Annotated in this window: 53 protein-coding genes and 1 pseudogene (2 of these 54 running past the window's edge); 14 read left to right on the top strand and 40 right to left on the bottom strand. The window is 45.4% G+C overall.

What is annotated here, in order from left to right; translation table 11 throughout:
- The 3 genes from AC2Q9J_RS06480 to msrA all read right to left on the bottom strand — a co-directional run.
- Positions 1-817, bottom strand: the 5' portion of a protein-coding gene (locus tag AC2Q9J_RS06480) for an ABC transporter ATP-binding protein (RefSeq protein WP_499038232.1). It extends 65 nt beyond the left edge of the window; the window shows 817 of its 882 coding nt (coding positions 1-817); its start codon is at positions 815-817; its stop codon lies off the left edge, out of view.
- The gene (locus AC2Q9J_RS06475; protein ID WP_499038230.1) at positions 814-1,008 is read right to left on the bottom strand and encodes a PLDc N-terminal domain-containing protein; all 195 of its coding nucleotides are present in this window, start codon (positions 1,006-1,008) and stop codon (positions 814-816) included. Before AC2Q9J_RS06475 ends, AC2Q9J_RS06480 begins: the two co-directional genes overlap by 4 nt.
- Positions 1,009-1,173: 165 nt before the next feature.
- Positions 1,174-1,854, bottom strand: a complete 681-nt coding sequence (msrA, locus tag AC2Q9J_RS06470) for a peptide-methionine (S)-S-oxide reductase MsrA (protein WP_499038228.1) — start codon at positions 1,852-1,854, stop codon at positions 1,174-1,176.
- A 178-nt stretch (positions 1,855-2,032) separates the two neighbouring features.
- Here msrA and AC2Q9J_RS06465 point away from each other — a divergent pair, with 178 nt between their 5' ends.
- Positions 2,033-2,623, top strand: a complete 591-nt coding sequence (locus AC2Q9J_RS06465; protein WP_499038226.1) for a protein-L-isoaspartate(D-aspartate) O-methyltransferase — start codon at positions 2,033-2,035, stop codon at positions 2,621-2,623.
- 256 nt (positions 2,624-2,879) lie between these two features.
- On the opposite strand, the gene AC2Q9J_RS06460 is transcribed toward AC2Q9J_RS06465, so the two are convergent.
- The 4 genes from AC2Q9J_RS06460 to AC2Q9J_RS06445 form a co-directional block, all read right to left on the bottom strand.
- Complete coding sequence (locus tag AC2Q9J_RS06460; protein WP_499038224.1) at positions 2,880-3,374, bottom strand: DUF2243 domain-containing protein; 495 nt, start codon at positions 3,372-3,374, stop codon at positions 2,880-2,882.
- A gap of 661 nt (positions 3,375-4,035) precedes the next feature.
- Positions 4,036-4,242: a heavy-metal-associated domain-containing protein gene (locus tag AC2Q9J_RS06455; RefSeq protein WP_499038222.1), complete on the bottom strand. Its 207-nt coding sequence runs from the start codon at positions 4,240-4,242 to the stop codon at positions 4,036-4,038.
- Positions 4,243-4,270: 28 nt separating this feature from the next.
- Positions 4,271-4,930, bottom strand: a complete 660-nt coding sequence (locus AC2Q9J_RS06450) for a potassium channel family protein (RefSeq protein WP_499038220.1) — start codon at positions 4,928-4,930, stop codon at positions 4,271-4,273.
- Positions 4,931-4,955: 25 nt separating this feature from the next.
- Positions 4,956-7,064 carry a type IA DNA topoisomerase gene (locus AC2Q9J_RS06445; RefSeq protein WP_499038217.1) on the bottom strand — a complete coding sequence of 703 codons (2,109 nt, stop codon included), beginning with the start codon at positions 7,062-7,064 and terminating at the stop codon, positions 4,956-4,958.
- 136 nt (positions 7,065-7,200) lie between these two features.
- Between AC2Q9J_RS06445 and AC2Q9J_RS06440 the strand changes: the two are divergent.
- Positions 7,201-7,865 (top strand): annotated as a pseudogene (locus AC2Q9J_RS06440) (oxidoreductase).
- A 71-nt stretch (positions 7,866-7,936) separates the two neighbouring features.
- Here AC2Q9J_RS06440 and AC2Q9J_RS06435 read toward each other — a convergent pair.
- A complete protein-coding gene (locus tag AC2Q9J_RS06435; RefSeq protein WP_499038215.1) occupies positions 7,937-8,992 on the bottom strand; it encodes a M14 family zinc carboxypeptidase in 1,056 nt (351 codons plus the stop codon).
- A gap of 308 nt (positions 8,993-9,300) precedes the next feature.
- Positions 9,301-9,750, bottom strand: a complete 450-nt coding sequence (locus tag AC2Q9J_RS06430; protein ID WP_499038213.1) for an OsmC family protein — start codon at positions 9,748-9,750, stop codon at positions 9,301-9,303.
- 155 nt (positions 9,751-9,905) lie between these two features.
- Between AC2Q9J_RS06430 and AC2Q9J_RS06425 the strand changes: the two genes are divergently transcribed.
- Positions 9,906-11,069 carry a pyridoxal phosphate-dependent aminotransferase gene (locus AC2Q9J_RS06425; protein ID WP_499038211.1) on the top strand — a complete coding sequence of 388 codons (1,164 nt, stop codon included), beginning with the start codon at positions 9,906-9,908 and terminating at the stop codon, positions 11,067-11,069.
- A gap of 63 nt (positions 11,070-11,132) precedes the next feature.
- On the opposite strand, the gene hutH is transcribed toward AC2Q9J_RS06425, so the two are convergent.
- The 6 genes from hutH to lepB form a co-directional block, all read right to left on the bottom strand.
- Positions 11,133-12,647, bottom strand: a complete 1,515-nt coding sequence (hutH, locus tag AC2Q9J_RS06420; protein ID WP_499038209.1) for a histidine ammonia-lyase — start codon at positions 12,645-12,647, stop codon at positions 11,133-11,135.
- Positions 12,648-12,812: 165 nt separating this feature from the next.
- Positions 12,813-13,748: an agmatinase family protein gene (locus AC2Q9J_RS06415; protein WP_499038207.1), complete on the bottom strand. Its 936-nt coding sequence runs from the start codon at positions 13,746-13,748 to the stop codon at positions 12,813-12,815.
- Positions 13,745-14,992 (bottom strand): imidazolonepropionase, encoded by a 1,248-nt coding sequence (gene hutI, locus AC2Q9J_RS06410; RefSeq protein ID WP_499038205.1) that lies wholly within the window; start codon positions 14,990-14,992, stop codon positions 13,745-13,747. The genes AC2Q9J_RS06415 and hutI overlap by 4 nt, the downstream gene beginning before the upstream one ends.
- Positions 14,985-16,667, bottom strand: coding sequence for a urocanate hydratase (gene hutU / locus AC2Q9J_RS06405; protein WP_499038204.1), 1,683 nt, complete (start codon positions 16,665-16,667; stop codon positions 14,985-14,987). Before hutU ends, hutI begins: the two co-directional genes overlap by 8 nt.
- A 192-nt stretch (positions 16,668-16,859) precedes the next feature.
- Positions 16,860-18,284 carry a helix-turn-helix transcriptional regulator gene (locus AC2Q9J_RS06400; protein WP_499038202.1) on the bottom strand — a complete coding sequence of 475 codons (1,425 nt, stop codon included), beginning with the start codon at positions 18,282-18,284 and terminating at the stop codon, positions 16,860-16,862.
- A gap of 24 nt (positions 18,285-18,308) precedes the next feature.
- Positions 18,309-18,842 carry a signal peptidase I gene (gene lepB, locus AC2Q9J_RS06395; protein WP_499038200.1) on the bottom strand — a complete coding sequence of 178 codons (534 nt, stop codon included), beginning with the start codon at positions 18,840-18,842 and terminating at the stop codon, positions 18,309-18,311.
- Between the two features lie 134 nt (positions 18,843-18,976).
- On the opposite strand from lepB, the gene AC2Q9J_RS06390 reads away from it, so the two are divergent.
- Together AC2Q9J_RS06390 and AC2Q9J_RS06385 are read left to right on the top strand one after the other, a co-directional pair.
- On the top strand, positions 18,977-19,879 hold the full coding sequence (locus AC2Q9J_RS06390) for an acetamidase/formamidase family protein (RefSeq protein WP_499038199.1): 903 nt from the start codon (positions 18,977-18,979) through the stop codon (positions 19,877-19,879).
- A gap of 113 nt (positions 19,880-19,992) precedes the next feature.
- Positions 19,993-21,012, top strand: coding sequence for a YecA family protein (locus AC2Q9J_RS06385; RefSeq protein ID WP_499038197.1), 1,020 nt, complete (start codon positions 19,993-19,995; stop codon positions 21,010-21,012).
- Positions 21,013-21,231: 219 nt separating this feature from the next.
- Here the strand turns inward: AC2Q9J_RS06385 and AC2Q9J_RS06380 are convergent, their stop codons facing one another.
- Positions 21,232-21,438, bottom strand: coding sequence for a hypothetical protein (locus AC2Q9J_RS06380; protein ID WP_499038195.1), 207 nt, complete (start codon positions 21,436-21,438; stop codon positions 21,232-21,234).
- Between the two features lie 273 nt (positions 21,439-21,711).
- Here AC2Q9J_RS06380 and AC2Q9J_RS06375 point away from each other — a divergent pair, with 273 nt between their 5' ends.
- On the top strand, positions 21,712-22,221 hold the full coding sequence (locus tag AC2Q9J_RS06375; protein WP_499038193.1) for a DUF421 domain-containing protein: 510 nt from the start codon (positions 21,712-21,714) through the stop codon (positions 22,219-22,221).
- Positions 22,222-22,253: 32 nt separating this feature from the next.
- Here the strand turns inward: AC2Q9J_RS06375 and AC2Q9J_RS06370 are convergent, their stop codons facing one another.
- Positions 22,254-22,730, bottom strand: coding sequence for an acyl-CoA thioesterase (locus tag AC2Q9J_RS06370; protein WP_499038191.1), 477 nt, complete (start codon positions 22,728-22,730; stop codon positions 22,254-22,256).
- A 106-nt stretch (positions 22,731-22,836) separates the two neighbouring features.
- Here AC2Q9J_RS06370 and AC2Q9J_RS06365 point away from each other — a divergent pair, with 106 nt between their 5' ends.
- Positions 22,837-23,640 (top strand): AAC(3) family N-acetyltransferase, encoded by an 804-nt coding sequence (locus AC2Q9J_RS06365; RefSeq protein ID WP_499038190.1) that lies wholly within the window; start codon positions 22,837-22,839, stop codon positions 23,638-23,640.
- A 35-nt stretch (positions 23,641-23,675) separates the two neighbouring features.
- Here the strand turns inward: AC2Q9J_RS06365 and AC2Q9J_RS06360 are convergent, their stop codons facing one another.
- From AC2Q9J_RS06360 to adh, 4 genes are all read right to left on the bottom strand, one after another.
- A complete protein-coding gene (locus tag AC2Q9J_RS06360; protein ID WP_499038188.1) occupies positions 23,676-24,242 on the bottom strand; it encodes a Fic/DOC family protein in 567 nt (188 codons plus the stop codon).
- A 16-nt stretch (positions 24,243-24,258) separates the two neighbouring features.
- The gene (locus AC2Q9J_RS06355; protein WP_499038186.1) at positions 24,259-24,447 is read right to left on the bottom strand and encodes a hypothetical protein; all 189 of its coding nucleotides are present in this window, start codon (positions 24,445-24,447) and stop codon (positions 24,259-24,261) included.
- A 442-nt stretch (positions 24,448-24,889) separates the two neighbouring features.
- Complete coding sequence (locus tag AC2Q9J_RS06350; RefSeq protein ID WP_499038184.1) at positions 24,890-25,252, bottom strand: DUF779 domain-containing protein; 363 nt, start codon at positions 25,250-25,252, stop codon at positions 24,890-24,892.
- 42 nt (positions 25,253-25,294) lie between these two features.
- Entirely contained in the window at positions 25,295-26,815 is a 1,521-nt protein-coding gene (gene adh / locus AC2Q9J_RS06345) for an aldehyde dehydrogenase (RefSeq protein ID WP_499038280.1), read from the bottom strand.
- 239 nt (positions 26,816-27,054) lie between these two features.
- Between adh and rluF the strand changes: the two genes are divergently transcribed.
- Both rluF and AC2Q9J_RS06335 read left to right on the top strand, forming a co-directional pair.
- Positions 27,055-27,762, top strand: coding sequence for a 23S rRNA pseudouridine(2604) synthase RluF (rluF, locus tag AC2Q9J_RS06340; protein WP_499038181.1), 708 nt, complete (start codon positions 27,055-27,057; stop codon positions 27,760-27,762).
- Between the two features lie 12 nt (positions 27,763-27,774).
- Positions 27,775-28,491, top strand: coding sequence for a DUF6904 family protein (locus AC2Q9J_RS06335; RefSeq protein WP_499038179.1), 717 nt, complete (start codon positions 27,775-27,777; stop codon positions 28,489-28,491).
- Between the two features lie 68 nt (positions 28,492-28,559).
- Here the strand turns inward: AC2Q9J_RS06335 and AC2Q9J_RS06330 are convergent, their stop codons facing one another.
- A complete protein-coding gene (locus AC2Q9J_RS06330; protein WP_499038177.1) occupies positions 28,560-28,859 on the bottom strand; it encodes a cupin domain-containing protein in 300 nt (99 codons plus the stop codon).
- Between the two features lie 159 nt (positions 28,860-29,018).
- On the opposite strand from AC2Q9J_RS06330, the gene AC2Q9J_RS06325 reads away from it, so the two are divergent.
- Positions 29,019-29,438 (top strand): hypothetical protein, encoded by a 420-nt coding sequence (locus AC2Q9J_RS06325; protein ID WP_499038175.1) that lies wholly within the window; start codon positions 29,019-29,021, stop codon positions 29,436-29,438.
- 68 nt (positions 29,439-29,506) lie between these two features.
- On the opposite strand, the gene AC2Q9J_RS06320 is transcribed toward AC2Q9J_RS06325, so the two are convergent.
- From AC2Q9J_RS06320 to AC2Q9J_RS06300, 5 genes are all read right to left on the bottom strand, one after another.
- Complete coding sequence (locus AC2Q9J_RS06320; protein ID WP_499038173.1) at positions 29,507-29,932, bottom strand: CBS domain-containing protein; 426 nt, start codon at positions 29,930-29,932, stop codon at positions 29,507-29,509.
- A 127-nt stretch (positions 29,933-30,059) separates the two neighbouring features.
- The gene (locus AC2Q9J_RS06315; RefSeq protein WP_499038171.1) at positions 30,060-30,782 is read right to left on the bottom strand and encodes an amino acid ABC transporter ATP-binding protein; all 723 of its coding nucleotides are present in this window, start codon (positions 30,780-30,782) and stop codon (positions 30,060-30,062) included.
- A 12-nt stretch (positions 30,783-30,794) separates the two neighbouring features.
- A complete protein-coding gene (locus AC2Q9J_RS06310; protein ID WP_499038169.1) occupies positions 30,795-31,463 on the bottom strand; it encodes an amino acid ABC transporter permease in 669 nt (222 codons plus the stop codon).
- Positions 31,464-31,544: 81 nt separating this feature from the next.
- Entirely contained in the window at positions 31,545-32,384 is an 840-nt protein-coding gene (locus AC2Q9J_RS06305) for a transporter substrate-binding domain-containing protein (protein WP_499038167.1), read from the bottom strand.
- Positions 32,385-32,460: 76 nt separating this feature from the next.
- Positions 32,461-33,303, bottom strand: a complete 843-nt coding sequence (locus AC2Q9J_RS06300) for a MurR/RpiR family transcriptional regulator (RefSeq protein WP_499038165.1) — start codon at positions 33,301-33,303, stop codon at positions 32,461-32,463.
- A gap of 248 nt (positions 33,304-33,551) precedes the next feature.
- Between AC2Q9J_RS06300 and AC2Q9J_RS06295 the strand changes: the two genes are divergently transcribed.
- The 4 genes from AC2Q9J_RS06295 to AC2Q9J_RS06280 are packed head-to-tail and all read left to right on the top strand — an operon-like array spanning position 33,552 to position 37,572.
- The gene (locus AC2Q9J_RS06295; RefSeq protein ID WP_499038163.1) at positions 33,552-34,310 is read left to right on the top strand and encodes a carotenoid biosynthesis protein; all 759 of its coding nucleotides are present in this window, start codon (positions 33,552-33,554) and stop codon (positions 34,308-34,310) included.
- Entirely contained in the window at positions 34,307-34,978 is a 672-nt protein-coding gene (locus AC2Q9J_RS06290) for a lysophospholipid acyltransferase family protein (RefSeq protein WP_499038161.1), read from the top strand. The genes AC2Q9J_RS06295 and AC2Q9J_RS06290 overlap by 4 nt, the downstream gene beginning before the upstream one ends.
- A 9-nt stretch (positions 34,979-34,987) precedes the next feature.
- Positions 34,988-36,094, top strand: a complete 1,107-nt coding sequence (locus tag AC2Q9J_RS06285; RefSeq protein WP_499038159.1) for a glycosyltransferase family 2 protein — start codon at positions 34,988-34,990, stop codon at positions 36,092-36,094.
- Complete coding sequence (locus AC2Q9J_RS06280; protein WP_499038157.1) at positions 36,091-37,572, top strand: phytoene desaturase family protein; 1,482 nt, start codon at positions 36,091-36,093, stop codon at positions 37,570-37,572. The genes AC2Q9J_RS06285 and AC2Q9J_RS06280 overlap by 4 nt, the downstream gene beginning before the upstream one ends.
- A gap of 108 nt (positions 37,573-37,680) precedes the next feature.
- Here the strand turns inward: AC2Q9J_RS06280 and AC2Q9J_RS06275 are convergent, their stop codons facing one another.
- The 13 genes from AC2Q9J_RS06275 to AC2Q9J_RS06215 all read right to left on the bottom strand — a co-directional run.
- Positions 37,681-38,511, bottom strand: coding sequence for a phytoene/squalene synthase family protein (locus tag AC2Q9J_RS06275; protein ID WP_499038155.1), 831 nt, complete (start codon positions 38,509-38,511; stop codon positions 37,681-37,683).
- On the bottom strand, positions 38,511-39,968 hold the full coding sequence (locus AC2Q9J_RS06270; protein WP_499038153.1) for a phytoene desaturase family protein: 1,458 nt from the start codon (positions 39,966-39,968) through the stop codon (positions 38,511-38,513). The genes AC2Q9J_RS06275 and AC2Q9J_RS06270 overlap by 1 nt, the downstream gene beginning before the upstream one ends.
- Positions 39,965-41,491 (bottom strand): phytoene desaturase family protein, encoded by a 1,527-nt coding sequence (locus tag AC2Q9J_RS06265; RefSeq protein ID WP_499038151.1) that lies wholly within the window; start codon positions 41,489-41,491, stop codon positions 39,965-39,967. The genes AC2Q9J_RS06270 and AC2Q9J_RS06265 overlap by 4 nt, the downstream gene beginning before the upstream one ends.
- A gap of 302 nt (positions 41,492-41,793) precedes the next feature.
- Complete coding sequence (locus AC2Q9J_RS06260; RefSeq protein ID WP_499038150.1) at positions 41,794-43,239, bottom strand: DEAD/DEAH box helicase; 1,446 nt, start codon at positions 43,237-43,239, stop codon at positions 41,794-41,796.
- Between the two features lie 154 nt (positions 43,240-43,393).
- Entirely contained in the window at positions 43,394-45,265 is a 1,872-nt protein-coding gene (locus tag AC2Q9J_RS06255) for an alpha-E domain-containing protein (RefSeq protein ID WP_499038148.1), read from the bottom strand.
- Positions 45,266-46,723 carry a circularly permuted type 2 ATP-grasp protein gene (locus AC2Q9J_RS06250; RefSeq protein WP_499038147.1) on the bottom strand — a complete coding sequence of 486 codons (1,458 nt, stop codon included), beginning with the start codon at positions 46,721-46,723 and terminating at the stop codon, positions 45,266-45,268.
- Positions 46,724-46,821: 98 nt separating this feature from the next.
- On the bottom strand, positions 46,822-47,358 hold the full coding sequence (locus AC2Q9J_RS06245; protein ID WP_499038145.1) for a hypothetical protein: 537 nt from the start codon (positions 47,356-47,358) through the stop codon (positions 46,822-46,824).
- A 136-nt stretch (positions 47,359-47,494) separates the two neighbouring features.
- The gene (locus AC2Q9J_RS06240; protein WP_499038144.1) at positions 47,495-48,397 is read right to left on the bottom strand and encodes an HD-GYP domain-containing protein; all 903 of its coding nucleotides are present in this window, start codon (positions 48,395-48,397) and stop codon (positions 47,495-47,497) included.
- A gap of 89 nt (positions 48,398-48,486) precedes the next feature.
- On the bottom strand, positions 48,487-48,930 hold the full coding sequence (locus tag AC2Q9J_RS06235; protein WP_499038143.1) for a hypothetical protein: 444 nt from the start codon (positions 48,928-48,930) through the stop codon (positions 48,487-48,489).
- 179 nt (positions 48,931-49,109) lie between these two features.
- Complete coding sequence (locus AC2Q9J_RS06230; protein ID WP_499038141.1) at positions 49,110-50,597, bottom strand: glutamate synthase subunit beta; 1,488 nt, start codon at positions 50,595-50,597, stop codon at positions 49,110-49,112.
- Between the two features lie 38 nt (positions 50,598-50,635).
- The gene (gene gltB / locus AC2Q9J_RS06225; RefSeq protein WP_499038139.1) at positions 50,636-55,222 is read right to left on the bottom strand and encodes a glutamate synthase large subunit; all 4,587 of its coding nucleotides are present in this window, start codon (positions 55,220-55,222) and stop codon (positions 50,636-50,638) included.
- A gap of 170 nt (positions 55,223-55,392) precedes the next feature.
- Positions 55,393-57,165 carry a DNA helicase RecQ gene (gene recQ / locus AC2Q9J_RS06220; protein ID WP_499038137.1) on the bottom strand — a complete coding sequence of 591 codons (1,773 nt, stop codon included), beginning with the start codon at positions 57,163-57,165 and terminating at the stop codon, positions 55,393-55,395.
- Positions 57,166-57,321: 156 nt separating this feature from the next.
- Positions 57,322-57,671, bottom strand: partial view of an SDR family oxidoreductase gene (locus AC2Q9J_RS06215; RefSeq protein WP_499038135.1) — the 3' end only. It continues 436 nt past the right edge of the window; the window shows 350 of its 786 coding nt (coding positions 437-786); its start codon lies beyond the right edge, outside the window — the gene reads right to left on this strand; the stop codon is at positions 57,322-57,324.

The following is a 57,671-nucleotide window of genomic DNA, read 5'->3' as shown; positions in this document are numbered from 1 at the left end:
CAATTCCGCTTTCTTCATTTGCCAAAATTGCAAGCACCTGTTGCATCGTAGGACCTCCTTGAGATAAAGGAAGTGCAATGACGTTCTTGTCTCTCTCCATCGGCCAGAGCTTGCGGTTTTCAAACCGCGCAGCGGCCTGTTCCGTTTCAAAGCGCAAGCGAATCCTCGGCTCGGCATAACGGCTTTTCACCTCTGAAAGTGAACCTTGTTCCACAAGTTTTCCTTCTTTCAGGAATAATAATTGATCTGTCATTTCTTCCGCATCATTCAAGATATGTGTGGAGTATAGGATTGTCGTATCCTGCTGCAGCGATTTCAACAGATCCATAATTTCACGGCGTCCGGTCGGATCCAGCGCGGAGACCGGCTCATCCAGCAATAACAATTTCGGCTGATGCACAATGGCCTGAGCCAAGCCCAGCCGTTGACGCATCCCCCCGGAAAAGGTGCCAGTTTTCTTATTGACCGCTGAACCGAGCCCTACAAACTCCAAAGTTCTGATGGATTGCTGCCGAACTTTTTTTCCATCCACCCCGCTGATTTGCGCTGCCATCTCTGTAAATTCCAAAGCACTCAGCCATGGGAAGAATTGAGGATACTGCGGCAAAAAACCGATGCCTGATTTGAAATCCCTTTGAATTGAACCTTCCGTTTCCTTTAAAAGTCCCGCAATCATCGACAGCGTGGTCGTTTTTCCGGACCCATTCGGCCCAATCAAAGCGGTAGCCGTCCTTTCTTCCAACTTAAAGGAAACATCGTCTACTGCTAATGTGCCGTTATAGGATTTTGTCAGCCCTTTTACTTCCAGCAAGCTCAATAGTTCCGCCTCCCAATGACAAAGTATAGAATCGGACCGATGATATTTACGACGACAATGATTACTCCCCACATCCATTTGGGTCCGTTCGTATAAGGAATTTTGATTAGATCAACCAGCGCAAAAATCATTAATCCCAATTGGATAACGAACACCGGCAATAGCAATAACAATAGCTTCGACTCTTCCATTTCCTTGTCCCCTTTTTAAAATTCCATTTTGTTTGTTAGTACTAATAATAGAACAACTTTTTGCTTATAGCCATATTTTCCAGAATGCCAACTCTCTTTTCCATGTTGGCGGAATGTCGATAAAAAAACAGCCCGCATTTGGGATCAGCGGACTGTTTCAGAAAATCACCATTTGATTGTCTCCAACTTATTGAGCAGGAGTTCTTTATCTTCTTCATCAATATTCCAAAAAGTGATTTCGTTCTTTAGTAAACGCAATTTTCCGTATCCCTTCACAAATCCGTTCAATCTTGCCGCAAAAGTCGAATCGACAAGCAGTTCCGGTTTCGGAAAAAGCTCCTGTAATTGTTCCAGTGTATTCGGATACCGCTTCAAGTAATACTTTTGATGCCGTTCATCCGCCAGTGTGAAATTTTCGTATTCTGCTACTTCAGTTTCAATCGCTTCACCCAGATTTTTTTCCATTTCCTTACGGACTTTCTTTATCGCATCTTTTTGCTGTCCGCCGTGATAACGGAGCATCGATATATATTGGCGTCCCTTATAATTTCCGCGATTCGGATAATGATTCTGCCAAAACTTCCTCAAGATTTCTTCGTAGCTGATAATAGATGGATCGAAATCAATCTCGACTGTTTCCGTGTGGTCTCCCATATGCCGATAGGTCGGTTTTGGAGAAGTGCCTCCCGCAAAGCCTACCCTTGTTCTTAACACGCCGGCCATACTTCCGAACATCGCTTCCGGCCCCCAGAAACAGCCCATTCCGAAAGTAGCCGTTTCCACTGCAGAAGCTTGAGGATTAAACTTTTTAACCATGTCTTCGACTGTTTGATAACCTTGGAACATATTAACCACTCCTTGCATATTTTATTCCCCAAATACTAAGACTTAAGCGGCTGAATTTAAGAGCGGGTAAGTGCAGTCAATGAAAAGAGACATTACAGGACAAGCAAAGGAGGTTTTTATAAAATGGTTATAGTAAATATTTTTTCATAACAGACTGCTACTTCTAAAAAGAAAGCGGGTGTTGAATGTGAAAAATAATGAACAGGACATCAGGAGCTACTTCAACAAGCTCGACCGGAGTTTTTTCATGGACAGATACAAGGAAATGGCTTCGTTCGACGAAGCAGTCCCCATTGGCCACGAACAAACTATATCCCAGCCATCACTTGTTCTCGAAATGACTATGGCCCTTGATCTTGAAACCGATTCAAAGGTATTGGAAATAGGGACAGGTTCTGGCTTTCAGACTGCTTTATTGGCTGAGTTCGCGGCACAGGTCTATACCATCGAACGCATCGAAGAACTGCACCATCGCGCAAAAGAGCGGCTCGCGGAATTGGGTTTCGGCAATATCTCCTTTAAACTCGATGACGGCAGCATGGGCTGGGCGAAAAACGCGCCTTACGACCGGATTATGGTGACGGCCGCGGCTTCAACGGTTCCAAGCGAATTGCTGAGCCAATTGGCGGCAGGCGGCAAAATGATCATCCCGGTTGGTTCATCCGCCAGCCAGGAACTTCAGCTGATAGAAAAAGATGACAACGGCCAAATCCATTCCACCTTGCTGAACCATGTCCGCTTTGTGCCTTTGAAGGGGAAGTATGAATGAACCGAAAAGCGACAGCGCCCGTTAAGCTCTGTGCTCCTGCATCGCTGCGCTAGCTTCGTCGCAAAGCCTTGACCTCGCAGGCGTCGGTCAAGACTTGGCTGCTGGAGTCTGGACAACGAAAAGCGGAAACGGCCGCTTAGCTCCGACAAGCGTAAAATATTAAAAGCGTTAAAAAAGCTGCGCCCAGTCCTCATTTCACAGGACTGGAGCGCAGCTTTTAAATGTCTTTCGCCATCATCAATACTTCACACTAATGTTATTTGCGATGATTTTCCTTTTTAGTCTGCAGAACCATCAACAATCCAGTCAGCAGAAAGAGCCCTGCACTTACATACCAGGCAATATCATACGGGAGAATATCCATGTCGTATCGTATTTGATGGAAGCCAAATACTTTATGGATAATAAATCCGTCAAAGAGCAGGTATAAGCCTGAGCCCATTAAAGCGGATCCTACCCATCTTTTGGGCCATAAAGCTTTTCTTCTGCGGAGTCCGGAAAGAAGAAATAATCCGGCAACTGTGGCAATCCATGAAAACAGGTTAAGTAAACCATCTGAAAAAATTCCGGTTTCTTTATCAGAAAGGTCGTAAAAATGATTCCATTGCAGTATTTGATGGAAAACTGTCCCTGTTCCGAACGCCATAATCCCAATTCCAAAAAGGAGCCCCGACCAAAAATTGCGGGCAGCAAAAACAGCTCGATTTTTTAAGTTACCATAAGCGATCGTCTTATCAGAATTGACTGCCATCCCATCCTCCCCCGAAAACTGCCAGCTTATTAAGAATTCAAATACAAACCAAGTTGCTGGAATAAAATTTAATGTAGTTCTTTAAATTCAATACACCGCCCTCAACATTAAGGAGAATTTCTTTATTCGATTTACTCATTCTTTATCAAACTCTTTTAGGATAAAATACCCTATTATTTTACTCTTAAACAAATAAGTACTATCATTAATCATTTTTTACTAATCACATGATAAGCTGGGGAGTTTGGCAATGAGTGCAAAAGCTGAATCCTTCCGCAGTCTCCAGATTTTGAATATACTCTTCGACTGCTGTAAATTCCCGCTCTTCCACAGGTGTGTCCAAAAATCCGCATTTATCGCCAGCAAACCTTTGGAAGTGTATTTTTTTATTTTTATGATCCACAAAATAAGTAATGTAGAGCACTCCCTTCTTTTCCGGAAATAGAAAAAACCGAAAAGAACCCGATATACGGGATCTTTTCGGCTCTGTCATCAGCACTATTGTCTGAAACATTTAACCAATGGCTTATCATCTGTAATATTGAACAGGAATTTCCCCTGTGACTATACGTACTGAAGTTTAAGAATGGAAATGCTATTTGTTTTCCAAGTATTTTCATCTTACTAGACTTACACACTTCCGTAAAGGAAGTAATGAATTTTAAGCAATATGAAACCCTTCAATTTGAATCCGCTGAACAATCTGTTCTTCGGAAATCTGATTTTCATCGAAAGTGATTTTCACTTCTCCATTTTCCACATCAATCAATGCTCTTTCAATTTCGGGGACTTCCGCTAAAATGCCCTCCAGTGATTGAATCGGTTTTTCTGCCGTCGCTTCTTTAATATGGATAGTCATTGTTTGCATCAAATCATCCTTTCGTTACTGCTGGATTTTACAGTCTCTTATCTTCCAGTTTTTTCAAGTCATTTCGATGGCCCATTACTACAAGAATATCTCCCATAGCGATAACGTCATCTGGATGTGGAGCAATATTAACATCCTGGCCTCGTTTGACTGCCAATGTAATGCAATTGAATTTTGTTCGAATATCCAGCTTCATCAGCGTTTTGCCGGCAATTTTCTCCGTCGCAGCCAATTCTACGATACTGTAATCGTCTGAAAGGTCGATGTAATCGATAATCTTTTCAGAATCGACATGGTGAGCCACACGGACTCCCATTTCGTATTCAGGCTGGATCACCCGGTCAGCGCCGACCTTTTCAAGAATTTTTTTGTGCTGAAGATCGCGTGCTTTCACCCATATTTTTTCCAGACCGATTTCTTTCAGCATGAGCGTACATAAAACACTTGCTTGCAAATCATCTCCGATGGCTACGATAGCCTGGTCAAAATTTCTGACCCCCAATGCTTTCAGCTGGGATTTATCGGTGGCATCCGCAACAGATGCCTGCGAAGCATATTCAGCCATACTCTCCACTTTGTCGGGATCCATATCCAAAGCCATTACTTCATGGCCGAGTTTATATAATTCCCGGCACACACTGCTGCCAAACCTTCCCAATCCGACAACCACTATTTGTTTTTTCTTCACAGTCTCTCCTCATTTCCAATAAAAACTAAAATTCCATTTTCAGCTTGCCGTCTTCCAGAATCAGCTTAGCACTGAACTTTTTGCCATTTTTCGATACGAAGCCCTTCATTACAGGCGTCTTGCCTTTCGTACATAAGTATTCAACCGTTTTTGCTGTCAGCCTTTTTTTCAGGAATGTCCCTGGAAACGACTGCTTGCAGCCATTGGCATTTTCCGTACAGCTGAAGAACCCTCTGTTGGAGACGATACTTCCTTTTTTACAGCGGGGACAAAGAGCAATCGCATTTTTGCTGTTGTCCATTTCCACACGGTCCGGCAAGCCATTTGTCTGCAGCTGAGAAGGAACATCTGTCAGCAGCTTTTCAATGAACTTTCCGATTGTGGCCAGAAATACTTCCGGCGAGCCTTCTCCGCGCCCGATTTTTTTCAGGTAACTTTCCCATTTTGCCGTCATGGAAGGGCTGGACAATAAATTCCCTTCAATGGCCTGGCACAAAATTCGTCCCTTTTCGGTAACCGATACAATGTTCTTTGTTATTTGAATATATTCGTGCCTTTTAATGGTTTCAATAATACTGCTGCGGGTCGCCTCTGTGCCCAGACCTTCCACTTCTTTCAATATTTCACTGTCTCCGGCATCTTCCGCGAACTTGCCGCAAGTTTTCATCATTGCGATTAATTGCCCTTCTGTATAAGGCTTCGGTGGAGTGGTCATGCCTTCTTTCACAGCGACTTTAGCTGCCACTTTCTCCTGTTCATGAAGTTCAGGAAGCGCAGGCTCTGATTTACTTTCTTTCCCTGCAGGAAAAAGTTCCTTCCAGCCTTTATCAATTTCCGTTTTTCCTGTAGTGAAAAAATGCAGACCTTTGACATCCGTTGTCACTTTCGTCTCCGCATAGCGATAATCCTTATGGAACATTGCGAGCGTCGTACGCAAAACTTCTTCGTACAAATTGCGGGCGTCAGGAGCAAGACCGTTCAGCTTCCGATCAGTTGGAATGCTTTTCGTCGGAATGATGGCATAATGCTCCTGAACTTTTGCATTATCCACGTAACGTTTTTTTGGTGTCCTTGAAGCAACAGGAAATTCCGCACCGATCAATTTCTGGTAAGATTCCACTTGTTTCGCCAAATAACTGAATTCCGCGTTTGTAATATGCTGGGTATCTGTGCGCGGATAGCTTACCAATTTCTTTTCATAGAGAGTCTGCATCACCGACAGCACTTTTGCCGGACTGTATTTCCACTTTCTGTTTGCCGCGGCTTGAAGCGTCGACAAAGAATGGAGCTGTGGTGCCGGCTGTCGTTTTTCAGCCGTCTTGACCTGCAGCACTGTCCCTTCTTCTTTCGGATCAATAGCATGTTTCGCGAGAAGATCCTCAGCTTCCTGCCGAACTTTCGCTTTTATTTTCGCCTTGCCTTTGTATTTTCCTTTTTCCGCCTGGAAGTCACCTTCGACTTCATAAAAAGGTTCCGGCACAAACGCTTCGATTTCTTTCTCGCGCTGATAAATCAGATAAACCGTCGGCGTCTGCACCCTTCCGATAGCGAATACTTCGCGAATCCCTTTTTCCTGCAGCAGCAGCGAATATAAACGGGAACCGTTCATGCCCACAAGCCAGTCGCTGATTTGCCTTGCCCTTGCTTCTTGATACAGCAGCAAATCCTGCTTATTATCGCGGAGCTCCTGAAATCCTTTTCTCACTTCATCCGCTTCGAGCGAATTGATCCACAGGCGTTTAATTGTTTTACCTTTTGCGCCTGTATGATAATAAATGCTGTAAAAAATATTCGATCCTTCCCTGTCCACATCACATGCATTAATGACCGTATCAGTCTGCTGGATCAATTTCTTGATGATATTGAATTGCTGGTATTTCCCCCGCGCCACTTGGAATTGATAGTCCCCCGGCAAAATGGGAAGTGCCGCGAGCGACCATTTCCCCCATTTCGGATCGTACGCTTTCGGCTCCTTCAATTCCACCAGATGGCCAATTCCCCAGGTGATATAAGCGCCTTCCGGAAATATCGCATCCGGCATGATCTCCAAAAAACCTTCCCTTTTAGCTGTCTTGAATGCTTCCGCATAGGCTTTGGCCTGGCTCGGCTTTTCAGCCACTATCACTGGTTTCATCAATTTCTTCCTTCCATAAACTTTCTTTTCCCTTATTGTACCCTGTCGGTCAATATTTCATAACCAATAGACATCGGGCGGATGTGTAGATTCTGGCTGGAAGCGGTATAATAATAAAAAAAGAGGAGGCGAAACTATGACTGGAAAATCCGCATTGATCGCGGGAGCAACAGGCCTGACCGGCAGTAAGCTGGTGGAGGTCCTGCTTGATCACCCTGAGTATGATAAAGTAACTGTTTTCGTCCGCCGTCCATTGACACTGGAGCACCCGAAATTGGAACAAATTCACGTCGATTATTACAGACTCGAAGATTATGAAAAACATTTTCAGGTGGAAGATGTATTTTGCTGCCTGGGGACTACTATTAAAAAGGCGGGTTCACAAAAAGCTTTCAGAAGAGTGGATTACGATTATCCTGTGGCTTTAGCACAGTTGGCGAAATCAGCAGGCGCAAAGAGTTTCCTCGTCGTCTCTGCAATGGGCGCCGACTCCCGCTCCAACATTTTCTATAACCGGGTCAAAGGCCAAATGGAGGACAGCATCAAAAAATGGAGCTTCCCGCATTACATATTTTCCGCCCATCTCTTCTGCTGGGCGACCGCAAGGAATTCCGGCTCGGCGAAAAAGCCACCAGCCTGATCTTCCCTGTTTTCAGTCCGCTTCTGCGAGGCGGCATGAAAAAATACAAGCCGATACAAGCTGAACAAGTTGCGCAGGCAATGTGTGCTGCAGCGCAAAGTGAAAGTGGCGGCGTCCATATTTATCCGTCTGATGAAATTGCCGAATTGGCTGAGAAATAATATATTTTTAAAAAACAAAAGCGGAGCCAGCAATTGGCTCCGCTTTTGATGATTTATTCAGTTTCACATAATTATTCTGTACGACGTGTAGTTTGTGTCGCCAGCGTATCCCAGAAAGAAATATCGGCGTTTTCGATTGAACCGTCAGCGATTGCACGGACAGCCGCATCAAGCGTCGTCACAGTTTGCTTGATCAAATAGCCATTGCTCTTCTGGCCGAGAACATATGGCTCATATTCGTGGTCAGACATTCCGCGCATTTCAAATAATAAGGTCGAAATGCCATATTCTACCGCGATGCCGTTTCGGCTGATCGTTTCCGCGTTGCCTCCATTGTATTTACCGAGGTGCCCCCATCCAGTGGAATCTACAGCATCAAAAACGACTGCTCCCAGCTGCTTGGATTTCAACAGTACATCTTCATCGACGTTTGGTGTAGTCGGATACAGGATTGATCCGGAAACCAATTCGCCATCGCGTTCACTTTGCGTGCCCTGATGATGCAAATCGATCATATAGTCGATGTCGTATTTTTGCATGACATTATAATGGAGCGCCTGAGTTTCCGGCTGGATTTTATTGACGTGGTCGCGGTTCAAATCCACTTCATTGGCGTTGTAACGGGTCAGGTTGCGGTCGCCTTTCGCTACATAATCTTCAAGTGAGAAATTCACATCTCCCATCGCTCCATCAGCGTTCAGCATCGGAACAATCAGAACGTTGACGCCATCCGCTACACCTTTCATCTTGCCTGTACCCATATGTTTAATGAATTCCAGCGCACCCTCTGTAGTCAATTGCTCATTGCCGTGCTGCTGCGTCAAGAATAGAATCGTCGGATTTTCCGGATTCGTCATATATTTAACTAAATAGAGGTCCCGGCCTTTCACGCTTTGGCCGATGACTTCCAATTCCATATTCGCCTGTTTTGCATCCTGCTTTTTAAGGTAATCTGCCATTTCATCATAGGTGGTCAAAATCGAAGTGTTGATTGTTTCGTTGCCGCCGTATCCCGGTCCTTCACCTACTGCAAGTGCTGTCGGCAAAGCCAGTGGCGAAGCGCTGAAAACCAAAGCGCCTGCAATAGAAAGACTTAACATGCTTTTCTTTAATCCCATCTTCTTCATAAAATGATCGGCTCCTTTTGTGTTTGATAGTTTTCCAAATTCCAAGCAACATGGTCCCCTTCTTTACTTGAGCGGCCCCCTTTCCCCCTTAAGCGTTTCGTCACCCTAAATAGATTCATTAAGTCTTTTGGGAATTCCTTTTTATTTTTTAAAAAGAGGTAAATCGTTAGATAATTAAATAAATTATCGTGATGATATACCTATTATTTCGTGTCCATTTTTCATTTCTACAGGCATAGATCTGTGAAGAGCAATTGAATTTCTACAATAAAAACCACCAGCACATATTCGCTGGTGGTTTAAGCACCTTATTCGGCTGCGGAGATATCCGCTTCCAGTTCCACTTCCACATTGCCTTTGATGGCGCGTGTGATCATGCAGGAGCTTTCCGCTTTCTCAGCCAGTTTTTGTGCCATTGAAAATTCTTTATCAGAAGCATCCTTTTTCAATACCAGTTTCGGCCGGTGAATGATTTTTTTATAAGTGATGACACCATTTGTGACATCCACAAGTCCTTCCGATTCCATCGTCAGCGCTTCTTTTTCGATTTTGCTGCGCTCGAGCATCGCAGCAAGCGTGATGATATAGCAAGTCGCCGCTGCACCGAGCAGCATTTCATCCGGATTTGTTCCGGTCCCTGGCCCATCCATTTCAGGCGGTATCGATATCTCCGTTTTCAGGTTGCCGGTTTCAATCGTTCCTACATCATTGCGCAGACCCGGCCAATCCGCTTTTAAATGAAAACTGTGAACAGCCATCCAATCTCCTCCAATAAACTCGTTCCCCATCTGATTCAGTCTTTCATTGCGCAGCTCCGCAATGAAATCAACAATTTCCAGTGTGGACAGATATGGTTAAACTCTATAAGATTTGGGGTAGATGCGCAATTATTTAGAAAATGAGGGAATGCATAATGGAATTTTCAAAACGCTTGCAGCAATTACCGGAACAATTCTTTTCATCTCTGGCCGCACAGACAGCGAAAGCTTCAGCAGAAGGACGCGACGTCATTAACCTGGGGCAGGGAAATCCTGATCAGCCGACGCCTGCACGTATCGTCAAGGCAATGCAGGAAGCTGTTGCGGATCCAAAAAATCATAAATATTCCCCATTTCGTGGAATAAAGGAAATGAGACAGGCCGCTGCTGATTTCTATAAACGAGAGTATGATGTTGATATCGATCCCGATCTTGAAGTTGCTTTGCTTGCCGGCACGAAAATCGGGCTAGTGGAGCTGCCGCTGGCATTCCTGGATCCAGGCGAATCACTTTTGCTTCCTGATCCTGGCTACCCTGATTATATGTCCGGTGCTCCATTGGCAGGGATCGACATGGACCTGATGACATTAAAACCCGAAAACGGCTATCTGCCTGATTACAGCGAATTGGGACAAAAGGTGCTCGACCGGGCTTCGATGATGTACCTGAATTATCCTAATAACCCGACCGGCGCAGTCGCAACAAAAGGATTCTTCGATGAAACTGTTCAGTTTGCAAAAGCCAACGGCATTGCTGTCGTCCATGATTTCGCTTACGGCGCCATCGGATATGAAGGCGTGAAGCCGCCAAGCTTCCTGCAGTCTGAAGGAGCCAAGGATATTGGAATCGAGATGTACACCTTGTCGAAAACCTATAATATGGCCGGATGGCGGATCGGTTTCGCTGTCGGCAATTCGAAAATGATTGAAGCGCTGAACCTGATCCAGGATCATTTATTCGCTGGACTGTCGCCTGCGCTGCAGCATGCTGCCGCCGAAGCGTTGACCGGAGACCAGTCCTGCGTGACAGAACTGGTTGAAACTTACGAAAAACGCCGCCAGGTTCTGATTGAAGAATGTGCCCGAATCGGCTGGGAAATCGAAGCGCCGAAAGGGTCTTTCTTTGCCTGGCTGCCGGTGCCAAAAGGATTTACCAGCATCGAATTCGTTAATCACCTGCTGAAGCATGCGGATATTTCCGTTGCAGCGGGAAGCGGATTCGGCGGAAGCGGCGAAGGATTTGTGCGCGTCGGCCTGCTGGTCGATGAAGAACGAATTACGGAAGCCATCCGCCGGATTGAAAAACTGAATTTATTTTAAACAATGAAAGAGGACATGCCGATTGTTTGGCACGTCCTCTTTTAAATAGTTTAAACTTCCCATTCAGGAAACTACACTCTTTTTGACACCAAGATAAGCTTCTTCCAAAAGAAACGCCGCAATGCGTTCGATATCAGGGTTGAATACCCGGTCTTCATCGATCGGTCCGGCTACTTTCCGGATGGCTCCGAGTCTCTCTGCCGTTCGTGGCGACATTCTGTCCGATCCGCGGTATTCAACTGCCTGAGCTGCACAGAAGGCTTCAATTGCCAGCACGCGCCGTGCATTTTCTGTAATGTCGCGGGCATGACGCGAGCCGATGGTACCCATGCTGACATGGTCTTCCTGATTGGCGGAAGATGGAATCGAATCGACAGATGCCGGATGTGCCAGGGTTTTATTTTCCGATACAAGGCTGGCCGCTGCATATTGCAGAATCATCGCACCTGATTGAAGGCCCGGTTCAGGGCTAAGGAAAGCAGGCAGCCCTTCGTTCAATGCCGGATTGACAAGCCGCTCGATGCGCCGTTCCGAGATATTCGCGAGTTCAGCGACTGCGACTTTCAGGAAATCCATCGCAAAAGCAACCGGCTGCCCGTGGAAGTTGCCTCCTGAAATCACTACTTCACCGTCTTCAAAAATCAACGGATTATCAGTTGCCGCATTCATTTCGATTTCAAGTTTTTCTTTCACGTAAGCGAGTGTTTGCCAGCTGGCTCCGTGGACTTGAGGGATGCAGCGAAGCGAGTAAGCATCTTGAACACGTTTTTCTCCTTGCACCGTTGAAAGACGGCTGCCATCCAGCCACCAGCGCATACGCTCGGCAACTGCCATTTGCTCTTTATAGCCCCGTGCCGCGTGGACCGCCGGATGAAACGCATCCATGACGCCGAATAAGGATTCAAAAGTCATTGCAGCAATCCACTCACTTTGAAGTGCCAGTGTTTCCGCTTCAATATATGTGACGACTCCCTGAGCCGTCATGGTCTGGGTGCCATTGATAAGCGCCAGTCCTTCTTTGGCCTGCAATTCCACAGGAGACAGGTCTTTTTGCTGCCAGACAGATGAAGCATCTGCCGGTTCCCCGTCTTTCCAGTATTCGCCTTCGCCAATCAGCACCAATGCCAGATGTGAAAGCGGCGCCAAATCACCGGAAGCTCCGAGTGAACCCTGTTGCGGAATGACCGGATGAATCTTTTCATTGACCATCATTGCCAAGCGTTCAGCGACAATCGGACGGATTCCTGAGAACCCTTTCAATAATGCATTCAAACGCAGAACAACCATCGCGCGGGAAACCGCTTCCGAAAATGGTTTGCCGATGCCACAGGCATGCGACCGGATCAGATGAAGCTGCAGCGGATTTACATCTTCTTTTGAAATACTGACATCGCTGAATTTCCCGAAGCCTGTATTGATGCCGTATACGGTCTTTTTCTCAGCTACAATGCGATCGACAGCTGCCCTGCTCTTCCGCACACGTTCCATAGCACCGGCATCCAATTCAATCTTTTCGTCCTCAAATAAAATCCTTCTTAATTGCTCTATCGTCAAATCGTTTCCTGTCAATGTAATCATTTAATTCCCATCCCTTCGAAAAAAGATGCGATAGCAGCTGCTATCGCATCTTGAGTTACCCTCAGTATAAGTTTCAGCTAACCAAACCTCAAGGATTAATTACCATATTTTAACAAGATACAGTGGTAACGTATCAGCGTGTTAAAGGATTAAGTAGGCGATGGATTATGTTCTCATCGCAACGCCCGTCATAAACTGCAGCCACGCATACACCCCTGTTTTGACTGTGGCTGACACATGATTATCTTTTTGCGGATCCAGGCAGACAAAATCGATATGTCTCACTTTCTCCGATTTGCCTATTTCTAATAAAGCTTCAAACAATTCTTCTGATTTCATTCCGCCAGGCGTCGAAGCAGGAACGCCCGGAGCCACACTGATGTCGAGCACATCCATGTCGATTGTGGCGTAGATGCGGTCTACATGTTCAAGTGATTGTACCGCTTTGCGGATTGTTTCCGTCAGCCCGGTTCTTCTCGCCTCCCGCATCGTCACCATCTGGATGCCTTTTTCATCAGCGTATTCAACCAGCTCTTTGGTGTTGAAATAACCATGCAGACCGATGTTCACAACATCTTCTCCCTTAACCGTTTCACCATCGATCAATTGGCGGATTGGCGTACCGTTTGCTGGCCCCAGTTCCTTAGGATCCCGCACATCCAAATGCGTATCGAGCTGCAGAATACCGATCCTTTCCCGTGAAAATGCTTTTTTCACCCCTCTGACAGCGCAAGCCGTCGTCGAGTGGTCGCCGCCGATCATGCAAGTCAATTTGCTGTCGGCCAATCCTTCCACTGTCTCTTCGATGCGGCGGTGTGATTCTTTGATGTTCGTGGTGTGCATGGCGACGTCTCCGGCGTCACGCACTGAAACTTTTGTCAGGTCGACTCGTTCGTCCAGATTATAGGCGGCAAACCCTTTCCACATTTTACGGAAAGCTTCGGGATAGTCCGAAGCCGCCGAAGCCGAGATAGAAGAACGTGAAAGCGGCGCGCCAAACAGAATGACATCCGCTTCCCCTTCCTGTTTCACCCAATGATGCACGTGAGTCACTCTGTCCGCCGGCTTCCACGCCCATTCCGTTCCTTTCAAATAACTCATCCAACCACCTTCTCGCCATTTTTCCAAACTGATTTAACATGATTCACGCCGAATAAATACTGGAGCTCCTGATACGATTTCACTTTCCACAAAACAATATCTGCCTGCTTGCCGACTTCTATCGATCCAGCCCGGTCTTCGCGTTTTATTGCGCAAGCTGCGTTATAAGTGGCAGCCACTAGAGCTTCTGCCGGCGTCAGGCGCATCGAAATGCAGGCCAGGTTCATGACCAGCGGCATCGAAACGGTCGGCGATGACCCCGGATTGCAGTCAGTCGATATCGCAACCGCTACTCCCGAGTCGATCATTTTACGGCCCTGTGCCGCTTCCTCGCGGAGATAAAGGGCTGTTGCAGGAAGAAGGCAGGCGATTACGCCGGCATCCGCCATCGCCTTGATGCCTTCATCGGAAGCTTTCAATAGATGCTCCGCTGAAATGGCGCCGACTTTCGCAGCCAGTTCCGCTCCGCCGTAAGAAACGATTTCATCAGCATGGATTTTTGGTGTCAGGCCGTATTTTTTGCCCGCTTCCAGAATCCGCTCGGACTGTTCGGGCGTGTAGACATTCTTTTCGCAGAACACGTCGTTAAACTCCGCCAGCCCGGCAACTTCCGGCAGCATCGTATCGATCAGATAGTCAACGAAGTCATCTTCTTTTCCTTTGTATTCAGATGGCACCGCATGCGCGCCCATGAATGTTGGCACGAGGTCAATCGGATGTTCCGCATTCAGCTTCTTCATCACTTTCAATTGCTTCAGCTCTGTTTCCAGATTCATGCCATAGCCGCTTTTCCCCTCGACAGTCGTAACGCCGTGTTCAAGGAAAGAGTCCAGCCGCTTTGTCGTCCCTTCCACCAATTCCTCTTCCGTCGCTTCACGGGTCATGCGCATCGTGGCATGTATTCCGCCGCCGGCATTCATAATGTCCATATAAGAAACACCTTGCAGCCGTTTTTCAAACTCGCCTTCGCGGCTTCCGCCATACGCGACATGCGTATGCGGATCCACCAGACCTGGTGTCACCAATTGCCCTTTGGCATCGATGACATCAGCCTCCGCTGATCTGCCAGCGAATTTTTCTTCCAGTTCGGCTGTGGTGCCCACTGCCGCTATTTTCTCGTCTTCCAGCCAGACGCTGCCGTCTTCGATCAATCCAATTTCGCTCATCGCTTCTTTAGATCTTGGACCTTGCTGGCCTTTAATTGTTGCAAGCTGTGCATGCTTAATCCAAATTGCTTTAGTCATTTTTCTGGTTTCCACCTTTCATCATCGGAATGTTAACGCCTTTTTCACGCGCTGTTTGCTCGGCGATTTCGTAGCCCGCATCAACATGGCGCGCTACTCCCATTCCTGGATCTGTCGTCAATACTCTTTCCAAACGCGCTTCAGCATCTTTCGTGCCATCCGCAACTATGACCATACCCGAGTGTATGGAATAGCCCATGCCTACGCCGCCGCCGTGATGAAGCGAAACCCAAGTCGCGCCGCCGACGGCGTTGACCATCGCGTTAAGGATCGGCCAGTCAGCGACAACATCCGAGCCGTCTTTCATCGATTCGGTTTCGCGGTTCGGCGATGCCACTGAACCGGAGTCCAAGTGGTCGCGGCCGATAACGATCGGTGCACTTAACTCGCCGCTCGCCACCATATCGTTGATGATCTTTCCGAAGCGGGCGCGTTCACCGTAGCCAAGCCAGCAGATTCGGGCAGGCAATCCCTGGAACTGGATTTTTTCCTGCGCCATCTTGATCCAATTGCAAAGATGCGTGTTGTAACTGAATTCACGTAAAATCACTTCATCCGTTTTACGGATATCTTCTGGATCGCCGGATAACGCCACCCAGCGGAACGGGCCTTTGCCTTCACAGAATTGAGGACGGATATAAGCCGGTACAAATCCCGGGAAATCAAAAGCATTTTCGACGCCTTCATCTTTTGCGACCTGACGGATATTATTGCCGTAATCAAATGTAATGGCGCCTTTTTCTTTCATTTCCAGCATTGAACGCACATGGCTTGCCATCGATGCTTTCGACAGTTTCACGTATGCCGCCGGATCCGATTCGCGGAGCGCTGCGGCATCTTCCAATGACATTTTCGATGGAATATATCCGTTCAATGGGTCATGGGCTGAAGTCTGATCAGTAAGGACGTCCGGCGTAAAGCCTCTTTGGATCATTTCCGGCAACACATCCGCTGCATTGCCCAGCAAACCGATGGATAACGCGCGCCCTTCCTGTTTCGCTTCTTCAGCCAATCGGATCGCTTCGTCGAGTGAATCGGTTTTCACATCTGTATAGCGTGTAGCGATGCGGCGATCGATACGCGTCTCATCCACTTCGATGCCGATGCAGACACCGCCGGCCATAGTAACAGCCAGTGGCTGTGCACCGCCCATGCCGCCAAGACCCGCTGTCAGTGTAATCGTCCCTTTCAACGATTCACCGAAATGCTGTTTCGCCAGCTCCGCAAAAGTTTCATACGTCCCTTGCACGATTCCCTGTGAACCGATGTAAATCCAGCTTCCAGCAGTCATCTGCCCGTACATCATCAAGCCTTCCTTATCGAGTTCATGGAACGTTTCCCAGTTGGCATAAGCCGGAACAATATTTGAATTGGCAATCAAAACCCTCGGCGCATTTTCATGTGTTTTGAAAATAGCGACCGGTTTGCCGGACTGCACCATCAGCGTTTCATCGTTCTCCAGTTCTTTCAGCGACCGGACGATGGCGTCAAAACTTTCCCAGTTTCTTGCCGCTTTGCCGATGCCGCCGTATACAACCAAATCTTCTGGACGTTCCGCCACATCGGGATCCAGATTATTCATCAGCATGCGCAATGCCGCTTCCTGCTGCCACCCTTTTGTATTAAGCTTTGTACCTGTATATTGAATCACTTTTTGCTCTGAAACCGTTTTCATTTCGAGTTCCTCCTTTGTGTATATTTTCATTCTATATGAATTATTCAGTCTATTGATTATAATATATTTCACTTCTTTAGTTTTGTTTAATAGTCTTTCGAATAAAATATCTATTTTTAGAATTATTTACAAATTTACTTCATTTTCATGGATTTTGAACAAATTTAAAACGACCTTCTGGAGAAGGCCGTTTTATTTCAATAAATGAAGTTCTCCCTGCCGATACTGGGAAGGGGTCAATTTTTCATGTTTTTTATATACCGCGCTGAAATACGATGCGGTGCCAAAACCGCTGAGCCGTGCCACTTCATCCAGCGAAATATCCGTCTCCTTCATCAGCCGGTTGGCTTCGCGAATGCGGATCTGCAGCAGCAACTCACTGAACTTTCTACCGTTCTGCTTTTGGAATCTGCGGCTCAATGTACTCTTATTCATCCGCAGCTGTTCAGCACAGGCAGAAAGGTTCCAATCCGGGTTCCAGTAATTCGCTTCCATCAACGCACGGATTTCCTCCGAAGCCGGAGATTCCCCGCTTTCAGCTTTCTTAACGGCCGCTGACACCACATTCACAATGAAATTCAATGTTGACTGGGCAATCTTATAAATAACTGGATCTTTGACGATAACTTCAAAAATTTCATGGTAGCGCTGTTCCCATTGCTCGTCCTGCAGATGAACTGATTTCATGTAGCGGCGCGCCTGGGCCAGCACACTCGTCAGCCGGACGCGGATCATCTCAGGATCCGGATAAGGACGCGAATAGGAAAGAAATTCATTTTGCATCCAGGCGTGGATGGCGCGGGTATCTTTTTTCTCAAGCATTTCTATCCATTCGCGCTGTTCAACCGGCGATAAAAACGGATCAAGCGGCTGCCAGGCGATCGGATCCTGTTCGATGACAGAAATATCATAGCCTTCATAGAAAATCAGCGAAGTCATATCCCTCGTGCCCTGGTAATAATCTTTCAGCCGAATTTGACGGTTGGCGTTGACGAAAATCGACAGATCTTCATGGGTCTCCCGCTTCCAGGATTCATAGAACATCCGGCTTTCTTCGATGCAGGATTGCTCGTCATCCGTCAGAAACGCAGCCAGAACAAAATCGGAAAAGGCAAATACCTCCGCTCCTTTATGGAAAGGATAATTTTTCAGCTGCTTGCTTAATAGCGGATAGCCCGATTTGTCCGGCAGCACGAAAGCCGTTAGAGTCACAGCGGGCGTCAAAACTTCAGCATCAAAGAAATCTTCGTATCTGAGAAGCTTATGCTTCAAGTTCTCTTCAACGGTTTTTTCATTGCGCAGCTGAAAGCGGATTTGCTGCAGCTGCTTTACAAGAAGCAACGGATCAAATGGCCGAAACAATAAATCAGCCGCTTTCCCTTTTAAGGCACGGTAAGCTGTCATAAATGTCCGGTCGGATGACAAGCCGATCCAAGGAATATTGCGCTGCGTAAATTCCTTTTCAAGTTCGTCGTTCCACAAATCCATATCAACCACCAGGCAATTTGCGGCATCTTCTTTGGAGAACGATACTGCAACACCGTTCATATGCGATTCCATTACCCATTTCAACCCTTGGGCTTCCAGTTCATTTTGCGAGATAACCACAATTTTCACAAAGTCCCCCTCTTTCTCTGGCCACTACTTTACAGGTCCCAAATGTTCAATTGGAGACAGCCTGAACTTCACTTCTCCGATGATATTTTCCTTTTTAATAAATCCGAGCATCCGTGAGTCGACACTATTCAAGCGATTATCGCCCAGCACAAAATAATAACCAGGAGGCACGGTGACCGCAGGAAAATCTTCCGTCAGCGGACTGTATCCCAATTGTTCAGCCACTTTCCTGTTTTGTTCAAGGTAAGGTTCTTCTTTTTCAACACCGTTAATATACAGATGGTCGTTGTTCATTTCCACAACGTCTCCCGGAATGCCTATTACACGTTTCAAGTAATTTCTATCCTCAGACACTTTGAACACAATCATATCGGCATGTTCGATGGCACTGATTTTCATCAAGATGATGCGATCATTCTCCTCGAATGTCGGCATCATTGATTTGCCATGGACTTCAACAGGTTCAAATATGAATTGCCGGGCACCCAAAAGAACCAAAGATGCCAGAATGATCACTTTCATCCATGCAATCAATTGATGGGAAGGTTCTTCAATCAACTCGGATTCCTCCTTACCGCCAAATCATTTTCTCTCATCATACTATACTGCAGAACTGTGCGCATCCTGGCTTTTGCTATTCAAAGGGGCAGTTGCTACAATTAACTAAATAGTAAGAAAAGGAGTGGTTTTCTGTGCACAAACTGTCCACTGATGATGTCATTTATTCTTTCTCAAGAAAAAACTCCCCTGTCCTCCGTGTGAACTCCGGGGATACGGTCAGTATCGATACCTTCGACTGCTTTACCAACCAGATCCAGTCTGCAGATCAGGAAGTTGCGGCAATCGACTGGAATCAGATTAACCCGGCAACAGGGCCTGTCTACGTAGAAGGTGCAGTGGCTGGCGACTTGCTTAAAGTGACGATTGATGAACTCGAGATCGGCGGTCAAGGCGTGATGGTTACAGGTCCGGATCTCGGCGTCATGGGCCACCGCCTTGAAGAGATGGAATCTAAAATTATCCCAATTGAAAATGGTAAAGCCATCTTTAATGAAAAATTGCATCTGCCATTGAATCCAATGATAGGCGTCATCGGTGTTGCCCCTGAAGGCGAACCGGTTTCCTGCGGTACGCCTGGCGCGCATGGCGGAAATATGGATACGAAGCACATCACCCAAGGCGCCACCCTGTATTTCCCTGTCTTTGCAGAAGGCGCATTGTTCGCTCTTGGTGATTTCCATGCTGCAATGGGCGACGGAGAAGTCAGCGTTTCCGGCATCGAAGTTCCGGGCCGCGCCACAGTCACACTTGAAGTGGTGAAAGGCTTCCATTCCAAATTCCCGGTGCTGTTCAACAGCGAAGGAGTTTCGCTTCTCGTCTCAGCTATGACACTGGATGAAGCAGTGAAAGTTGCCACTGAAGAAATGATCGATCTTTTATTGCCGTTCACTGATTTGAGCGTCAGTGAAATGACGATGCTCATGAGTGCCGCGGGCGAAGCGCAGATCAGCCAGGTCGTCGATCCACTGGTAACTGCACGCTTCTTTGTTCCCCAGCATATACTCGATGCTTTGGATATCAAGTTATTCCAGTAGATAATAAGACCTATAAAATAGCTGTTTCTGTATCAAAGGGACGTCAGAATCGTCGGACTTTTGAGCGAAACCGCAATGTATGGTACACTCAAGAAAAAATGTAGGTGATTAGAATGGTAGGAAGAAATGATCCATGCCCATGCGGCAGCGGAAAGAAATACAAAAAATGTCACGGGAAAGAACAGTCTGTCTCGGTAAATGACTTGGTGAACGAAGAACTATTCAAAGTGCGCCAATTGTTCTTTTCAGAAAACCCGAATCAGGAACAGCTTGCGGATTTCCGTGAATTGCAGCAGGAATGGCAGCCGCGCCTGATGAAAACAATGGCAGAAACTGATGCGCAGGCATTTGTCATCGAGAACTTTCTGTTCATGAAAAAACCTGAACTTTGGCAGGAGCACTTGGATAAGCAGATTGAACTTTCCCAGCGTCCTACCACTCAGGATGTATTGAAAAACTGGAGCGATGTAAAAGTCTTTGTCGGCCAATATATTAAAGGCGACGAGAGCTCTGCGCAATTCAAAGATGCCTTCACAGGCGATATGTATACGATGGCTGACCAGCCGCCAACTGACATGGAAGACGGACAAGGCTTGCTTGCAATCCTATTGCCGGATTCACGCGTCGGCGAAGAAGGTGCTTTATTCCTTAACGGCTATTTGACGATTGTCGGCGAATTCGCTCCTTTCTTCGAGCAATTAAAAGCTGATATGGCCAAAGAAAACGCGTCTGACGGCGAACAATACGTCCGCGACAACTATTTAGCGGTAGTTGAAAGCATCGTTAAATATTCTACAGGCACTGTCGATGAGAGCATTGACCTCTCACCGGAACATCAATCTGTCATGGACGAATTGAAAAAGCACGTTCAGGAAGCTGACTTTGACGAAGAAACGGTTGAAAATGTAACCAGCATCATGAACAGCTACCTGGCGAGCCAGCAGCCAAGCGTCCAAAAACCGGAGGCACTTGTCGGCGGTTATTGGAGATTCCTGCAGGATCATGAACTGATCAAAGGCCCAATGCTTGCGCCTAAACAATTAAGCGAAAAATTCGGGGTTGCTTCAAGCACTATTCTGAAACGCTCGAAGGAATTCGGTTCTTATTTTGATGAGCTATTGGCTAAAAAATAAATAAGTGTATATGGAAAAAGAGCAGCTTTGGCTGCTCTTTTTTTTATTAAAGTAATTTCCGAGGACTAATCCTACTCAATATATCCTTCTGAAGCATTTGCTCCTGTCTCTGCATCGCTTCGCTAGCTTCGAGACATGAAAGGGCGTTGCATCGCTTCGCTAGCTTCGTCGCAAAGAGTCGGCCGAACTTCCTTCGGCCAACTCTTCGCTGCTCTTTTTTTATTGCTTTCTTCGGAATCTGACCAATATATATGCAAGGATCCCAGTGACTGCAAGGAACAGATAGAGGCGGATGAAGGCCGGTTCAAACCAAAGAACTTCAGTAAAGGAAACAAAATAATTAAGAATGGCTGCCAGCAGCAAGAGGATCGCCAATCCGAAAATAATTAATCCGGCATAGCGGATGATATTAAGGAACACTTTCATCGCAATCGCTCCTTTTCTCTGAGTGTCTTTCTTCTGTATATACCCTTTTTAAAATTTCTATGCTCACAGAACAATACCTAGTGCTGCTCAAGTGAGGCGATTTTTTAAATTCCGTTTGTTTAAAGGCATATGGGGAAAAGATGGAATACGGGAAAACTTTGTGCATGATGGGGGTAACTCTGCTTTTATTTGGCCTAAACGAAATAAGGCAGACTTATCAACATGTTAATAAGTCATAAAACCACTTTTTTTTCACAGAAAGGAGTCGATAGAATGTTCGAAATTACTTGGGACAGTTTCATACGGATTATCACTGTAGGTTCGCTCGCCTACGTTGGTCTAATTTTCTTTTTAAGAATATCCGGAAAACGGACATTGACCAAATTGAACGCATTTGATCTTGTTGTAACTGTAGCTCTCGGTTCGACTTTGGCCACAATATTGCTGAACAGCCAGATCAGTCTGCTCGAAGGGCTGACTGCATTCGCGCTATTGATCGGCGGACAATACATTTTTACATTTTTGGCAGTGCGCTCGAAGAGCTTTAATAAGTTTATAAAGTCAGAGCCCAAATTACTCTATTTGGATGGTTCTTTTCTGGAAGATGCGATGAAAAAGGAACGAATCAACAGAGTCGAAATACTTCAATCCATCCGCAATCAGGGAATCGGCAATTTGGAGAAAGTAAAAGCCGTTGTGTTGGAGACTGATGGGAGCATGTCCATTATTAAAGGGGAACCTGGAAACACGTTGAGCAATGTGGAATCGAAAAAAACCATTTAAAAAGGTTCCGGAAATCCTTCCGGAACCTTTTTTCACCTAGGTGTCTTCGCTCTTTGTTTGCGGTGTTCCCGGCGAGCTGGCGCTGTTTCGAAGAACAGTTTCTCCCCTTCTAATTCAGGGATAACTGCTGGAACCGGCGTCGGCTTGCCGTCATCCCCCATGGCTACTATAGTCAGGAAGGATTCAGTTGTAAGCCGTTCTTCTCCAGTCTGCAGATTTTTCGATTTGACTCTCACATAGACTTCCATGGAAGTGCGGCCCGTTGAAGTGACATTTGCTTCGAGCTCAAGCACATCTCCGACATGAGCCGAAGACAGGAAGTCGACTGAATCGATGGAAGCTGTTACGACAACTTGCCGGCGGGCATGTTTCATTGCTGTAATTCCTGCAATTTCATCAATATACGCAAGAACTTTTCCTCCAAAAATCGAATTCATATGATTCGTATCAGGCGGAAGCACCAATTTCGTCTGGATTGTCCGTGATTCTTTCATTAGCCTTGCTTCCATACTATTCACTCCTACTCTTTTTATCGATATATACTAATGCTATACGCAATATTTCTGGTCGGCAACTTTTAGCCTTATGGTATATTGAAATGACAGGAGGTGCTGTATGACAGAATTATTGAGCATTTTAAACACACCCGAATTCCAGTCAAAAGAGTCCTTAAAAAGACAGTTAAATGAACTGGACATCCATAAAGGCGACCAGATCATGGTCCACTCTTCGCTGAAATCGATGGGATGGATTGCGGGCGGCGCCCAAGCAGTCGTCGAGGCTCTAATGGAGACAGTGACTGACAGCGGCACCATCGTTATGCCTTCACAATCCGCTGACAACTCGGACCCGGTTTATTGGATGGAGCCTCCGATTCCTGAAAACTGGCACGCAGATCTAAGGAATAACCTCCCTGCTTATGATCCGCATCTGACGGGGCTCAGAGGCATGGGCAAAATCGCCGAATGCTTTCACAGAAACCCTTCCACTATCCGCAGCCCGCATCCGTCCCATTCTTTTATGGCCTGGGGCGCTGACGCTGCAGAGTGGATGCGTGACCATCCCCTTGAAGATTCTTTTGGAGAAGGTTCGCCGCTTGCGAAAATGATGAAGGCTGAAGTGAAGATCCTGTTTATTGGCGTCGGCTTTGATTCGTGTACCGCGTTGCATTACGCCGAATTTGCACAGGACGATCGGACAGCTTCTCCGCAAGGCGCTGCAATAATGCTGAACGGCGAGCGGATATGGCAAAGATTCGAATGCATTGATATGGATTCGGACCGTTTTCCTGAAATCGCCAAAGATTTTCAGGGTGACATCAGAATCGGCAAGCTTGGTCAGGCAGAAGTAAAGTTGGTCTTTATGCGTCCATTAGTGGAATTCGGAACCCAGTGGCTGGCGGAAAATAAAAAACAATAAAACCATAGGTTTGCCGTTTATCACATGCGGCAATCCTATGGTTTTATCATCTCATCAAGAAGGTTTTCCAGCCGGTCGTTAGTGGAATTGAACGAATCCACGAAGGCGTTGATGATTTCAGCAGGTCCCGCAATCTTTTCCCAATCGAGCTGGTAGCCTGCGTTCGCCATCAATTGGCGCGCAAACTCACGGACGGTCCGCCCGTTGCCTTCCCTGAATGGATGCAGCGCATTGAGTTCTGCCAGATAATGGGCCAACCGCTCGATCATTTTATCGCGTGGGAGGTCCTTTAAATAATTCTCTTCTTTCAATTCGTTAAAAATCCGGTGCATCTGCACTTCGATATGATCCGGATGGGCAAAGGAAGAAGATCCTTTGGAAATCATCTCTTTGCGCAATTCACCGGCAAAAGGATAGACATCCTGAAGAATAGTCCGATGGATTTCTATAAAAGCATCCATATCCAGCGGATCAGCCGGCTCTTTCAACTTGAGTTCAGAAAGACGCAGCAAAGAATATACCGTTTCCAATTCTTTCAGTTTGCTGTCATCTTTGATGGAAAAATGGTTAATCAGAACGTCCGAGTCCGGATAACAATACATGGAAGAATGCTTATACCTAGACATCAAATCTGTTTCGAATGGCCTTGTGGAATTGAGCTTCCGTTTTTTCTCCCGTTAAAACCGAGCGGACAAAATTACAGTCCTCATTTGTCACATCAAAGCCTTCAATGTGAAGTGAATGTGAGGCATAGGAAATGGCATGTTCAGCCTGCTCAAAAGAAATACGGTTAACTAATTTCGTCAAATTGATGACCACCTTTCATTCTTCCATTATACCATTTAACAAGTACGGAATCTATTGACAGCAAGCGGTTTTGAATAAAAAATACACTTTGCTGGGCTTGATATTCAACACATTTTTCCGTATTTCAGAAGGAGTGAAAGTTGCGTGGTTTTCCACTTGAAATTCTTTACAGAAATAATTATTTACAAGTCTTGGCAGCTCAAATATAGAAATACTTGAAATTGTATTTCCATAATTTGGCGATACTTTCCGGTTCAACCAAAATACTTTCCAGTTCTCCTAAAATACTTTCCAAAACACTTAAAATACTTTCCAATTCGGCTCAAATAATTTCCAATTTCATTTTTGAAATTCATATGTGAATTTATTGTATATATATAACAGTCCCATCCCCATAATTTTGCCAAACAAAAAAAGACGGGATCAATATCCCGCCTTCGTTTCACACCTGTTCCTGCAATTCCTTCGTTTCTTCCGTCGTAAACGCCCGGGATCTTGTCAAAAAGCGTTTTCCTTCGACGCCTTCAAGTGAAAACATCCCTCCGCGCCCCGGCACTACATCAATGATTAATTGAGTATGGCGCCAGTATTCAAACTGATTTTTGTGCATATAGAATTTACTGCCGCCGATTTCACCCATGTAAACATCCTGGTCACCGATAAACAGGTCGCCTTCCGGATAACACATTGGCGAGCTGCCGTCACAGCAGCCGCCTGACTGGTGGAACATGAGAGGACCATGCTTCTCTTTTAAAAACTCGATCAATTCAAGGGCGGCATCAGTAGCTATTACGCGTTCGACCATTGCAATCCCTTCCTTTCAATGAAGAAGGACCTTTTCTTTCGATCAAAAGAACCCTTGCTTGTCCTGACTGTAGCTCACCAGCATATTTTTCGTGTTTTGGTAATGGTCCAGCATCATTTTATGGTTTTCACGGCCGAAACCGGACATTTTGTATCCACCGAATGCAGCATGAGCTGGGTATTGGTGATAGCAGTTTGTCCAGACGCGCCCTGCTTGGATTCCGCGGCCGAAACGGTAAGCCGTATGTGTATCGCGAGTCCAGATGCCGGCTCCCAGTCCATATAATGTATCATTTGCAATTTCCATCGCTTCTTCTTTCGTTTTGAAAGTTGTTACGGAAACAACCGGCCCAAAAATCTCTTCCTGGAATACCCGCATTTTATTGTTTCCTTTAAACACAGTCGGTTTGATATAGAAACCTTCCGCCAAATCGCCATCAAGCACATTTCGGTCGCCGCCGGCAAGGACTTCTGCGCCTTCCTGCTTTCCGATATCCAGATAGGACATGATTTTCTCCATCTGCTCCTGGGAAGCCTGCGCCCCCATCATCGTTTCCGGATCAAGCGGGTTGCCGATTTTGATTGCTTCAACGCGCTTCAATGCACGTTCCATGAATTCTTCATAAATATCCTCTTGAATCAGTACACGGGACGGACAAGTACATACCTCGCCCTGATTCAGCGCGAACATGACAAATCCTTCAATTGCTTTATCCAGGAAAGCGTCATCCTGATCCATGATATCCTTGAAGAAGATGTTCGGAGATTTACCGCCCAGCTCCAGAGTGACCGGAATCAGGTTTTGTGACGCATATTGCATAATCATGCGGCCAGTTGTCGTTTCACCTGTGAAGGCGACTTTGGCGACGCGTGGACTGGATGCAAGCGGTTTCCCTGCTTCAAGCCCGAAACCATTGACAATATTCAGTACTCCCGGCGGCAATAAATCGCCGACCAGCTCAGCCCATACCAGGATGCTCGCAGGGGTCTGCTCTGCCGGTTTCAATACCACACAGTTTCCTGCAGCAAGTGCTGGCGCCAGTTTCCAGGTTGCCATCAGCAGCGGGAAGTTCCATGGAATAATTTGTGCAACTACACCAAGAGGCTCATGGAAATGATACGCTACAGTGTCGTCATCTATTTGGCTGAGCGATCCTTCCTGTGCACGGATGACTCCTGCAAAATACCGGTAATGGTCGATTGCCAATGGAATATCTGCATTCAGGGTTTCCCGTACTGCCTTCCCGTTGTCCCAAGTTTCTGCGACTGCAAGCATTTCCAGATTTTGCTCCATCCGGTCAGCGATCTTTAAAAGAATATTGGCGCGTTCAGTAACCGATGTTTTGCCCCATGCATCTTTGGCTGCGTGGGCCGCATCTATCGCGGCTTCCACATCTTCCGCGGTGGAACGTGCAATTTCTGTGAATTTTTTGCCGTTTACAGGAGAAACATTATCAAAATACTGTCCTTTTGCCGGTGCTCTCCACTCACCGTTAATATAGTTTTCGTACCTTTCCTTAAATGAACTCTTTGCACCAGCAGTGTTCGGAATTGCGTATTCCATTACCATTCTGTTTCCTCCCCTTGATTAAATTGCCGTTATGTATGCGCTTTCATTATACTGTTAATTTGTCTGCGCATAATGAAACAGCTTACCTCTTATATTGTCAAACAACTTAGAAAATTGCAATAGATTAAACTTTCTTTTTCTATATAAACGTAATTAACGCTTCGTTTTGTTCTGTTCCTTTTGAGGGTATAATGGAAACACAAAGCAAATTCTACAATCGAAGGGATTTTATTATGCGAATTAATAAGTTTTTAAGTGAGACGGGAATCACTTCCCGCCGCGGTGCGGATAAATTTATCGAAGCAGGCCGCGTTACCATAAACGGTGCGCCGGCGGAACTCGGCAGCAAAGTGCAGCCGGGCGATCAAGTGCATGTCGACGGCAAGCTGATCGAGCAGCCGCAGCAGGAATACGTCTACATTGCCTTGAATAAACCTGTCGGCATCACGAGCACGACTGAACGGCATATCAAAGGGAACATTGTCGATTTCGTCAATCACCATGAAAGGATTTTTCATGTCGGACGCCTCGATAAAGATTCAGAAGGATTGATTCTTCTTACAAACGACGGCGATATCGTCAATGAAATACTGCGGGCGGAAAATGAACACGAAAAAGAATACATTGTCAGAGTTGATATGCCGATTACCGATTCTTTCCTGAAGAAAATGCAGGAAGGTGTTGAAATTTTGGATACGGTCACACTTCCGGCAAAAGCCGAAAAGCTGACTAAATATATATTCAAGCTGACGATCAAACAGGGACTGAACCGCCAAATACGCCGGATGTGTACAGCACTCGGCTACGAAGTGCGCAGCCTTCAGCGGATTCGGATCATGAACATCCACCTTGGCGATCTGCCTGTTGGTGAATGGCGCGATTTGACCGACCAGGAACGCAATGAATTATTCAAACAGCTCGACTATAAACCCAAACGTTGAGGAGGATTCTGCATGCTGACGATGATGAGCACACCGAACCATACCGGTGTAAAGATAAGCGGTGATTATTTTGACCTGGATGAGTTGAACGAGGCTTTTTATAAAGTGATCGGCAAAGAAGACCAATACCATGGCTACGAAGGTTCACGCCGCCGTATACTTGGAATTTCATATGAGATTCGGCACGCTGCACAAGGTGACCGCAATGTCGATTTTGTCTTCAACGGCCTCCATGAGCACACGATGAAGCAGCATAGATTTATCGCACCGGATAAAAACATCTACTTCTCCACAGAAATACTGTGGCCCGAATTGATCTACGCGGCAATTGCGCTTAAAGACTTCGTGAGCCTTTATCAGAAGCGGGTATCACAATCCATCTGGGATGTTCACCTGCCGGTCATCTATCGCTTCCAGTCTCTTGTTCTTGATTGTCTTCAGGGGCATATTCCCGATGAAGAATACGAGACGATCTTAAAAGGCTTTAATCAGCCGGTCACAGTGGATGATTATGCAATTCAATACGTGGACCTGATGAACCTGAAATATATTGGCATGACGAAAGAACAGCGCGAAAAGACCCTTTCCACAATCGCTTTGAAACTCGCTGTTCAGGACAACGAGTATCAGGCATTTCGTAAGCAGGTTCTGGCCGCTGCAACCCCTGGCAAGAAGCAGATTCACGAAATCGAAGTATCCGCGAAGTATCCCGAGGATTTCGAATGGTGATTTGAGAAACGTTGCCATAAAACATGGATAGACAGAAAAAACCCCAAGCCTTTTGACTTGGGGTTTTTCTATTGCTTGATTTGAATAACGAGGAAATTCGAATCTTCCACAGCCTTCAGACTGTGTTTTTCTTTCGGTGTCATTCTCATCATGACGCCTGGAGATACTTCCGTGACTGTTCCTTCTACTGTAAATTCGACTCGGCCGCTGTTTACGACGATCAGGACATCCGCGTCCGCGTCATGTTCAGGAATCTCTTCCCCCGCTGCCAATTGCATATTCACGATATTGGTTTTTTCGAATTTCGCGACTTTCTGGACATGCTTTTTCTTATTGTCCAGTTGATAGGGCATTTCAAATAATTCCATCTTTGCACCTCATTTCTTTCCTTAACTTACTCCATTCGACAAATTCTAAGCAATACCTGCCTTGAACCCCACTCCTCATTTATACCGGCCGTTTTAAAAATCGGCTAATAAGGGTATATTTTCTGAAACGATCAAATTCAACGCACTGGAGTGATCATGATGAAGAAATGGTATTTGCCGATTGGTGTTGTATTATTACTATCAGCCTGTGGTGGCGAGGAAACACCTGAGCTTGAAGAAGAATCCCAAACGGAAGTTTCCGCTCCTGAAGGGGATGAACTCGACCCCACTGACCCTGAAGAAGTGGAAAATGCCGAACCTGCTACTGTTTCAGACCTGGCTGCAGGAAATGTTGAAGAAGGTGCCGCCGTTGAAATTTCCGGTACAGTAGAAGAGTTAGCGGATGACGTCGCTTTTCCTTCCTTTATTCTCGTCAATGACGGCCAGCAGGTGTATATCCGGAATATGGCTGAAACCCCTGTTGAACCAGGCGACAGCATATTGCTCGAAGGAATTTACGACGGCAACGCCGAGGAAGATATGCCTCTAATATCAGCTTCAGTCATCACCATTGAATAAAGAATCAGCTTATATACCAGTAAAACCGGCCAAAGAAATGGCCGGTTTTTTGGTTCTGTTTCATCATCTTATTTATCAGGCTCAGCAGGTTCCGAAACTTCATCAAGTGCAATGTCTGCGTTGCCGTAAGATTTATCTTTTACAGCAATATCTCCCAGAGAAACGATTCCAATGACTTTTTCATTTTCCACGATCGGCAAACGGCGGATCTGGTGGTCAGCCATCAATTCTGCTGCTTCTTCCACAGTCATGTCTTTGCTTCCTGTCACCATATTCTCAGAAAGAATTTCTGAAACTGCAGATTCCAGCGACAGGTTATCCGCAATTCCGCGAACCACAATATCACGGTCTGTAATGATGCCCACTAATTTTTCGTTTTCGCATATTGGTATGGAGCCGACATTAATCTCTTTCATCTTAGCTGCCACTTCCTGAAGAGAGTGCTCCGGATTGCATGTATCAACTTCTTTTGTCATTATGTCTGCGACTTTCATTGAATATTCCTCCTTAGTTTTTTTGTATTTTCACCATATAGATTGTTTATCCTATCTCATGACCCCGAAACCTTCTGAACAAGAAAAAAAGCGATTCCGCTTTACTAACGGAATCGCCTCTGTTGAATCACTCAACCAATTGGATAAATTGTCTCGTGCGTTCATTTTGTGGATTTTCAAAGAAATTCTTGGGATCTGCAGATTCAATGATTGTCCCCTGATCGATCATGATGATCCGGTCCGCCACTTCTTTGGCGAACTTCATTTCATGGGTGACGACGACCATTGTCATGCCTTCTTCAGCAAGCTGCTTCATAACCTGCAGCACTTCCCCTACTAGTTCAGGGTCAAGGGCGGAAGTCGGTTCATCAAAGAGCATGACTTTTGGTTCCATCGCCAATGATCTCGCAATGGCAACCCGCTGCTTTTGGCCGCCGGATAATTTGCTCGGATACACATCCGCCTTATCTTCAAGGCCGACTTTCCGCAATAAATTCATACCCAGCTTTTTAGCTTCTTCTTTTTTCATCTTCTTAACTGTAATCGGCGCTTCAATCACATTTTCCAGTACTGATTTGTGCGGAAAAAGATTGAAATGCTGGAATACCATACCGACTTCTGCTCGTATTTTGGCTAAATCCTCTTTTTTCGGATTAATCGTATGGCCATCAATCGTGATTTCTCCGCTATTAATCATTTCCAAAAAGTTAAAACACCTTAGAAGTGTACTCTTACCCGATCCACTGACGCCGACGAGAACGACCACCTCTTGGGGTTTCACATGCAAATCAACACCTTTAAGCACTTCCAGATCGCCGAAGGATTTGTGTATATTTTTTCCTACTATCATGTCTGTCCCTCCTTAGGCTTTGTCCACATCAAGTTTATTTTCATATAAGCGCAACAGGAATGTGAAAATCATTACAAGCACTAAGTAGTATATACCTACAACAAGGAACGACTCAAAGAACTGGTATGATTGCGCAGCTTCCCTATTGGCAAGCGAGAATATTTCGGCTACACCGATAATATAGACTAGCGAAGAATCTTTTAAAGTAATGATGAACTGATTGCCGAGTGGCGGAATCGATCGGCGAAGTGCTTGTGGAAACACAATCCGCTGCATCGTCTGTTTCCGGTTCATCCCTAGCGACAAGCTGGCTTCACGCTGTCCAGGATCAACCCCTTGGATGGCTCCACGGAAAATCTCGGCGATATAAGCTCCATTATGGACACCGAGTGCTATGGCGCCAGCCCAGAAATTGGACATGGTATAAATTTCAACGATTCCGAAATACAAAAACATGATTTGGACAATCAGCGGAGTTCCACGAATTATTGTTATATAAACATTCGCTATGCCCCGCAGTATTTTCGATCCGGAAATTTTCATCAATGCGAAAACCAGGCCGATGACAGTTCCAAGTATAACGCCAATCGCAGTAAGTTGAAGTGTGACGACGGTCGCTTCCAGGAACCCCTGATACGTGCGCATAAAAACATCAAAAACAGTTACAAATATATCCGGCATTCCTTTTCACTCCTCTTTTATCGCTCTATACCGGCCTGAAGAGACCCTGCCAGACAGGATCTCTATTTATCTCAAATAAAATTATTCGAGAATTTCCACGCCTTCAAGATCAACATCAAGGAGACTGCGGCCGAACCATTTATCAGAAATTTCGTCATAAGTTCCATTTTCAATGATGGCATCCAACGCTTCATTGATTGCGGCAAGTAATTCTGTATCATCCTTGCGGACAGCAATCGATGGCTGCTCAATCCACAACGGATCACCGACCATTTCAATTTCAAGACCTTCTTGCTGTGCTTCGAATCCTACAACATCCGCTGTAATAACGGCATCCAAACGTCCTTCAACCGTTAAATCCTGTAACGCTACAACATCACTGGAGTACGTTTGAATGTCGTCAGTATATTCTTGGGCAACTGTGTCATAAGTAGTTTGAGCGACAACGCCGATTTTCTTGCCTTCCAAATCTTCAACGGACTGGATATCCGTGTTGCCTTCACGGACAAAGATCGCCCCGCCGGAATAGTAATAAGGATCAGAGAAACTTACTTGTTCTTCGCGTTCCGCTGTTTTGGACATCGACCCGATGATGGCATCAAAACGATTTGTATTCAGCCCCTGAATAATAGTTTCAAACGGAGTTGTCACCGGATTCGGCTCCAGACCCATTTCTTCTGCAATCGCATTTCCGATATCAATATCGAAACCTTGCAAATCGCCGCCTTCTTCAAAACTGAATGGTTTGTACAAGCCACTCGATGCAGTCGTAAATTGCCCTTCTTCCAATAGATTCAAATCGCTGCCTGAACCTTCAGATCCAGTTCCTTCTGAACCGCCTGATGAATCATCCTCACCGCACGCGGCCATGATCATTCCTGCTGATAAAACGATTCCTAAAAACGGATATTTCTTTTTCATATTGTTCTCCCCTTTTCATTTTGTGATTTACCAAAACGCCTGGGCGTTCCGGGGCTTGCCTTTACATTGGGTTCAATCAAATGAAAACTTCCTTTTCCGAATAAATGGCTTCCACCTTTGCCAAATTCCGCTTTACTTTCGAATGCTCTTTGACATACACGAAACGCATAATTGATGCGATCAGCGCATGTACAGCGGTGTAAGAGTCGATGTTCAGATTCGAGTTAACATTAACGCTCAATGAAATATCTGCATAATCTGCTGCCGGAGAATCTCCGGCATCTGTAATCAGCACGATTTTGGCTCCCTGTTTCTTGGCAGTCGCCAGTGTGTCGATGACGGATTTTGTATAGCGTGGAAAGACAAATGCAATAATGGTATCTTCCTCAGTCAACGCTGATAATTGCCGGTAATATTGCCCGTCTCCGTGCATCATCAATTCCGCATGGTCCAGTGTCAGATTCAGCCAGGAAGTCATGAAATGTGCGAGTCCGAAATCGAAAAAATTACTGGTTACATATATATTCTTTGCCTGGCCGATGTAATCCACCGCCTGAAGCAATTGGTCTTCATCCATGGACTGCTTCAGCTGGACAATACTGGCGATATCCGCATCCAGCAGATTTGCCAAAAAGGATTGTTCGACTGCCGGCTGGGTGTCAGATTCTTCAACTTGTTCAAAACGTTCCTCTGCCAGCTTCCTTTGCAGCACATGCTGAAATTCCGCATAACCCCGGTAACCTAATTTTTGTGACCATCTGATCACAGTAGATTCACTGACATTCACTCTCCTGCCTACTTCAAGTGCTGAAGAAAAGGCAAGGAAGATAGGCTCTTTGAAAAAAAGATCTCCAATCTTTTTTTGTCCGGAACTAAAATCTTTATACGAATTTGAAACATTTCGCAGTAAATCCTGCATTTTTTACAGCCCCCAATGTAAAAACAAGCTTGTATACTATTCCAAGTATACTATAGTGCAGGATTTCCTTCAATAATTATCCGAATATTCTTTATTGAAAGTAAAAATTGAATAAAACTTTATTTCTTTTTCCCTATCTTACTTATATCTAAACTACCAGAAATTTTAAGGCACACCTGGCCGAACCCCTCTTCCTCTCTCTTCCAGAGGTTTTCAAGTATACTATTTGTATAACTTGTAATGGAGTGATGATTTTGACATGGGAAGATAGGATTTATCGTCTGTTTTTGATTTGGTATGCAATCGGCATAATATTACTTGCTTTTGACTTATTGCCTTCTTGGCTGGAATGGGCCAATGCAGTGTTCCTCATATTGGCAGGAACAATCGGATTTCTTTACTTTGTGAAACGCTTCGGCAAGCCTGCCGGAATCACCATTGGCTTAACGATATTCTTTGCCACCTTCATCGTTGAAGGAGCAGGCGCGAATTCCGGGTTCCTGTTCGGTTCGTACGATTATACAGACCATTTTGCTCCGAACCTGTTCGGTGTGCCCATCGCCATCGGCTTTGCCTGGCTGATGGTCGTTGCAACGTCCCATGTGCTCGCGCGCTGGATTTTTCCGAACGGCACCTTCGCTTATGCTGTGACAGGCGGAATCGGCGCAGTGATTATGGATCTCATAATCGACCCTGTTGCGTACCGGCTAAAAACTTATTGGATTTGGGAAGATACTGGCTGGTATTACGGTATTCCCTGGACCAACTTTTTAGGCTGGTTCATTGTATCCTTTGTTCTTCATCTTCTGATTGATTGGGTGATGCGCCGTAAAACGATGGCCATAACTAATGACACAGCCGAGCGGAGGCTGGTGCTGCTGTATCTGCTGATGATCGGTATGTTCGCCTTGCTTGGCGCTCTCGGTGGTTTATGGCTCGCTGTCGCAGCAAGCACAATTCCGGCAGTGCTCCTTGTCGCTCTTGCCTGGAAAAGGAGGCCTATATGATAGCAGCGAAAAAAAGTCGTTTATTTGAAAAAGGATTCGCAGTTTACCTTTTGCCTTTGCTTCGAAGATCGTTCTCTCATCTTTTGGGACGCGATATCCAAAAGATTCCTGAAAAACCGGTGATTTTCATTGCAAATCATAGTTCATGGTGGGATGGACTGCTGTTTTTCCTTTTGAACCACACAGTTTGGAAACACGATATCCACATGATGATGCATGAGAAGAACCTTAAGAAATACAGTTTTTTCCGTTATCTCGGTGCCTTTTCAATCGATAAGCAAAATCCAAAAGATATCATCCGTTCCCTGCAATATGCCGAAAAATTATTGGCTGAAGGCAAATCGGTGGTGTTATTTCCACAGGGCGATGAATATCATCAGGAAATCCGTCCTCTCGCTTTTTCCACCGGAATCGGTTACCTGGTTGAAAAGCATCCCGATGTGCCGGTAGTCCCAATCACGTTCTATTATTCTTTCCGGCACGAACAGAAGCCTGAAGTATGGATCCAGCAAAGTTCATCTTTATCTATAGAAGAGATTGCCGGAACTTCCAGAAAAGAGCGCACAGCCTTTTTGCAGGACACTGTAACGGATCAGCTGGATGCACTTAAAAAAGAAGCCATTGCTGAAAATGTGGCTGAGTTCGATGATTTGCTGGGAAAGGAGTGAAGAGAGACAATGCTTATCTGGATTTTCATTTTTTGCCTGGCCGCTTTTCTGATTTGGACAATCCTCAATAGCTTTTTCATGCCGTCATTGCCCAAACAGCCGACAGTCAGCGGTGCTCCCTTGCTGTCTGTCATGGTGCCTATGCGCAATGAAGAAAGGAATGTTAAATCGCTTGTTGCTTCACTCAAAAACAGTACATATCCGAATATTGAATTCATCATCCTGAACGACCAATCCACTGACCGGACGCAGCAATCGCTCGAGGAAGAAATCGGAGACGACAGCCGTTTTACGCTTTTGCAGGGAGTCGAACTGCCAGCAGGATGGGTGGGGAAAGTCCACGCGTGCCATCAGCTTCAAAAGGCGGCTGCCGGTGAACTTTTAATGTTTGTGGATGCTGATATCAATTTCAAGCCCGAAGCTTTTGAACAATCTATTGCATTGCTGCAGCAAAAAAACGCGAAATCACTGTCTGGCTTTCCCGCCTTCGAAGTCACGCCTTTTTTAAGTAAATTGCTCGTTCCGATGCAGCATTTCGTTGTCTTCTTCCACTTGCCGCTGACATTGGCGAATTACGCCTCATTTCCTGCAGCGACAGCAGCACACGGTGCGTGGATGCTTTTCGACAGAAAAGCTTATGACGAAATCGGGGGCCATCAGTCGGTGCAAAACTCGCTTGTGGAAGATGTCCACATTTCCCGGGAAATAAAAAAAGCCGGCCATCGCATGCTGCTGGCTAATATTACGGAATGCGTCAGCAGTAAAATGTACGACACCAATAAGGAAGTCTGGGAAGGCTTTTTGAAAAATAGTTATACAGGAATTGGACGTTCACCGGTCATGGCAATTTTACTCACTTTATTTTATGTATTCTTTTATGTATTTCCTTTATTTTTAGCCATCGGCGGCATTTTAATGGCCGAGCCGCTGTTCATACTGCCTTATATTCTCATATCCTTGCAGCAGCTATATGTAATGATTAGGACTCGTCAGAATCCTTTACTGGCATTTATGGTCCCTCTTCAGGCCGGCGCGATGCTTGCTGTACTCTTGCACGCAATGCATAAATCCCGCAGCAAGCAATCTTACTCATGGAAAGGCAGGAATTATTTATGAGCAAAACGATTATCATCGGCGGCGGTCTCGGCGGACTATCCGCAGCAGTGACTCTTGCAAACGCGGGAATGGAAGTTGAGTTATATGAAAAAAACGACCATTTCGGCGGCAAGCTGATGCCGGTTCGACTGGGCACCCACTCGTTTGATTTCGGGCCAAATACAATCACCATGCCGGAAGTTTTTAAAGCGGTTATCGAACAGACCGGTGAAGCCGCTTCCGCTTATTTCGATTTGATTCCTTTGCCTACGCATACGAGAAACCATTTCCCTGACAGCCGGCATTTTGATCTTTCTTCCGATACGGAAATCATGCAGACGGAATTGAACCGACTTGCTCCGGATGACGCGAAGAACTATACACGTTTTCTGACTGAAATCAGCCGTATCTACAATTTAGCGGAACGCTATTTCTTCCCTTCCACTTTCCAGTCATGGCGGGATTACTTGTCTCCTTCACTGGGCAGAGCTTTGTTGCAGGTGCGGCCGGTGGAAACGATGGACCACTTCTACAAAAGGTATTTCAAAGATCCACTTTTACTTCAGGCATTTGGCCGTTATGCAACGTATATCGGCTCATCTCCCTATAAAGCCCCTGCAACTTTTTCAATGATTGCTTATTTAGAATTGGTCGGCGGGGTGTATTACGCTAAAGGCGGAAACACTCGCATTGCGGAAGGGTTTGCCGCTGTCGCTAAAAAAAGAGGCGCACGTCTCTATTCCGGGAAGCCCGTCAAAAGAATAATTGTTAAAGACAATAAAGCGACAGGGGTAGAGTTGGAAGACGGTACTACTTCAGTGGCGGATGCTGTTATTCTGAACGGAGATCTGTTGACGGCCTTTCCTCAACTAACTGCTGAAAGTGAACGCCCGTCTTTCAGCAATGAAAAGAGTGAATCCTTTGAGCCTTCCATTTCCGCGTTTGTTATACTGGCTGGTTTGAATACACGCTTGACTGGATTGAAGCATCATAATGTTTATTTCTCCGGAGATTATCCGAAAGAATTTGATGAGCTCTTTGAAAAAAAGAGCTATTCCGAAGAGCCAACCGTCTATATCAGCAATTCATCAGCAACCGATCCATCCGTATCGCCTGACGGAGACAATCTGTTCATCCTTGTTAATGCTCCTGCCCTTACTCCGGACGGCAAACTGCAGGTCGACGCCGAGACATATAAAAATAGGATATATGATTTTCTGGAGACATATGGGCTGAATATCCGAAGCCATCTTGCAGAAGAAAAAATCTTCACACCTTCATTTATTGCGGAGAATTTCAATGCTTTTCGCGGCGCGTTATACGGTCCCTCCTCACACCGAAAAAAAGACGCATTTCTGCGCCCCGCAAATGCCAGCCCCGACATTAAAAATCTCTACTTTGTAGGCGGCAGCACGCACCCAGGCGGAGGGTCTCCGATGGTAACAATGAGCGGCCATAATGTCGCAAAACGGATCTTGAAGAAGTTTGACCTCTTTTGACGAAAAATTGTTCTCAGGATAAAAAAGACAAAAATAAAAAAGATATGTCCCAATTGGGCATATCTTTTTCTTCGTGTCGGAGCTTAACGGGCGCTTGCGCTTTTCTTTTTATAGACAGGCAAGTATCTGCTGCTTGGATTGATCGGGCACAAAGTGTTTTTGGCCGAAAACGTTATAGTCTTTCTTTCTGATAGTGGTCAGAATTTCGCGATATACCAAACCGGCGCCTTTCACTGGAATCCTCGAACTGACCGGATATTCGTTTATTGTTTCAAACGCTTTCTGGTAATAATACTCCGCTTCTTTCGCCATATCTTCCCATACGGATACGAATGCAGGCGTAACCGTTTTTCTGCGGAGATCCTCTTCATTCAAATTATATTTTGTCATCAATTCCGATGGCAGGTAGACCCGGCCCAAGCCAAGATCTTCATCGATATCCCGAAGAATGTTGGTGATCTGCATTGCGTACCCGAGGGCAATCGCCCCTTCTTTCAGAATTTCCGTTTTGCCTGGAGCAAGCACCGGCAGCAGCATCAAGCCGACAGAACTTGCTACATGATAACTGTAATCCAGTACGTCATCCACTGTCTTATAGCGTTTCATCAGCAAATCCATTTCCTGGCCCGCAATCATGCTGGCATAGGCTTCATCATCCATGTCATAGTTCTTGAAGACATCAGAAAGCGCCAGCCACATCGGATTTTCAACATTAAAATTGCCTGCCAGAAAATCATTGAATTCCTGTTTAAAGAGAGATAACTCACGAACGGGATCCGCACCTTCATCCACAATATCGTCCACCGTCCGGCAAAAAGCATAAATAGCCCAAACAGCTTTTCTATTTTCCTTCGGCAGCATGGAAAAGCTTTTGTAAAAACTCTTGGAATTAGCGGCAATAATTTCTTCGCAAAAACGATAAGCTTTACTTAATTCCATTAAGAACCTCTCCTCTCACTTAAGGAATCTTTTTCAATTTGCTCGGCAAGCAACTTTGCACCTTGCATCACGATCGGAATACCGCCGCCAGGATGGACGGAAGCCCCGACTGCGTAAAGGCCTTCTGTATTGAAAGGTTTGACTTGCGGACGGAAAACGCCTGATTGCATCAGAGTCGGACCGATCCCAAAACTTCCTCCCCGGAACAATCCAAATGTTTCAGCATCCGTTGGAGTCCTTACTTCCATCCACTCGATAGCGTTCCTCAACCCTGGAAATGACAACTCTTCCATTCTGTCGATCACTCCGTCGATCCACTCTTTTTCATTCGCCCAATCGACTTCCGAACCTGAAGGAACAGGAATCAGTGTATACAGCACCCCTTTACCTTCTGGCGCTAAAGAATCATCGATTTTTGATGGATGGAATGTATAAAACGCCGGATCTTCAGGCTTTTGCTTGTCGGTAAACACGTCTTTCATGTGTTTCGCATAATCATCTCCAATAAAGAATTGATGTACATTTACTTCATCATAGACTTGATTCAGACCAAAATACAGCAATACACAAGCTGAAGATGGAACAAATTTTTTCTTTTTCCGCTCCGGCAATAAGCGGGATACTGTCGGAAAGTCACCGTTATATACTACAGCGTCAAAATCTTCTCTGCCGGATTCCAATTCCACACCTGTTGCTTTTCCATTTTCCACAAGAATCTGTTTTACCTTTTGCCCTTTTCTGACAGAGACATTCGGAAGGTTCAATAATTCTTCTTCAAGCAGCGGCACGATGCTCGCATAACCGCCTTTCAAATAATGGACACCGTGCTCGTGTTCACTGAAAGATACAAGTGAATACATACCAGGAGCACTGTACGGATCTCCACCGATATAAAGTGACTGCAGCGTGTAAGCCAATTGAAGCCGCTCATCTGTAAAATAGCGCGCCATCAATTGTTTAATGGAAAGCTGGGGTTTCAATGCCAATAAATTCTTTACATTTCCTGGTGTGAAAAACGTTTTTTTATCAACAAAAGAATGTTCAAGAAAAGCGGATTTACCGATAGCAAACCGAGTACGGCCTTCTTCCATAAAACGTTTAAAGCCTTCTTCCTGTCCTGGGAACACCTTTGCCACTTCTTCAATCTGCCGTTTGCTGTCGGGATATTTCGTATATACCTTACCGTCATTGAAACGAATGGTGTACAGCGGATCGCAAAGCAATAACTCATATTTCTCTTTTGAAATTCCCGCTTCTTCCAATAGTTCCCGGAACATCTCAGGCAATAAAACGATTGTCGGCCCTTCGTCGATTTTAAAACCATCACGCTCAACGAAGTTCATGCGGCCGCCGAGACGATTTTCTTTCTCAAGAATCGTGACCTCGTGGCCTTGCTTATTCAAATATAAAGCACCCATCAGTCCGCCAATGCCGCCTCCGATTATTGCGATTTTCATGCAAATCCCTCCAGTGCGGGCAATGGAAGAATCGGTATTCCATCGTTTCCATCTTTTTTCAATATTCCGTTAGCGGTGATGCGGGCAGATTCCAGTATGGTTGGCAAGCCGCTTCCCGGATGCGTTCCACCGCCTACCAGCCAGCATTGCTTAAGTTCTTCGAATTCATTGTGCGGACGGAATATCATCATCTGTGTCAATTGATGCCCCAGATTGAATGTTGCTCCTTTATATACGGAATAATCGTGTTCCCAGCCGAATGGCGTCAACACTTTTTCCACTTCGATATGATCGCGCAGATTTTTAAATTCCGTCTTCTCCTCAATAATATTCAATACAAGTTCCCTAAATTCCTGCTGTTCATTGTCCCAGCCGATATCACTGAAATTATTCGGAACCGGCGCCAATATGTAAAGTGCTGATTTCCCCTCAGGTGCAAGTGTCGGATCAGTAACACTGGCGTTCTGGATATAAATAGAAGGATCCGCCGATAACAGCTTGGAATCTGTAATCTCTTCCACGTTTTTCTTGTAATCCTTGGCAAAAACAATCGTATGGTGGGATAGATCATACTTTTTATCCAATCCTAAATAAATCATGAAAGTGGAGCAGGAGTATTTTTTCTTCTCCAGCTTTTCAGGGGTATATTTCTTCAAAACCCCAGGTTCGACAAGGTTTGTCATGACATGCGCAAAATCACCGTTAATGATTACTTCATCAGCGGCTTCACGGCTTCCGTCTTCAAGATCCACACCTTTTACCGTACGGCCTTCAAGCCATAATTTTTTTACACCTCTGCCTGTATGGATTGTACCGCCCAGTTCTCTTATGACTTTAGCCATCGATTCAGATAGCTGATTGACGCCACCGATTGGATGATAGATTCCGTAAGCATGTTCCATATAAGACAGAATCGTAAAAGCACCTGGACATTCCCATGGCGACATCCCCAGATATTTGGACTGGAAAGCAAAGGCAAGCTTTAACCGTTCATCTTTGAAATAACGGGAGAGCACGTCATAAAGGCTTTTATTCACTTCCAGTTCAGGCAATGCTTTAAGCACTTTGGGCTGAATCATGTGTGAAAACTTATCCATTCTGGTCTGTAGAATCGGAGACAGGGCTTCCAATTTACGGCCTGTTTCTTTCATGAAACGCTCATACCCTTCCCCGCCGCCTTCGAAGTCTTTATCAATTTTAGCTTTCATTTCTTCCGCATTGCGTGTCATGATTAATTTTTGATCTTCAAAAATCAATTCATACATCGGGTCCAGTTCAATAGGTTCCATATAGTCAGCAAGTTTCCGACCGGCAACCTCAAACAGTTCTTCTACTATATGTAACATGCTTAAAAAAGTCGGTCCGGTATCAAAGGTGAAGTCTCCGAGTTTTAAAGCCGCATTACGGCCGCCGACGCGTTCATTTTTTTCATAGATATCCACTTTATAGCCTTTTGCTGCCATCAGCATACCCGCGGCCAAGCCTCCCGGACCAGCGCCGATTATAATAATTCTCTTCTCCATATGATTACCCCATTTATGATTCTTTAGTTATATATTATTTATATAAAAATTATACAACAAGCGATTTGAGAAGACTAATATTAAGCTTTCAAACTTTTAAATCACTATTTTATAGATAAGATATAAGATGCAAATCATTCTTATTATGCAGGCTGATCCAAAATGGAAATATATTATAGGTGTACCCTAAATTGTGTTAAAAGTAACTCCGGAAAGCGAATGAGCAATCCTAAACCTCGAAGTAATGCCAAAAAGGATTTTGGATGCAAAAAAACCGCCTCGAAGAGACGGTTTGCTTTTAGTTATTTCTTTGCTTTATGAACTTTCAGTGTTTTGCCTTTGATGGTCTTATTTTTCATTTCCTTCAAAACCATCGGGCCTTTGCCGTTCAGGATATCAATATACGTCACCGTATCCTGGATTTTTATGATGCCGATGTCTTCAGCTGTTACTCCAGGAATGCTTGTCAGCGTTCCAACAAAATCAAATGCTCGCAATTTCTTCTTTTTGCCGCCATTGAAATATAGCTTCATAATATCCTTGTTTACCTGCTCGTTCTTATTGCGCTTAAGCTGTGGGCGGCTTTCAAGCTTTTCAGTGAAAGCCTCTTCCGCTGCATGCACTTCCCCTGTTGAAGGGGCAGTTTTTTCTGGAATTTCAAAACCGATATAGTCGTCGATTTCAGCCAGGAACTTGTCTTCATGCGGCGTTACAAAGCTGATCGCTTTCCCCGTTTTTCCGGCACGCCCTGTGCGGCCGGCACGGTGGACATAGCTTTCCTTCTCTAACGGTATGTCATAGTTGATGACATGGGTAATGCTGTCGATGTCTATGCCCCTCGCCGCCACATCTGTCGCGACCAGATAACGGAATTCTCCGCGCTTGAAATCATTCATTACAGCGAAACGATCTTCCTGTACCATGCCGCCATGCAGTTTATCACAAGTATAATAATGCTTTTCAAGCTGCTCCATTACGAAGTCCACATTATCCTTTGTCCGGCAAAAGATGATGCAGCTGTCGGGATTCTCGACAATCGTCACATCACGCAATAAAGCGAATTTCTGCTTTTCCGCAACCCGGATCAAATAATGTTCAATCTGGTTTTTCAGTGTTTCAGTCGAAGCGATTTCAATATGCTCAGGCTGATTCATATATTTTTGCTGCAGTTTCTCTACATTTTCAGGCAGTGTTGCCGAGAAAAGCATGGTCATGCGCTGTTTCGGCACTTTATTGATGATGGCTTCCACCTGTTCAATAAAGCCCATATTGAGCATTTCATCCGCTTCATCCAGTACCAGAAATTCGATGCGGTCGAGTTTCAGTGTCCCGCGCTCGATGTGGTCGAGCACTCGGCCAGGAGTACCTACAACTACGTGGCATTTCTGTTTCAATTCCGCCTGCTGATAGGCAAATGGCTGCTTGCCGTAGACCGCTGCCGCTTTGATGCGCTTGAAACGTCCGATATTAGTGATGTCTTCTTTAACCTGATCCGCCAGTTCTCGGGTTGGTGTCAGAATCAAAGCCTGTGGTTTATTTTCTTCCCATTCGACCATTTCACAGATCGGTATACCGAATGCGGCAGTTTTCCCGCTCCCCGTCTGTGACTTCACGGCGATATCCGTTTTCTGCAATGCAACAGGAATCACTTTTTCCTGCACTTCTGTGGGCTCTTTATAACCAAGCCCCTCGAGTGCCTTTAAAATCGGTTCACTTATCTTATAATCTTTGAAATCCTTGCTGTCCATGTATAATTCTCCTTCTCCGTCCATAACGCCAGATAGTTCCATTATGGCATGGATTTTGAGCAATCTCCATTAAAGAGAAACTTCAGTCAATGGGGTGCTTTGTCCACATTGACCGTTAATGCGGGATAAACGATTATTAAGTTAATTTGCGGTTTTATTGATCCAGCAGACTGACGGAAACTTTGACGTCAAGAGACTGGCTGCCGCCGCGGTAAACGCCTTGCACCGGACTTACATCATTATAATCGCGTCCCACTCCAACGCGGATGTGATTTTCGAGCGCTTCTATATTGTTTGTCGGATCGAGGCCAACCCAGCCGACACCGGGCACCATAACTTCTACCCATGCATGGCTTGCCGCGTCACCGACCAATGCCGAGTTTTCACCGACATACAGATAACCGCTGACGTAGCGTGCGGGAATATGCTTGCTCCGTAAGATCCCCAGCATAACGTGGGTGATATCCTGACATACACCTTTGCGCAGATTGAAGGATTCCGATGCTTTTGTTGATACATCCGTCGATTCGCCGTTATAGGTGAAGTGGTCGTGGATATAATTCATAACATCAATTGCGTACTGGACCGGGTTGTCGAATTTTCCGAGCTCACGGTCAACCTGTTCAATCTGTTCCGGATTCAAATAGGTATAGGCAGTGTTGCTTAAGTATGCCAAATAATGTTCGCCGAATAATTTTGAATGGAAGATTGCGCGCATTTCCGGTGAGTAGTCAATTTGATGAATGAACGGACTCTTTTGGATACTGACAATGGAAGTTGTTTTCACTTCCAGATGCTGATGGTGTTCAGCTATAAAGAAAGTCTCCACGTTGTTGCCCCAAATATCGATATGCTCTTTTGTCAAAGATGCAGGTGTAATTTCCGCCCGGTAGGATAAAAGCCGCTGGACTTCATCGGTTCTTGGTTTCAGCCGGATTGTATTCATGCTTTGGTCGACGATTGTGTCATATTGAAAAATATTGGTGTGCTCGATTTTATATTTCATAGAAGTGATTCCTTTCGCACTCGCTGACTGGGTTTGGGTGCTCGTGTAGTTTTCGCTGTCCGGATCGATAAGGTAGTAGGTTTTAGAGAAAATCTGGCCGATTTCATTGCAGCCATTTTGGAAATCATTTAAAAAATTCATCATGTCCTGCTGCTCAAGCTCCTGGAAATTAAAATTATCAAAATCAGCAGTCAGCTGATCAATTTTCGCAAACAGTTCCCAGGAATAATGGGATACTTTGCCGTCTTCCAGTTTAACGATCGCTTCCCGCATATGATCCAGACAATACCGGATAGAGCGTGGGAAGCTTGAATTCGAAACCAGGAAAGTCAGCACGAGAGAAGGATCCATTTTCGGCGGATTTGCCTTCAGATAAGCATCGTACCCATTTGTCATACGGAGAGCCGCCAGCCAGTAATAATAATCTTCAGATTGCTGAGCAGCTGACCTCGCAAGTGTACGCTCACAAACCACGTTAAGGATTCGCGCGGTTTTTTCGGCGCGCTCCAGCCATTTCCCGATTTTGATCATCTGGTACTCGACACCGCGGGACATAGATGATTCCACTATGCCCTGCGAAGTTAATGCGGTGTTTTTGACTTTCTGGAGAAATTGCTGCATTTCGCGAACGGAAAGGTTTTCTGTATCCATATCCTGCAGCGTCAAATAGCACCTGTTCCAAACTTCCCAATAATCATCCGTAATGTGATCCCGGCTAACCCGGGCATTCTCACGAATGAAACGGACACAGCTTGCCACAGAATTAAAGTTCTCCTCTTCCATTGCAAGGTAATAAACAAGCTGATCTTCATTATAAGCAGGCAAGGACTTGATATACTCCATCATATCCGTTGAAGCGCAAATTTCATATATAAGTTTCCAATCATCATCCCTGACCAATTCTTCATCAGATGCTTCAATCATCTGCAATAATTGCACATCCAGGATTCGCGCGTTATTCTCCGCACGTTCCGCGTTTCTTGACATCCAGTATAAGGAATTTGCAACTCGGCTCAGCATTCAGGAATCTCCTCCTTCTTCTTTTTTCTTGAAGACCCATGTATCTTTACCGCCGCCGCCCTGTGAAGAGTTTACGACTAGTGAGCCTTCTTTAAGCGCGACGCGAGACAGGCCGCCTGGCAGGACATTCGTTTCTTTTCCGCGCATTACAAAAACCCTCAAATCCACATGGCAAGGATAAAATTTCTCTCCTTGATAGGCCGGAGCACGGGATAATTTAATTGTAGGCTGTGCGATATATTGATGAGGTGACTCAATAATCTTTTCGCGGAATATTTCAATCATTTCTTTGGACGCGTGGGGGCCGACCAGCATATCGTATCCGCCGGATGCGCCGACGTTTTTTACAACAAGCTCTTCCAAATGATCAAGAACCCATTCCCGCTCTTCTTTATTTTCCAGAAGATAGGTTTTCACATTATCAATCAGTGGCTCCTCGTCAAGATAGTATCGGATCATTTCAGGCACATAAGCATAGATTGCTTTATCATCAGCGACGCCATTGCCAATCCCGTTAAGAATGGCGACATTGCCGTTTCGATAAGCCTGCAATAAACCCGGTACGCCTAATGCGGAATCCTCATTGAATGCTTCTGGATCCAGAAAATCATCATCGATGCGGCGGTAGATGATATCCACTCTTTTCAAGCCACGGATCGATTTCATATAAACGACATTCTTCTTCACGACCAGGTCGCGCCCTTCCACAAGATCGATGCCCATTTGCTGCGCAAGGAAAAGATGGTCGTAATATGCTGAATTGTACATACCAGGTGTCAACAGCACAGCGAAAGGTTTGCCTTTTTGAGTGGCTGGCGCATGATCGAGGATTGCCTGATGCATATGGGTCATTTGATGTTCAAGGGTTTGAACAGAATGTTTAGCAAAAAATTCAGGATAGACTTGCCTCATCACATACCGGTTCTGATAGACATAGGACATCCCTGATGGATTGCGAAGGTTATCCTCCAGCACGTGATATTTTCCGTGTTCATCCCGGATCAGGTCAATGCCCGCCAGGAATATATGGTTTTTCAAAGGAATATCAATTCCCTTTACCTGTTTTTCATAATAATAAGGATTTTCTTCGATCAGATTTCTTGGAACAATCCCATCCTGCAGAATCTTTTGATCACCGTATACATCTTCAAGAAATAGATTTAATGCTTCTGCGCGCTGAATCATCCCTTTTTCGACAATTTCCCATTCTGCGGGAGGAATGATGATCGGCACAAAATCAAAAGGCATGGTTCTCTCAGTTCCTACATTATTATTGTAAACAGTGAAAGTGATGCCTTGTCGCAGGAAAGATAGTTGAGCGGTCTCATGCTTTTCGCGCAGCTCATCTTCACTGAAATGCTGGAGCAATTGAAAGAAATTCCTATAATGAGGCTTCGGCTGCTTATCTTCTTCGAACATTTCATCGTAAAATGGTTTTACTGTATAAGATTGAAACATAATTGCCCTCCTCTTTTTATTTCGTAATATTCCGTCAATTTAGTGAAAAAAGCTACCACTCACTAACTGCGAGTGGTAGCTTCATGTTGTATCCTTCTTTATTTGTCGAAAGTTGTATCGCTCTTATCCTTTTTCGACGAATCCTCATCAGTTCCCTTTTTTAAGGAATCGGTATATTCTGTGCTGCCGCCAAATGCTCCGCCGCTTGGAGTCGAGTCATTGGACGAACTGCCCGATTTATTGGATTCGTTCTGCTTTGATGTACCTGAGCTGTTGGTCGTACTTGAACCACTTTGAGAATCCTTGCCCACTTCATCCTGAAGTGTTTTATCCGCTTTATCCAGCATATCTTTTTCCTGGTCCATCATTTTCTGCTGGCTGTCGATTGCATTTTTTACTTGCTCAACCGCTTTCGATACATATGGCTTGGCTTTATCAACCATTCCACCAGATTGTTCATTGAAACGGTCCAGACCTTTCTTCACGTTTTCTTTCATATTTCCGGATTGTGAAGATCCAGTTCCGGCAGAAGTGCCGTTAGAGTCCACTTTTTTCTGAGCCATAGCGGAACCGATTGCAGCTCCTATACCTAATAATACTAATTTCCCAAACATGCCGCCTGAACGTTTTGCCATTGGAATCTCTCCTTCTCAGTATTTAAATACACTGTGTTTTTATTATTTACTATTTCAGGGTAACTTAAACATTTTATCTACTAAAAAAGACACTCTGATTTTCTGCCAGGTGTCTTGTGAAGGGAAATTCATCCTATTAAATTTTGCCTTCCTGCAGCAGAACCTTTTCGAAAGCATCCACAACTTCAGGTTCGTATTGAATCCCTGAAAGTCTGCGAATTTCCTCCATCGCATATTCCGGAGTAAACGCTTTGCGGTAAGATCGGTCTTCAGTCATTGCATCAAACGTATCGCAAACGCCGATGATCTTTGCTTCCAGCAGAATTTCGTCGGCTTTCAATCCGAAGGGATAGCCTTTGCCGTTAATCCGCTCATGATGTTGTTCGACAATGTCAGCCAGTTTCTTGTAAGCTGTTTTTCGAAGCATGACAGCTCCATCACCTGGATGCTTTTTAATCATGCCAAATTCTTCGTCCGTTAATTTGTCCGGTTTGTTTAATACTTCTTCAGGGATATTTATTTTCCCTATATCATGTAATATGGAAGCAATAAATAGATCATGCATGCGCTGACGGTCCAGTTTCAATTTGGAAGCAGTTTTCACCGCATATTTTGAAACTCTTGAACTGTGCCGATAGGTATATCTATCTTTTGTCTCAACTAATTCACCAATTTTTCGAAGCTCTCGTATATCTTCACTTAGTGAGTGAAAAACCATTGCATTTGATATGGATAGAAATGTAACATCAGTAATTGCCGTAATTTGAACAACTTCTTCCAAGTTTTTTACGGAAATTACATCACCTGCGACAAGTTTAGATATTTGTCCATTTATAGTAAGCTCCATTTCGCCTTGCAATATATAGAAAAACTCTTGAACATCTTCATCTTCACCTGGAAAAAGAATCATCAGTTTGTCTTTTTGTACAGTCTGCTTCATAAATTCCATACCGCCGCCACGACCTAAAAGACTTATGGTATTAGAACTGTTGGTGACTGTTTCAAGGTAGTCCTCTTTAATTATGTCCAAGCCTTTCACAAACAAACATCCTTCCCAAAAAAAATACTATAAGAGTATGAAATATACTCTTATAGTACTCTATCACTCGCTTATAAGACAATAGTCTTTTACCAGTCGATAACTCTAATCGGATCAATCCACTTTACCCGATCCGCAAATTCCACATTAACCAATTCAATTTCGACAACAAGGCCAGCTGCTTCAGCTTTTTCTATGCCTTTAGCCGTCATGCTTGCTGTCTTTTCTTGCAGTTTAGCAATTTCTTCTTCCACTTTCACGTCGTACTTATTAAAAGCTTCAGTCTTTGCTTGTGCATCAGTCGCTTTAGCTGCATCCGCTAAGTAATCCGCATACATTTTTTCGACTTTCACTTGAACTTTAGCGATTTCCGCATAGATTTCATTGTTTACTTTATATACTTCTGACAAAGCAGATGCTGTTTCTGGACTCATAGCTGGCTGTTCTGCCGTTTCAGCAAATCCTCCGCCCGTAAACGCAGTAAAGATTAATAGCAATGAAAAAAGTGCAGTGATTGAATATTTCTTCAACATTCTGTTTCCTCCCCTTTTCTCTAATAATGCTTGAACATAAGAAATGAATTTCGCTCGAAATTGCACCTATTATCCTGCAAGCGCTTCATTTTCAAGTATAAATGAACTAGGCACAAAGAACAATATCCACTTGAAAATTTTACAAAATAAAATAAGCCGGAAAAATTCCGGCTTACTCTTTATGGCAGTACTGTCGCGCCCATTAAGTAACGATCGCACTCCCTTGCAGCTTCTCGTCCTTCGTTGATTGCCCAGACGATCAGACTCTGTCCACGGCGCATATCGCCGGCTGCAAAAATTCCTTCAGCGCTGGTCGCATACTTTCCGTATTCAGCTTTTACACATGAATTCGGCTCAGTCGCTACCTCCATTTGTTGGATCAAACCTTGCTCAGGACCACTGAAACCGATGGCGATCAGCACAAGATCCGCTTTCCACACTTTTTCTGTCCCCGGAATTTCCTCGCGCACCCGGTTACCTTCTTCATCAATACGTAATTTCACATTTACTGTATGCACTTCTTTTACGTTGCCCGCTTCATCTCCGACAAATTTTTTCGTCATGACAGCATATGCTCTCGGGTCTTCCCCGAAAGCGGCAGCAGCTTCCTTATGCCCGTATTCCACTCGATGAATTTTCGGATATTGCGGCCAAGGATTCCCCTGCTCATCGCGTATCGCGCCTTTTTTGTCGTAGACATCGAATTGGATAAGGCTTTCACAGTCGTGGCGCACAGCAGTAGCGAGACAATCTGTACCGGTATCGCCGCCTCCAATGACAATGACGTTTTTGCCCTTAGCTGAAATGAAATTGCCATCTTCGAAATTCGAATCCAGTAGGCTCTTTGTGCTGGCATGCAGAAAATCCATGGCATAGTGAACACCGCCAAGATTCCTGCCTTCCACTTGAAGGTCACGGTGAACTGTTGAACCGGTGCACATAATAATCGAATCAAAATCCTCTTTCAATTGACCAGCGTCATAATTTTTTCCGATTTCAACATTTGTTTTAAAAGTGATGCCTTCCTGCTTCAGGATTTCCACTCGGCGAACCACCATTTCATACGGCAGTTTCATTTCAGGTATTCCGTAAGTCAGCAAGCCGCCAACCCGGTCATTTTTTTCAAAGACGGTAACCCAATGGCCCGCTTTGTTTAATTGGGCCGCAGCTGCAAGTCCCGCAGGACCGGAGCCGATGACCGCCACATGTTTGCCGGTACGCGACTCGGGTGGTTCAGGAACCACCCAGCCTTCTGCAAAACCCCGTTCAATAATTGAACGTTCAACAGTTCTGATGGCTACCGGGGGCTCATTGATGCCGAGAACACATGAGCCTTCACATGGTGCCGGGCAAGCCGTCCCTGTAAATTCTGGGAAGTTGTTCTTCAAATGTTCACGGTGCAGCGCTTCTTTCCACTGCCCTCTGTAAACCAGATCATTCCATTCCGGAATCAGGTGATTGACCGGACAGCCCGTCGTCACGTTTTCCAATTCCATGCCGGTATGGCATGTCGGCACACCGCAGTCCATACAGCGCGCACCTTGTTTCTGAACTTCTTCATTGGTTAACGGAATCGTATAATCATTCCAGTCATGCGTCCGTTCGGCGGGGTCGCGTTCTTTCAGCGTCTGTCTGTTATATTCCATAAATCCGGTGCTTTTCCCCATCATATCCCTCCCTGATAATTTCTATTTAAGAAAATTTTCTATTTTATGCTTTCTGCTATTTTACTTTCTTCAAAGGCAGCCATTTCAGCATCGAATTTTGTCATCCCGCTGTCCTGCAATTTGCTGATGCGGTCATTGATCTGTAAATAAGCTTTAGGAATAACGCGAATGAATTTAGCGGAGAATATTTCCCAATGCTCCAAAATCCGTTTGGCATTTAAACTTCCTGTGTAATGGAAATGGCTGTCGATCATTTCACGCAATTCTTCTATCTCCTGCGGTTCCGCTAAAGGCTGCAGATAAACCATATCCGTATTGCAATACTGGCTGAAACTTTCACTTTCATCCAGTACATAAGCGATGCCGCCTGACATTCCAGCCGCAAAGTTTTTGCCCGTGTTGCCCAGAATCACGACACGTCCGCCGGTCATATATTCACAGCCATGGTCTCCGACGCCTTCGACAACGATATTGGCACCGCTGTTGCGGACAGCAAAACGCTCTCCGGCTATACCATGGATGTAAGCTTCCCCTGCCGATGCGCCGTAGAAAGAGACATTTCCGATAATGATATTCTTTTCAGGAATAAAAGTTGAATCCGCTGCAGGTTTTACGACAATCTTCCCGCCGGACAAGCCTTTTCCAACGAAATCATTTGAATCTCCAATTAACGTCATCGTCATCCCACGCGGAATGAACGCGCCGAAACTTTGTCCGGCTGATCCTTGGAAATTCAATTTGATCGTATCTTCAGGCAATCCTTCAGCACCATAGCGTCTGGAAATCGCGCTTCCGATAATCGTGCCTGTAGCTCTGTGAATATTGCGGATGGCCGTTGACACTTCAACCCTTTCGCCTGTTTTTATCGCCTCGCCACAGCGTGGAAGAAGCTCCTGATAATCCAGAGTCTGGATCAGACCGTGATCTTGCTTGACTGTAGCGTAGCGCCCAACTTTATCCGGGAGATCCGGCTGGTACAGCAGTGCAGAGAAATCAACGCCTTTTGCTTTCCAGTGGTCGATGGCTTCATTCACTTCCAAAACGTCCGTTCGTCCGATCATCTCATTGATTGACCGGAATCCGAGCTGAGCCATTAATTCGCGTGCTTCCTGAGCGATAAATCGCATGAAGTTTACGACATGTTCTGGGTCTCCGCCATATTTTTTGCGAAGCTCCGGATTTTGCGTCGCAATGCCGACAGGACATGTATCCATATGGCAAACGCGCATCATGACACAGCCGAGCACAACGAGTGGCGCTGTAGAAAAGCCGTATTCTTCTGCTCCCAAGAGAGCCGCCATCACAACATCGCGTCCTGTCATCATTTTGCCGTCCGTTTCCACTACGATACGATCGCGCAACCCATTCAATAGGAGAGTCTGATGCGTTTCCGCCAATCCGATCTCCCACGGCAGGCCAGTGTGTTTCAAACTCGTTTTCGGAGCTGCTCCCGTGCCGCCGTCGTATCCGCTAATCAGTACAAGATCCGCGCGTCCTTTTGCGACACCTGCCGCTATGGTGCCAACGCCCACTGCAGAAACCAGTTTCACACTGATCCGTGCATAGGGATTTGCATTTTTCAGGTTAAAGATCAATTCCGCCAAATCTTCGATTGAGTAAATATCGTGATGCGGCGGTGGAGAAATCAGTTCCACGCCCGTTGTCGAGCCACGAACCTCTGCTATCCACGGGTAAACTTTTTTGCCAGGCAGATGACCGCCTTCACCCGGTTTTGCTCCTTGCGCCACTTTAATCTGAATCTCGTCCGCATTCACCAGATAATGGCTTGTGACGCCAAATCGGCCGGAAGCCACTTGCTTGATCGCGCTTCTGCGGTTTGTTCCGTCTTCATCCGGGATGAAGCGGGAAATTTCTTCTCCGCCTTCACCGGAATTGCTGCGTCCCCCGATTTTATTCATGGCAACAGCAAGCGCTTCGTGCGCTTCTTTGCTAATCGAGCCATAAGACATCGCGCCGGTTTTGAAACGCGCACAGATTTCTTCAACAGTCTCCACTTCTTCAAGCGGCACTGGTGTACGATCCTTAAACTTCAGCAATCCGCGCAAAGATTGGAGATTCGCTTTTTCATCCGTCAACAGCGCTGAATATTTTTTGAAGACATTAAAATCATTGGTTCTGCAGGCTTGCTGCAGTGTGTGGATTGTTTTCGGATTGTATTGATGGTCTTCGCCATTCTCGCGGTATTGGTATTCATCACCGGATTCAAGTTCGCCGTCGCTTCCTTCCTGTTCAGGATAAGCTCTGGCATGGCGCATGAGCACTTCAGTCCCGATCATGTCGAGACCAATGCCGCCCAGCCGTGACGATGTCCGTGTAAAATATTTTTCGATGACATCAAGGCGAATCCCCACAGCTTCAAAAATTTGCGCGCCGCGGTAACTTTGAATTGTGGATATCCCCATTTTCGACAGCACTTTGATGATTCCGTCGGTAACCGCTTTGACATAGCCGGTTTCAGACGTGAGGTAGTCCCGGTCTTGAATATCTTTTGTTTCAATCAAATGCCGGATGGTATCAAACGCCAAATACGGATTGATGCCTTCAGCCCCATATCCCAGAAGCACCGCAAAATGATGCACTTCCCTTGGTTCAGCTGATTCCAGCAAAATACTCATTTTCGTGCGGATGCCTTCACGAATCAAATGATGATGCAAGCCGGAAACTGCAAGCAAGGCAGGTATCGCGGCATATTCTTTATTGGCTTCTCTATCTGACAGAATTAATAAGACAGCACCATCTTTAAAAGCTGCATCCGCTTCCGCAAATAAGGCTTCAAGCCGTTTTTCCATCGCTTCGGCTCCGCCGGAAACAGGAAATAAAATTGACAGCGTCACTGCTTTAAATTCACTCAACGGATTGAATTTCAATTTTTGCAGTTGCTGATTTGTAAGCAGCGGTGTTTCGAGCCGTATATGACGGCTGCTTTCCGGAGTCGGCTCCACCAGATTGCCTTCCGCTCCGATTGTCGTACGCGCCGCCGTGATAATTTGTTCACGAATCGCGTCAATCGGTGGATTTGTGACTTGAGCGAATAATTGTTTGAAGTAATTGTAAAGAAGCTGAGGTTTCTTGGACAGTACAGCTAATGGTGAATCATACCCCATGGAACCGACCGGATCTTTGCCTTCGGTCGCAAGTGGTTTAATGATTTTTTGGACTTCTTCCATTGTGTAGCCGAATGCCAATTGTTGTTTGATCAACGATTCCGTAACGTTATAGTTTTCTTGAACTTCCGGTTCCGGTAAATCTTCCAAATCGAACATATTCTGTTCTACCCAGTCTTTATAAGGTAATTCCGCTGCAATCTGCAGTTTGATCTCTTCATCCGGAATGATCTTTCCTTCATCCAAATCAACCAGCAGCATTTTGCCTGGTCGTAAACGGTCTTTATAAATAATATCGTCTGAAAAAATATCCAAAGCGCCAACTTCAGACCCCAGAACGATCATGCCGCTTTTGGTCACATAATAACGTGCCGGACGGAGGCCGTTGCGGTCAAGGCAAGCGGCAATCTGATTGCCGTCAGTAAATACCAGGGCAGCAGGGCCGTCCCATGGTTCCATTAAGGTACTGTGGTATTCATAGAAATCCCTTTTCTCTTTTTTGATGGTCGGATCATTTACCCATGGTTCCGGCACCATCATCATGGCCGTATGGGCAAGCGACCGTCCTGATAAATGAAGAAATTCAAAACAATTGTCGAACATCGACGAATCACTTCCACTTTCATCGATGACCGGCAACACCTTCTTCAAGTCTTCATCATTAAAATACGGTGAACTGCATAAGGCTTGGCGGGCGCGCATCCAATTGACGTTGCCTCGTAATGTATTGAATTCACCATTATGTATGGAATAACGGTTCGGGTGGGATCTTTGCCAGCTGGGAAATGTATTGGTGCTGAAACGGGAGTGGACTAATGCCAACGCCGATTTGAATTCGGGATGGTTGAGGTCGATGTAAAATGAATCCAATTGTTCGGGTATGAGCATCCCTTTATAGACGATTGTGCCAGCCGATAAACTGCTGAAATAGACATCCTTAAATTCAGGATCAGAACCCATTTCCTGTTCGATTCTCTTGCGGATGATGTAAAGCCTTCTTTCGAGGTCCATCCGTCCTTCCAAATTGTCAGCCGCTTCAATGAAGACCTGTCTGATGACCGGCTTAGTTTTTGTAGCCACTTTGCCGACAAACGAATCATTCACTGGAACTGGCCGCCAGCCGAGACATTGCTGGCCTTCTTCTTCAATAATGCGTTGAATGATTTCTTTCGATTTCATCCGGATATCGTAATCCTGCGGCATAAAAATCATACCAATGCCATATCTTCCTTCTGCCGGAAGAATAATCCCCTCTTTTTCACATTGCTTCTGGAAAAAGCGGTGAGGAATTTGCGTCAGAATTCCCGCTCCGTCCCCTGTACTCGTATCAGAGGACTGTCCGCCTCTATGTTCGAGGTTGCATAGAATATTAACCGCATTCTGGACAATCGAGTGAGATTTTTCACCATTTATATTTGCTATCATTCCAATGCCGCAAGCTTCATGCTCCTGATCGGGATTATAAAGGCCCTGGGCATTTGGGTACTCTCTTTTAATCATAATGTTTCCCCCTCTAACACAGTGAAGTGTCATAATATTAGGATAGTATATCATAAAAACTGAATAAATATAAAATTACAATTAATTTTAATAGTCAAAAATTACTGCAAGCGCTTACATTTTTATGATATAAACAATAAAAAAACACTCCTGTCCGAAGACAGAAGCGTTCAATTATTTACGGGTTCGAAAGAGCGGATAGCGGATAAAAAAGTTTCTCCGTATTTTTCGAGTTTATTGGCACCGACTCCGTTGACTTCAAGAAATTCCTCAGCCGTTTTTGGCCGTCTGGAGCACATATCCTGCAAGGATTTGTCTGAGAAAATGACAAACGGAGGAACGCCGCCTTGGTCGGCAAGTTCTTTACGGATTTTACGCAGCTCTTCGAAAAGAGGATCGTTTTCGGCAATCTGTTTCGTTATGACAGCTCCTTTGCGCAGAACCTTGCGTTTGCCGAGGAGTACATCTCTTCCCCCATCCGGAACATGGATGGTCGGGAATGAACCTTGTTCAACCGCCAGCAATTCCTGGGATATCATGAATTCAATCAGGTTCGAAACTTCTTTGGCACTGTGATGTTTTAGAATTCCGTACGTCGATAATTTATCAAACCCGAAATCCAATATTTTTTTATTGCGGGAGCCTGTCAGCACCTGGGCCGTCATCATTTTGCCGAATTTCTGGCCCATGCGGATGACGCATGACAGCACCATTTGCACGTCTTTTGTAACATCCAAACTTTCACGGTCATCCACGCAATTTCCGCAATGTCCGCATTCTCCGGCTGCTTCGTCCCCAAAATAATGAATGATGAATTGCTGAAGACAATTTTCAGTGTGGCAATAATCAACCATGCCCTGCAGCTTGACCAGTTCTCCCGGAATCCGGCTCGGATCTTGTGCCTGATCGATCAGGAAACGCTGTGTTTGAACGTCTTGTGAAGCATAGAGGACAATACACTCACTTGGCAGACCATCACGGCCAGCCCGTCCGGCTTCCTGGTAATAGCTCTCCATATTCTTCGGCAGCTGGTAATGCACGACGTACCTGATATTACTTTTATCGATACCCATCCCAAAGGCATTAGTGGCCACCATCACAGTCACTTCGTCATTAAGGAATTGCTCTTGACCGGCTCTTCTCTGGTCATCCGGCATGCCGGCGTGGTATTTCGCGGCTTTGATGCCTTTTTTCAGCAGCGTTTCATATACAGAATCCACAGTTTTGCGGGTAGCCGCATAAATGATGCCTGCTTCTTTATCGTTTTTCTGGACATATTCCTTAAGGAAACGCTCACGATCCTGGCCGCGGATAACTGAAAAGGTCAGATTCGCGCGTTCAAAGCCCGTCATGATGGTATGGCGTTCTTCTATTTTAAGAATGCGGCAAATATCTTCGCGGACTTGCGGCGTGGCGGTTGCAGTCAGCGCCAAAACTGTCGGGTTATTCGGAAACAGCTCCATCATGCGGCTGATCAGCCGGTAGCTCGGACGAAAATCATGACCCCACTGTGAAATACAATGGGCTTCATCAACTGCAATCAGCGGCACATGAACTCCCTGCAATTCGTTCAGGAACATTTCATTGTCCAGGCGTTCAGGCGCAATATACAATAATTTAACAGCTCCACGCTGCACATCGTATAAAGTTTCCCGAACTTCTTCAAAATCCATCGAACTATTTATATAAGCAGCCGGAATTCCAGCTGCCAGCAGTGCATCCACTTGGTCTTTCATCAATGAAATCAATGGCGAAACTACGATGGTCGTCCCTTCCATGACCATAGCGGGAATTTGATAGCACATCGATTTCCCGCCGCCTGTCGGCATGACGCAAATCGAATTCGAGCCTTCAAAAACTTGGGATATTGCCTGTTCCTGCCCGGTCCGGAATGTTTCATAGCCAAAATAGGTCTGTAGTAATTCTCTTGCTTTTTCCAACAATAGTTAACACTCCTAAAACTCGATTCGTACTGCTTACCTTACCATATTTCGGCCACTTTTTCCTGCCCTAGAATCCACAAAAACGCCCAAGGCAACAGCCTTCGGCGCTTAGTGAGTTTTTATGCAATTGACTAAATTTTTCGGGACTTCAGCTCATCAGATTTCAAGGTCCCAATGCTTCGCTTCTTCCTCTTTCATCTGCTTCTCGGTTTCCTGCGGATAGACTGTACGGAATTTATGGTTGTCCTGTGGAATCACTTCCACCATTTTAGCGATCATATCTTTAGAATCGTATTGATCTTCGAGTGCCTGGTCGGCTTCTTCCATATCTTCCTTCTTCGTGAAATGAATTTTTTCATCGTACCATTTCCATTTCGCTTCCGCACTGCGGTCATTAAAGCCGGTGTCAAAAGCACCTGGATTAATCGTTGCCACTTGCACGCCAAACTCTTCCAGTTCTTTCCGCATCGTTTTTGCGATCGCTTCAATGGTATGTTTGGTTGCGG

The sequence above is a fragment of the Planococcus sp. RAB007_Raresut genome, from assembly GCF_057369535.1.
The sequence above is the reverse complement of the archived record's forward strand: the minus strand, read 5'-3'. Positions and strand labels throughout refer to the sequence as shown.

Coding starts and splice junctions, on each gene's coding strand:
- AC2Q9J_RS06475 (WP_499038230.1), bottom strand. CDS start 1,008: ATGGAAGAGTCGAAGCTATTGTTATTGCTATTGCCGGTGTTCGTTATC.
- msrA (WP_499038228.1), bottom strand. CDS start 1,854: ATGTTCCAAGGTTATCAAACAGTCGAAGACATGGTTAAAAAGTTTAAT.
- AC2Q9J_RS06460 (WP_499038224.1), bottom strand. CDS start 3,374: ATGGCAGTCAATTCTGATAAGACGATCGCTTATGGTAACTTAAAAAAT.
- AC2Q9J_RS06455 (WP_499038222.1), bottom strand. CDS start 4,242: ATGCAAACAATGACTATCCATATTAAAGAAGCGACGGCAGAAAAACCG.
- AC2Q9J_RS06445 (WP_499038217.1), bottom strand. CDS start 7,064: ATGAAACCAGTGATAGTGGCTGAAAAGCCGAGCCAGGCCAAAGCCTAT.
- AC2Q9J_RS06435 (WP_499038215.1), bottom strand. CDS start 8,992: ATGAAGAAGATGGGATTAAAGAAAAGCATGTTAAGTCTTTCTATTGCA.
- AC2Q9J_RS06430 (WP_499038213.1), bottom strand. CDS start 9,750: ATGGCTGTTCACAGTTTTCATTTAAAAGCGGATTGGCCGGGTCTGCGC.
- AC2Q9J_RS06425 (WP_499038211.1), top strand. CDS start 9,906: ATGGAATTTTCAAAACGCTTGCAGCAATTACCGGAACAATTCTTTTCA.
- hutH (WP_499038209.1), bottom strand. CDS start 12,647: ATGATTACATTGACAGGAAACGATTTGACGATAGAGCAATTAAGAAGG.
- AC2Q9J_RS06415 (WP_499038207.1), bottom strand. CDS start 13,748: ATGAGTTATTTGAAAGGAACGGAATGGGCGTGGAAGCCGGCGGACAGA.
- hutI (WP_499038205.1), bottom strand. CDS start 14,992: ATGACTAAAGCAATTTGGATTAAGCATGCACAGCTTGCAACAATTAAA.
- hutU (WP_499038204.1), bottom strand. CDS start 16,667: ATGAAAACGGTTTCAGAGCAAAAAGTGATTCAATATACAGGTACAAAG.
- AC2Q9J_RS06385 (WP_499038197.1), top strand. CDS start 19,993: ATGGTAGGAAGAAATGATCCATGCCCATGCGGCAGCGGAAAGAAATAC.
- AC2Q9J_RS06380 (WP_499038195.1), bottom strand. CDS start 21,438: ATGAAAGTGTTCCTTAATATCATCCGCTATGCCGGATTAATTATTTTC.
- AC2Q9J_RS06375 (WP_499038193.1), top strand. CDS start 21,712: ATGTTCGAAATTACTTGGGACAGTTTCATACGGATTATCACTGTAGGT.
- AC2Q9J_RS06370 (WP_499038191.1), bottom strand. CDS start 22,730: ATGGAAGCAAGGCTAATGAAAGAATCACGGACAATCCAGACGAAATTG.
- AC2Q9J_RS06365 (WP_499038190.1), top strand. CDS start 22,837: ATGACAGAATTATTGAGCATTTTAAACACACCCGAATTCCAGTCAAAA.
- AC2Q9J_RS06360 (WP_499038188.1), bottom strand. CDS start 24,242: ATGTATTGTTATCCGGACTCGGACGTTCTGATTAACCATTTTTCCATC.
- AC2Q9J_RS06350 (WP_499038184.1), bottom strand. CDS start 25,252: ATGGTCGAACGCGTAATAGCTACTGATGCCGCCCTTGAATTGATCGAG.
- adh (WP_499038280.1), bottom strand. CDS start 26,815: ATGGAATACGCAATTCCGAACACTGCTGGTGCAAAGAGTTCATTTAAG.
- rluF (WP_499038181.1), top strand. CDS start 27,055: ATGCGAATTAATAAGTTTTTAAGTGAGACGGGAATCACTTCCCGCCGC.
- AC2Q9J_RS06335 (WP_499038179.1), top strand. CDS start 27,775: ATGCTGACGATGATGAGCACACCGAACCATACCGGTGTAAAGATAAGC.
- AC2Q9J_RS06330 (WP_499038177.1), bottom strand. CDS start 28,859: ATGGAATTATTTGAAATGCCCTATCAACTGGACAATAAGAAAAAGCAT.
- AC2Q9J_RS06325 (WP_499038175.1), top strand. CDS start 29,019: ATGAAGAAATGGTATTTGCCGATTGGTGTTGTATTATTACTATCAGCC.
- AC2Q9J_RS06320 (WP_499038173.1), bottom strand. CDS start 29,932: ATGAAAGTCGCAGACATAATGACAAAAGAAGTTGATACATGCAATCCG.
- AC2Q9J_RS06315 (WP_499038171.1), bottom strand. CDS start 30,782: ATGATAGTAGGAAAAAATATACACAAATCCTTCGGCGATCTGGAAGTG.
- AC2Q9J_RS06310 (WP_499038169.1), bottom strand. CDS start 31,463: ATGCCGGATATATTTGTAACTGTTTTTGATGTTTTTATGCGCACGTAT.
- AC2Q9J_RS06305 (WP_499038167.1), bottom strand. CDS start 32,384: ATGAAAAAGAAATATCCGTTTTTAGGAATCGTTTTATCAGCAGGAATG.
- AC2Q9J_RS06300 (WP_499038165.1), bottom strand. CDS start 33,303: ATGCAGGATTTACTGCGAAATGTTTCAAATTCGTATAAAGATTTTAGT.
- AC2Q9J_RS06295 (WP_499038163.1), top strand. CDS start 33,552: ATGATTTTGACATGGGAAGATAGGATTTATCGTCTGTTTTTGATTTGG.
- AC2Q9J_RS06290 (WP_499038161.1), top strand. CDS start 34,307: ATGATAGCAGCGAAAAAAAGTCGTTTATTTGAAAAAGGATTCGCAGTT.
- AC2Q9J_RS06285 (WP_499038159.1), top strand. CDS start 34,988: ATGCTTATCTGGATTTTCATTTTTTGCCTGGCCGCTTTTCTGATTTGG.
- AC2Q9J_RS06280 (WP_499038157.1), top strand. CDS start 36,091: ATGAGCAAAACGATTATCATCGGCGGCGGTCTCGGCGGACTATCCGCA.
- AC2Q9J_RS06275 (WP_499038155.1), bottom strand. CDS start 38,511: ATGGAATTAAGTAAAGCTTATCGTTTTTGCGAAGAAATTATTGCCGCT.
- AC2Q9J_RS06270 (WP_499038153.1), bottom strand. CDS start 39,968: ATGAAAATCGCAATAATCGGAGGCGGCATTGGCGGACTGATGGGTGCT.
- AC2Q9J_RS06265 (WP_499038151.1), bottom strand. CDS start 41,491: ATGGAGAAGAGAATTATTATAATCGGCGCTGGTCCGGGAGGCTTGGCC.
- AC2Q9J_RS06260 (WP_499038150.1), bottom strand. CDS start 43,239: ATGGACAGCAAGGATTTCAAAGATTATAAGATAAGTGAACCGATTTTA.
- AC2Q9J_RS06255 (WP_499038148.1), bottom strand. CDS start 45,265: ATGCTGAGCCGAGTTGCAAATTCCTTATACTGGATGTCAAGAAACGCG.
- AC2Q9J_RS06250 (WP_499038147.1), bottom strand. CDS start 46,723: ATGTTTCAATCTTATACAGTAAAACCATTTTACGATGAAATGTTCGAA.
- AC2Q9J_RS06245 (WP_499038145.1), bottom strand. CDS start 47,358: ATGGCAAAACGTTCAGGCGGCATGTTTGGGAAATTAGTATTATTAGGT.
- AC2Q9J_RS06235 (WP_499038143.1), bottom strand. CDS start 48,930: ATGTTGAAGAAATATTCAATCACTGCACTTTTTTCATTGCTATTAATC.
- AC2Q9J_RS06230 (WP_499038141.1), bottom strand. CDS start 50,597: ATGGGGAAAAGCACCGGATTTATGGAATATAACAGACAGACGCTGAAA.
- gltB (WP_499038139.1), bottom strand. CDS start 55,222: ATGATTAAAAGAGAGTACCCAAATGCCCAGGGCCTTTATAATCCCGAT.